At 70.5% G+C, this 54,780-nt stretch carries 58 protein-coding genes and 1 pseudogene (2 of these 59 running past the window's edge); 30 read left to right on the plus strand and 29 right to left on the minus strand.

Annotation, left to right across the window (positions count from 1 at the left end; genetic code table 11):
* The 7 genes and pseudogenes from ACGF5O_RS13675 to ACGF5O_RS13705 all read left to right on the plus strand — a co-directional run.
* Positions 1-227: the 3' portion of a hypothetical protein gene (locus ACGF5O_RS13675; protein ID WP_393810046.1), read on the plus strand. The gene continues 1 nt to the left of window position 1, outside the view; 227 of the gene's 228 nt are visible here — the last part of the coding sequence; only part of the start codon is in view: it crosses the left edge, with 2 bases visible at positions 1-2; its stop codon occupies positions 225-227.
* A 43-nt stretch (positions 228-270) separates the two neighbouring features.
* Positions 271-729 (plus strand): DUF6879 family protein, encoded by a 459-nt coding sequence (locus ACGF5O_RS13680; protein ID WP_362645709.1) that lies wholly within the window; start codon positions 271-273, stop codon positions 727-729.
* 15 nt (positions 730-744) lie between these two features.
* Positions 745-939, plus strand: a pseudogene (locus ACGF5O_RS13685) (helix-turn-helix domain-containing protein); the annotation flags it as partial.
* Positions 940-1,047: 108 nt separating this feature from the next.
* Positions 1,048-1,587 (plus strand): DUF5753 domain-containing protein, encoded by a 540-nt coding sequence (locus tag ACGF5O_RS13690; protein WP_393810143.1) that lies wholly within the window; start codon positions 1,048-1,050, stop codon positions 1,585-1,587.
* Positions 1,588-1,876: 289 nt separating this feature from the next.
* Positions 1,877-2,020 (plus strand): hypothetical protein, encoded by a 144-nt coding sequence (locus ACGF5O_RS13695; protein WP_362645402.1) that lies wholly within the window; start codon positions 1,877-1,879, stop codon positions 2,018-2,020.
* Between the two features lie 80 nt (positions 2,021-2,100).
* Entirely contained in the window at positions 2,101-2,325 is a 225-nt protein-coding gene (locus tag ACGF5O_RS13700) for a DUF397 domain-containing protein (protein WP_393810047.1), read from the plus strand.
* A gap of 69 nt (positions 2,326-2,394) precedes the next feature.
* Entirely contained in the window at positions 2,395-2,862 is a 468-nt protein-coding gene (locus tag ACGF5O_RS13705; RefSeq protein ID WP_393810048.1) for a hypothetical protein, read from the plus strand.
* Positions 2,863-3,197: 335 nt separating this feature from the next.
* Here ACGF5O_RS13705 and ACGF5O_RS13710 read toward each other — a convergent pair whose 3' ends face one another.
* Positions 3,198-3,839 carry a nucleotidyltransferase domain-containing protein gene (locus tag ACGF5O_RS13710; protein ID WP_393810049.1) on the minus strand — a complete coding sequence of 214 codons (642 nt, stop codon included), beginning with the start codon at positions 3,837-3,839 and terminating at the stop codon, positions 3,198-3,200.
* A gap of 75 nt (positions 3,840-3,914) precedes the next feature.
* Between ACGF5O_RS13710 and ACGF5O_RS13715 the strand changes: the two genes are divergently transcribed.
* The 3 genes from ACGF5O_RS13715 to ACGF5O_RS13725 all read left to right on the plus strand — a co-directional run bounded on the left by ACGF5O_RS13715 (position 3,915) and on the right by ACGF5O_RS13725 (position 5,652).
* Complete coding sequence (locus ACGF5O_RS13715) at positions 3,915-4,394, plus strand: hypothetical protein (protein WP_393810050.1); 480 nt, start codon at positions 3,915-3,917, stop codon at positions 4,392-4,394.
* A complete protein-coding gene (locus ACGF5O_RS13720) occupies positions 4,391-4,750 on the plus strand; it encodes a hypothetical protein (RefSeq protein ID WP_393810051.1) in 360 nt (119 codons plus the stop codon). The genes ACGF5O_RS13715 and ACGF5O_RS13720 overlap by 4 nt, the downstream gene beginning before the upstream one ends.
* A gap of 137 nt (positions 4,751-4,887) precedes the next feature.
* Entirely contained in the window at positions 4,888-5,652 is a 765-nt protein-coding gene (locus tag ACGF5O_RS13725; protein ID WP_393810052.1) for an SDR family NAD(P)-dependent oxidoreductase, read from the plus strand.
* Here the strand turns inward: ACGF5O_RS13725 and ACGF5O_RS13730 are convergent.
* From ACGF5O_RS13730 to ACGF5O_RS13740, 3 genes are read right to left on the minus strand one after another with little or no spacing between them, the layout of a single operon-like run.
* A complete protein-coding gene (locus ACGF5O_RS13730; protein ID WP_393810053.1) occupies positions 5,639-6,271 on the minus strand; it encodes a TetR/AcrR family transcriptional regulator in 633 nt (210 codons plus the stop codon). The genes ACGF5O_RS13725 and ACGF5O_RS13730 overlap by 14 nt on opposite strands.
* 43 nt (positions 6,272-6,314) lie before the next feature.
* On the minus strand, positions 6,315-6,644 hold the full coding sequence (locus ACGF5O_RS13735) for a branched-chain amino acid transporter permease (RefSeq protein WP_393810144.1): 330 nt from the start codon (positions 6,642-6,644) through the stop codon (positions 6,315-6,317).
* The gene (locus tag ACGF5O_RS13740; protein ID WP_393810145.1) at positions 6,637-7,281 is read right to left on the minus strand and encodes an AzlC family ABC transporter permease; all 645 of its coding nucleotides are present in this window, start codon (positions 7,279-7,281) and stop codon (positions 6,637-6,639) included. The genes ACGF5O_RS13735 and ACGF5O_RS13740 overlap by 8 nt, the downstream gene beginning before the upstream one ends.
* 179 nt (positions 7,282-7,460) lie before the next feature.
* Here ACGF5O_RS13740 and ACGF5O_RS13745 point away from each other — a divergent pair, with 179 nt between their 5' ends.
* Positions 7,461-7,919 (plus strand): Lrp/AsnC family transcriptional regulator, encoded by a 459-nt coding sequence (locus tag ACGF5O_RS13745; protein WP_393810054.1) that lies wholly within the window; start codon positions 7,461-7,463, stop codon positions 7,917-7,919.
* 112 nt (positions 7,920-8,031) lie between these two features.
* Here the strand turns inward: ACGF5O_RS13745 and ACGF5O_RS13750 are convergent, their stop codons facing one another.
* Complete coding sequence (locus ACGF5O_RS13750; protein WP_393810055.1) at positions 8,032-8,715, minus strand: PH domain-containing protein; 684 nt, start codon at positions 8,713-8,715, stop codon at positions 8,032-8,034.
* Between the two features lie 191 nt (positions 8,716-8,906).
* On the opposite strand from ACGF5O_RS13750, the gene deoC reads away from it, so the two are divergent.
* The 3 genes from deoC to ACGF5O_RS13765 are packed head-to-tail and all read left to right on the plus strand — an operon-like array spanning position 8,907 to position 12,221.
* Complete coding sequence (gene deoC / locus ACGF5O_RS13755) at positions 8,907-9,860, plus strand: deoxyribose-phosphate aldolase (protein WP_393810146.1); 954 nt, start codon at positions 8,907-8,909, stop codon at positions 9,858-9,860.
* A gap of 20 nt (positions 9,861-9,880) precedes the next feature.
* Entirely contained in the window at positions 9,881-11,317 is a 1,437-nt protein-coding gene (locus ACGF5O_RS13760; protein WP_393810056.1) for an aldehyde dehydrogenase family protein, read from the plus strand.
* Positions 11,310-12,221 carry an aldehyde dehydrogenase family protein gene (locus ACGF5O_RS13765; protein WP_393810057.1) on the plus strand — a complete coding sequence of 304 codons (912 nt, stop codon included), beginning with the start codon at positions 11,310-11,312 and terminating at the stop codon, positions 12,219-12,221. The genes ACGF5O_RS13760 and ACGF5O_RS13765 overlap by 8 nt, the downstream gene beginning before the upstream one ends.
* Before the next feature lie 78 nt (positions 12,222-12,299).
* Here ACGF5O_RS13765 and ACGF5O_RS13770 read toward each other — a convergent pair whose 3' ends face one another.
* Positions 12,300-12,701: a hypothetical protein gene (locus tag ACGF5O_RS13770; protein WP_393810058.1), complete on the minus strand. Its 402-nt coding sequence runs from the start codon at positions 12,699-12,701 to the stop codon at positions 12,300-12,302.
* A 127-nt stretch (positions 12,702-12,828) separates the two neighbouring features.
* Between ACGF5O_RS13770 and ACGF5O_RS13775 the strand changes: the two genes are divergently transcribed.
* Positions 12,829-13,470 (plus strand): uridine kinase, encoded by a 642-nt coding sequence (locus tag ACGF5O_RS13775; RefSeq protein WP_393810059.1) that lies wholly within the window; start codon positions 12,829-12,831, stop codon positions 13,468-13,470.
* 202 nt (positions 13,471-13,672) lie between these two features.
* On the opposite strand, the gene ACGF5O_RS13780 is transcribed toward ACGF5O_RS13775, so the two are convergent.
* Positions 13,673-14,410 (minus strand): SigE family RNA polymerase sigma factor, encoded by a 738-nt coding sequence (locus tag ACGF5O_RS13780; protein ID WP_393810060.1) that lies wholly within the window; start codon positions 14,408-14,410, stop codon positions 13,673-13,675.
* A gap of 253 nt (positions 14,411-14,663) precedes the next feature.
* Here ACGF5O_RS13780 and afsQ1 point away from each other — a divergent pair, with 253 nt between their 5' ends.
* The 5 genes from afsQ1 to ACGF5O_RS13805 all read left to right on the plus strand — a co-directional run bounded on the left by afsQ1 (position 14,664) and on the right by ACGF5O_RS13805 (position 18,588).
* A complete protein-coding gene (afsQ1, locus tag ACGF5O_RS13785) occupies positions 14,664-15,341 on the plus strand; it encodes a two-component system response regulator AfsQ1 (RefSeq protein WP_177232965.1) in 678 nt (225 codons plus the stop codon).
* Positions 15,338-16,957 (plus strand): ATP-binding protein, encoded by a 1,620-nt coding sequence (locus ACGF5O_RS13790; protein ID WP_393810061.1) that lies wholly within the window; start codon positions 15,338-15,340, stop codon positions 16,955-16,957. The genes afsQ1 and ACGF5O_RS13790 overlap by 4 nt, the downstream gene beginning before the upstream one ends.
* A complete protein-coding gene (locus tag ACGF5O_RS13795; protein WP_393810062.1) occupies positions 16,957-17,559 on the plus strand; it encodes a hypothetical protein in 603 nt (200 codons plus the stop codon). The genes ACGF5O_RS13790 and ACGF5O_RS13795 overlap by 1 nt, the downstream gene beginning before the upstream one ends.
* A gap of 181 nt (positions 17,560-17,740) precedes the next feature.
* The gene (locus tag ACGF5O_RS13800; protein WP_393810063.1) at positions 17,741-18,292 is read left to right on the plus strand and encodes a VanZ family protein; all 552 of its coding nucleotides are present in this window, start codon (positions 17,741-17,743) and stop codon (positions 18,290-18,292) included.
* 95 nt (positions 18,293-18,387) lie between these two features.
* Positions 18,388-18,588 carry a PspC domain-containing protein gene (locus ACGF5O_RS13805; protein WP_181805292.1) on the plus strand — a complete coding sequence of 67 codons (201 nt, stop codon included), beginning with the start codon at positions 18,388-18,390 and terminating at the stop codon, positions 18,586-18,588.
* Between the two features lie 81 nt (positions 18,589-18,669).
* Here the strand turns inward: ACGF5O_RS13805 and ACGF5O_RS13810 are convergent, their stop codons facing one another.
* Complete coding sequence (locus tag ACGF5O_RS13810) at positions 18,670-19,023, minus strand: ATP-binding protein (RefSeq protein ID WP_393810064.1); 354 nt, start codon at positions 19,021-19,023, stop codon at positions 18,670-18,672.
* A gap of 151 nt (positions 19,024-19,174) precedes the next feature.
* Entirely contained in the window at positions 19,175-20,332 is a 1,158-nt protein-coding gene (locus ACGF5O_RS13815; protein ID WP_393810065.1) for an adenosine deaminase, read from the minus strand.
* 123 nt (positions 20,333-20,455) lie between these two features.
* Between ACGF5O_RS13815 and ACGF5O_RS13820 the strand changes: the two genes are divergently transcribed.
* Entirely contained in the window at positions 20,456-21,220 is a 765-nt protein-coding gene (locus tag ACGF5O_RS13820) for an alpha/beta hydrolase (RefSeq protein WP_393810066.1), read from the plus strand.
* A 74-nt stretch (positions 21,221-21,294) separates the two neighbouring features.
* Here ACGF5O_RS13820 and ACGF5O_RS13825 read toward each other — a convergent pair whose 3' ends face one another.
* On the minus strand, positions 21,295-22,248 hold the full coding sequence (locus ACGF5O_RS13825) for a LysR family transcriptional regulator (protein WP_393810067.1): 954 nt from the start codon (positions 22,246-22,248) through the stop codon (positions 21,295-21,297).
* Between the two features lie 63 nt (positions 22,249-22,311).
* Here ACGF5O_RS13825 and ACGF5O_RS13830 point away from each other — a divergent pair, with 63 nt between their 5' ends.
* Positions 22,312-23,592 (plus strand): MFS transporter, encoded by a 1,281-nt coding sequence (locus ACGF5O_RS13830; protein ID WP_393810068.1) that lies wholly within the window; start codon positions 22,312-22,314, stop codon positions 23,590-23,592.
* 229 nt (positions 23,593-23,821) lie between these two features.
* Complete coding sequence (locus tag ACGF5O_RS13835) at positions 23,822-24,835, plus strand: sigma-70 family RNA polymerase sigma factor (protein ID WP_393810069.1); 1,014 nt, start codon at positions 23,822-23,824, stop codon at positions 24,833-24,835.
* Here ACGF5O_RS13835 and ACGF5O_RS13840 read toward each other — a convergent pair.
* Positions 24,719-25,117 (minus strand): STAS domain-containing protein, encoded by a 399-nt coding sequence (locus tag ACGF5O_RS13840; protein WP_393810070.1) that lies wholly within the window; start codon positions 25,115-25,117, stop codon positions 24,719-24,721. The two genes, ACGF5O_RS13835 and ACGF5O_RS13840, sit on opposite strands and share 117 nt — an antisense overlap.
* Positions 25,118-25,269: 152 nt before the next feature.
* Between ACGF5O_RS13840 and ACGF5O_RS13845 the strand changes: the two genes are divergently transcribed.
* Positions 25,270-26,190: an AEC family transporter gene (locus ACGF5O_RS13845; protein ID WP_393810071.1), complete on the plus strand. Its 921-nt coding sequence runs from the start codon at positions 25,270-25,272 to the stop codon at positions 26,188-26,190.
* A 7-nt stretch (positions 26,191-26,197) separates the two neighbouring features.
* Here ACGF5O_RS13845 and ACGF5O_RS13850 read toward each other — a convergent pair whose 3' ends face one another.
* The 9 genes from ACGF5O_RS13850 to ACGF5O_RS13890 form a co-directional block, all read right to left on the minus strand.
* Positions 26,198-26,782 carry a Uma2 family endonuclease gene (locus tag ACGF5O_RS13850; RefSeq protein ID WP_393810072.1) on the minus strand — a complete coding sequence of 195 codons (585 nt, stop codon included), beginning with the start codon at positions 26,780-26,782 and terminating at the stop codon, positions 26,198-26,200.
* 95 nt (positions 26,783-26,877) lie between these two features.
* A complete protein-coding gene (locus ACGF5O_RS13855; RefSeq protein WP_393810147.1) occupies positions 26,878-28,155 on the minus strand; it encodes a thymidine phosphorylase in 1,278 nt (425 codons plus the stop codon).
* A 72-nt stretch (positions 28,156-28,227) separates the two neighbouring features.
* Positions 28,228-28,632: a cytidine deaminase gene (locus ACGF5O_RS13860; RefSeq protein ID WP_393810073.1), complete on the minus strand. Its 405-nt coding sequence runs from the start codon at positions 28,630-28,632 to the stop codon at positions 28,228-28,230.
* Positions 28,629-29,891 carry an ABC transporter permease gene (locus tag ACGF5O_RS13865; RefSeq protein WP_393810074.1) on the minus strand — a complete coding sequence of 421 codons (1,263 nt, stop codon included), beginning with the start codon at positions 29,889-29,891 and terminating at the stop codon, positions 28,629-28,631. Before ACGF5O_RS13865 ends, ACGF5O_RS13860 begins: the two co-directional genes overlap by 4 nt.
* Positions 29,891-31,012, minus strand: a complete 1,122-nt coding sequence (locus ACGF5O_RS13870) for an ABC transporter permease (protein ID WP_393810075.1) — start codon at positions 31,010-31,012, stop codon at positions 29,891-29,893. The genes ACGF5O_RS13865 and ACGF5O_RS13870 overlap by 1 nt, the downstream gene beginning before the upstream one ends.
* Positions 31,009-32,721 carry an ABC transporter ATP-binding protein gene (locus tag ACGF5O_RS13875; protein ID WP_393810148.1) on the minus strand — a complete coding sequence of 571 codons (1,713 nt, stop codon included), beginning with the start codon at positions 32,719-32,721 and terminating at the stop codon, positions 31,009-31,011. Before ACGF5O_RS13875 ends, ACGF5O_RS13870 begins: the two co-directional genes overlap by 4 nt.
* 380 nt (positions 32,722-33,101) lie before the next feature.
* Positions 33,102-34,151 carry a BMP family protein gene (locus ACGF5O_RS13880; RefSeq protein ID WP_393810076.1) on the minus strand — a complete coding sequence of 350 codons (1,050 nt, stop codon included), beginning with the start codon at positions 34,149-34,151 and terminating at the stop codon, positions 33,102-33,104.
* A gap of 244 nt (positions 34,152-34,395) precedes the next feature.
* Complete coding sequence (locus tag ACGF5O_RS13885; RefSeq protein ID WP_393810077.1) at positions 34,396-35,427, minus strand: BMP family protein; 1,032 nt, start codon at positions 35,425-35,427, stop codon at positions 34,396-34,398.
* Positions 35,428-35,808: 381 nt separating this feature from the next.
* Positions 35,809-37,026 (minus strand): M20 family metallopeptidase, encoded by a 1,218-nt coding sequence (locus ACGF5O_RS13890; protein ID WP_393810078.1) that lies wholly within the window; start codon positions 37,024-37,026, stop codon positions 35,809-35,811.
* A gap of 260 nt (positions 37,027-37,286) precedes the next feature.
* On the opposite strand from ACGF5O_RS13890, the gene ACGF5O_RS13895 reads away from it, so the two are divergent.
* Positions 37,287-37,943 carry a class I SAM-dependent DNA methyltransferase gene (locus tag ACGF5O_RS13895; protein WP_393810079.1) on the plus strand — a complete coding sequence of 219 codons (657 nt, stop codon included), beginning with the start codon at positions 37,287-37,289 and terminating at the stop codon, positions 37,941-37,943.
* Between the two features lie 79 nt (positions 37,944-38,022).
* On the opposite strand, the gene ACGF5O_RS13900 is transcribed toward ACGF5O_RS13895, so the two are convergent.
* The 3 genes from ACGF5O_RS13900 to ACGF5O_RS13910 all read right to left on the minus strand — a co-directional run bounded on the left by ACGF5O_RS13900 (position 38,023) and on the right by ACGF5O_RS13910 (position 40,121).
* Positions 38,023-38,310, minus strand: a complete 288-nt coding sequence (locus ACGF5O_RS13900; RefSeq protein WP_393810080.1) for a hypothetical protein — start codon at positions 38,308-38,310, stop codon at positions 38,023-38,025.
* Between the two features lie 311 nt (positions 38,311-38,621).
* Positions 38,622-39,128 (minus strand): carboxymuconolactone decarboxylase family protein, encoded by a 507-nt coding sequence (locus ACGF5O_RS13905; RefSeq protein ID WP_393810081.1) that lies wholly within the window; start codon positions 39,126-39,128, stop codon positions 38,622-38,624.
* A 105-nt stretch (positions 39,129-39,233) separates the two neighbouring features.
* Positions 39,234-40,121 (minus strand): AraC family transcriptional regulator N-terminal domain-containing protein, encoded by an 888-nt coding sequence (locus ACGF5O_RS13910; protein WP_393810082.1) that lies wholly within the window; start codon positions 40,119-40,121, stop codon positions 39,234-39,236.
* A gap of 87 nt (positions 40,122-40,208) precedes the next feature.
* On the opposite strand from ACGF5O_RS13910, the gene ACGF5O_RS13915 reads away from it, so the two are divergent.
* Positions 40,209-41,222, plus strand: a complete 1,014-nt coding sequence (locus ACGF5O_RS13915) for an aldo/keto reductase (RefSeq protein ID WP_393810083.1) — start codon at positions 40,209-40,211, stop codon at positions 41,220-41,222.
* Between the two features lie 7 nt (positions 41,223-41,229).
* On the opposite strand, the gene ACGF5O_RS13920 is transcribed toward ACGF5O_RS13915, so the two are convergent.
* From ACGF5O_RS13920 to ACGF5O_RS13935, 4 genes are read right to left on the minus strand one after another with little or no spacing between them, the layout of a single operon-like run.
* A complete protein-coding gene (locus ACGF5O_RS13920) occupies positions 41,230-42,369 on the minus strand; it encodes a hypothetical protein (RefSeq protein ID WP_393810084.1) in 1,140 nt (379 codons plus the stop codon).
* Between the two features lie 47 nt (positions 42,370-42,416).
* Positions 42,417-43,352, minus strand: coding sequence for an N-acetylneuraminate synthase family protein (locus ACGF5O_RS13925; protein ID WP_393810085.1), 936 nt, complete (start codon positions 43,350-43,352; stop codon positions 42,417-42,419).
* 15 nt (positions 43,353-43,367) lie between these two features.
* Positions 43,368-44,618 carry a cytidylyltransferase domain-containing protein gene (locus tag ACGF5O_RS13930; protein ID WP_393810086.1) on the minus strand — a complete coding sequence of 417 codons (1,251 nt, stop codon included), beginning with the start codon at positions 44,616-44,618 and terminating at the stop codon, positions 43,368-43,370.
* A gap of 59 nt (positions 44,619-44,677) precedes the next feature.
* Positions 44,678-46,000, minus strand: coding sequence for a DUF6716 putative glycosyltransferase (locus ACGF5O_RS13935; RefSeq protein ID WP_393810087.1), 1,323 nt, complete (start codon positions 45,998-46,000; stop codon positions 44,678-44,680).
* 198 nt (positions 46,001-46,198) lie between these two features.
* Between ACGF5O_RS13935 and ACGF5O_RS13940 the strand changes: the two genes are divergently transcribed.
* Positions 46,199-47,176, plus strand: coding sequence for a glycosyltransferase family 2 protein (locus ACGF5O_RS13940; RefSeq protein WP_393810149.1), 978 nt, complete (start codon positions 46,199-46,201; stop codon positions 47,174-47,176).
* The gene (locus ACGF5O_RS13945) at positions 47,173-48,507 is read left to right on the plus strand and encodes a polysialyltransferase family glycosyltransferase (RefSeq protein ID WP_393810088.1); all 1,335 of its coding nucleotides are present in this window, start codon (positions 47,173-47,175) and stop codon (positions 48,505-48,507) included. The genes ACGF5O_RS13940 and ACGF5O_RS13945 overlap by 4 nt, the downstream gene beginning before the upstream one ends.
* A 157-nt stretch (positions 48,508-48,664) precedes the next feature.
* Here ACGF5O_RS13945 and ACGF5O_RS13950 read toward each other — a convergent pair whose 3' ends face one another.
* Positions 48,665-50,983 (minus strand): glycosyltransferase, encoded by a 2,319-nt coding sequence (locus tag ACGF5O_RS13950; RefSeq protein WP_393810089.1) that lies wholly within the window; start codon positions 50,981-50,983, stop codon positions 48,665-48,667.
* On the minus strand, positions 50,980-52,440 hold the full coding sequence (locus ACGF5O_RS13955; protein ID WP_393810090.1) for a glycosyltransferase family 29 protein: 1,461 nt from the start codon (positions 52,438-52,440) through the stop codon (positions 50,980-50,982). The genes ACGF5O_RS13950 and ACGF5O_RS13955 overlap by 4 nt, the downstream gene beginning before the upstream one ends.
* 262 nt (positions 52,441-52,702) lie before the next feature.
* Between ACGF5O_RS13955 and ACGF5O_RS13960 the strand changes: the two genes are divergently transcribed.
* Positions 52,703-53,815, plus strand: coding sequence for an acyltransferase family protein (locus tag ACGF5O_RS13960; RefSeq protein WP_393810091.1), 1,113 nt, complete (start codon positions 52,703-52,705; stop codon positions 53,813-53,815).
* 191 nt (positions 53,816-54,006) lie between these two features.
* Positions 54,007-54,780, plus strand: partial view of a class I SAM-dependent methyltransferase gene (locus ACGF5O_RS13965; RefSeq protein ID WP_393810092.1) — the 5' portion only. 150 nt of this gene lie beyond the right edge of the window; the window shows 774 of its 924 coding nt (coding positions 1-774); its start codon is at positions 54,007-54,009; its stop codon lies beyond the right edge, outside the window.

Genomic DNA, 54,780 nt, shown 5'->3' on the forward strand with positions numbered 1-54,780 from the left:
TGGCTCTGATCAAACTCGGCCAGGATCCCGAGAGCCCGGAAGGGAAGTCGCCCACCATCTACCTCGATGACGAGAAGGGCACCTATCTGGTGCAGGGGTGGAAGGTGGCCGATGAGGCCCGGCGTTCGCAGCTGGACCTTCCCGGGCATGAGGACGTGATCGAAATCCCGAAGCGCATGGTGCAGTTCTTCCCGGAGGTGAAGCACGGTGACGGTACCGACTCTTGAGGACCGCCTGCGGGGGTGCACCCGCACGGCGGTCCATCTGGAGATGCGCGACGAGTACATGCGCTCCGACCCTCGGTTCGCCGCCTGGCAGAACGGCATCCGGAACGACCCCGCCGAAAGCGACCCGGAACGTCGCCCGTGGCTGCGACTCATTGCCGACCTCGTAGCCCAAGGGGTCGAAGTACGCAGAGCCCGGATCGTGTCGGAGCCCGTCTCGGACTACATCCGGTTCGAACACCATCTGACCGGCCCCACCGTGGCGGCCGGCGAGCAGGTGCGCTGGCTGCCGCGCCGTCACGCATCCGCTCTGCCTCTGCCCGGAAACGACTTCTGGCTCTTCGACGACAGCTCGGTCGTCTTCCACCACTTCGCAGGCGACGGCGAGCTGGCCCCGGACGACGAGGAATTCAACGACGACCCGGCCGTCGTCACAATGTGCGCGCACGCCTTCGAAGCCGTCTGGGCACTTGCGGTACCACATGCGGACTACACACTCGCCTGACCCACCATCCCCGGCGTGACTTCATCCAGCGTTCAGCAGGCCCGACAAGCCCTCGGCCGACGTCTTCGCGAGCTCCGCAAGGACGCCGGCCTGACGGCGCGCGAGTTGGCCAGGCACGCCGACTGGCACGAGTCGAGGTGCTCGCGACTTGAAAACGGGCACACGCTTCCGTCCGACGCGGACATCCGGGCGTACACGACGCTCTGCAGCGCTCAGGACCAGACCGCCGACCTCATCGCCACGGCACGTGGGATAGAGGGAGCGTACGTGCAATGGCGGCGCATGGAGCGAGCAGGGCTGCGACGGGTCCAACAGTCTGTGGCACCGCTCTTCGACCGCACCCGCCGCTTCCGCGTCTACCGGTCCTGGGTGATCCCCGGCCTGCTGCAGTCTGCCGCCTACACCCGTGCGGTACTGGGCACCGTGGCCGACCTCCGAGACGTGCCCGACGACATCGACGACGCCGTGGCCGTCCGCATGGACCGGCAACGCGTACTGCACTCCGGCGACCACCGGTTCGCCATGCTGGTCGAGGAATGGGTACTGCGCACGGTCATCGGCTGCAACGACACCATGGCCGGAGCACTCGGCCATCTGATCTCCGTCGCATCGCTCCCGTCCGTCAGCCTGGGTGTCGTCCCTATGGGCACACCACGCGGTGCCGGATGGCCCGTCGAATCCTTCACCATGTACGACGACACCCAGGTCAACGTGGAACTCGTCGCCGCCCACCTGACCGTGACCCAACCCGGTGAGATCGCGGAGTACGCAAGAGCGTTCACCGAGTTGTCCGCCATCGCCGTGTACGGCACACAAGCCCGGTCACTCATCACTGCCGCCATCGACGCCATCAGGTGATCGCGGCGCAAGCTCATGCAAGTTTGTGGAGCCCCGCACTCGTCACTTCCTACGGTCGACGCATCGACCCGGGAACGGCCGGAAGGGCGCGGTGTGATGGGCGAGAACAGAGCGCAAGACACCGAATTCTGCGTAGACGGCGTTGTGGTGGTCCAAAAAGGTATCCCTGGCCCCGGTGCGAGTGCGGGAGCCCGAAGTGCCCTGACTACGAGCCTCCGCCGGACTACCCGACAGCAGGGCTGAGCAGCAAAGTCGCCGAGGTCAACTCATGGAGCCGTAGGGGTGGGCTGTGAGTATCAGGACGGCGACGCGGTACGTGATGCACCGGATCACGGAACACCCCGACACCGATGCGACGTTCGAGGCCGAGTCTCTGCACTGCGGCTGGAAGGCCACGCCCGCCGATGACCCGGCGCCCGTCGACCGTCGCTGAGAATCCCTGAACTCCCGCCCGGTCCGGGCGGCGGCGGTCAGCCATGACCGTGATCAGTTGAGCAGGAGGAAGGTGCAGTGATGCTGGACGGAAGCGATCTGTACGCGCTCGAACTCGGCGGGGCCAAGTTCGTGAAGGCGTGCGGCGGCCCGTGCACCGAGGGGTGCGTGGCCCTGGCTCGGATCGGCGACCAAGCCTGGGCCCTGGGTGACAGCAAACGGCCGGACGCGCAGCCGCTGCGGTTCACCACGGATGAGCTGGACGCGGCCGGGATCGACCCGGCGCGCTTCGGCCTCGACGTCTGATCCCCCGCCGCTTCTTGTCGGCCGGGCCGGTCCGTGCCCGGCCGACACCTCTCGGAACGGGAACGACTCGTGTACCACCACGGCTATCTGTGGACCGGCCCGAAAGCACGCTTCGACCAGGAAGCGCTACGACGCCCCCCACACCCAGCGCCGCCCCCGGGAGGAAGCCGACCGGAACTGATCCAGCGCTACCGCGAGGTAGCCGCGGAGTTCCCCACGTCCGATCTGCCGCCAGTGGAAACCGCCTACTGGCTGATCAAGCCGCACTCCTTGGTCCGTGGCACGTGGGAGGAAGCGAAGGAGGCCGCGTCATGGCTCGGCGAGCGGCTCACCGACTACGCGTCCCGCTTCGCATCCGAGCGGGACCGGGACATCATGCGCCTGGCCCCACTGGTCAACGCCGCTGCCGAACAACTGCACTCAGGCGCTGACGTGTCTCTCGGCTTCTACCTCGAACGCCTCTCCTACCTGCATCTCGCCGTGGTGACATGCACCCCGAACCGTTCGCTGCCCACGCTGCCTTGCCCTCTCGGATGACCACATTCGCCGAAGTAGAGGGGCGCGGGGACTACGGCGTGCATTCGGCGGAGTTCGACCTCCGTGAGGTCGGAGAAGATCTGGCGTGGAGGCTGCGCGGTGCAGGCGAGGCCCCGCGGAGACAGTCGCCTGCGAGTTGCCGGACCGGCAACCTCTCGTGTCCACGATTCTGTGGTGGCAGGACCGTTGCCGACGGGGCATCGAGGCCCAGGCCGATGCGGGTGACGTCGCCATGGCCCGGCTCCGTGACGCGGGAGCGGTGAGGCAGGTCCGGGCGGCCCACCGGTGGGTCTCCGATCACCGGGAGGCATGGGAATGCTCGGTGCGGTGAGGGCTCACTCCGTGGCCAGCCCCGCCAGCCAGGGATGTCCGGGGTGCATGCGCGTCAGCCACGCGCTGAGAACGTCCCGCCGCGCCGGGCCCAGCAGCGGCAGAACCCCGTCGAAGTCGGCGTGGTCCTTGGGCCGCGACTCCTTCGCCTTGAACAGCAGGACCAACTCCGGGACCAGGTAGGGGATGCCGTCCGCCGTCCGTTCGATGACCGTGTCGTACGGCAGCCGCAGGGTCTCGTCCCGTCGGCAGATCCAAGTCCCGCCCTCGTGCGGCTCACGGAAGACGTCGAAGAGGAACCGGTCGCTCGCCGGATCCCGTACCCAGGTCTGACGGGTTGCCGCCAGTGCCTCGTCTCCTGCCGCTGCCCAGACACGCCCTGAGCCCACGGCGTCGAACGCGTACTCGCGGAAGCGGTCGCGGACCTGCGCGAATCCCGCCACGGGTACGGCGATCTCCAGGTCGCCGTGGGGCCGGGACTGCCCGCCGCGGAACAGGTCCAGCGCCCAACCCGCCGCGACACACCAGGGCACGCCGACCCCGCCCAACCGCTCCGCGACCTGTTCGGGCCGCCAGGCGTCGGCCCAGCGGGCGGCCGGTTCGGCCGCGCCGAGAACCGCACCGCCGGGTGGCAGGGAACCAGTCATCAGCACAACGTACCGCCGCGTGATCACCCGTACGCGTGATGGCGCCGGAGGGAGTTTCGAAGTAGTTTCAAAGTCATGAGTTTCGAGGGCGCGGCCGTGAACTTCTCCGAGCTGGTGAACAAGAACAAGCAGACGCTTGCCCGGCTCCGGGATTCGCCGAGACTGCTCCTGCACCGCAGAGACGGTGAGGACCTGGTCCTCACCACCGCCGCGCGGGCCGAGCAGGACCGGACCGTGGTGTCCGCGGCCACCCGGATGCTGGTCGCGATGGCCCGCAGGGAACCCGGCAGCATGGAGTTGCTCCTCGACATACTGCCTGACGCGTTCCCCTGGGTCCGCTTCCTGCCCGAGCCGGATCTCCACGCCTTCGCCGTCGAACTGGTCGATACCATGCGCGCCGCCGACTCGGTCGGCAACAGCGCCTCCGTCGCCCAGCTGCTCATCGCCTGGCAGCACACCGCCGAGGTCTACTCCGACCCTGATCTGCTGGCCGCACTGACCAGGGACCACGGCGAGGACTACGGCCCCGTACCGGACCCTCGGGACGTCGAGTGACCGCGAGCCGCGGCGACCGCGCCGCACCACCGGCGCCTGACGGCCACTGGGAAGTCCGCTTCGCCGACGGCGCCTCGGCCAAGGGCTGGGAGAACCTCGCCCAGCAAGCGCGAGAGAACACCTTCCGCGCCTGGACCACCTTGCGCACCGACCCCAGACCGACCATCGAGACACCTCGGCACCACCGCCTCAAGGGCGGTCTGGCGCACGGCACCCACCGCGGGCAGACCTGTGGACAGTGGCAGATCGAGGTGACCGGCGGTGGCCGCATCTGGTACCTCCTCGACACCGGCCGGGGAACCTGCTGGATCACCTTCGCAGGCACAGGGCACCCGCGGGCCACGCACCGCCACTGACAGCCGACGGAACAGCGAATCGACAAGCCGTCCCTCCAGGCCTACCCGGCCCACATTTTCTGGACTTGCCGGTCCATTTTCCTGGGCGCACAGTGGGCCGCGTCCCACGGGGAAGCGAGTGAAACGGAGGGTTGATCATGGCTGTGCGACTGGCAGGCAGGACCGCGCTGGTGACGGGTGCGACCAGCAATATCGGGCGGGCCATCGCGGAGGCGTTCGCGGCCGAGGGGGCGCATGTGGTCGTCTCGGGGCGGAGTGCGGGGCGTGGGGCCGAGGTGGTGGACGGGATCCGCGCCCTCGGTGGACGTGCCGACTTCGTGCGGGCCGACCTGGACGGCAGCGCCGCCGCCTCGCGGGCGCTCGCCGAGGAGGCGACCCGGGTGCTGGGCGGTCGTATCGACGTGCTCGTCAACAACGCGGGGATCTACCCGGGCGACGCGACCACCGCCACCGACGAGAAGACCTTCGACGAGGTCTACGCCGTCAACGTCAAGGCCCCGTTCTTCCTGACCGCGGCCGTCGCGCCCGCCATGGCGGAGGCCGGGGGCGGGGCGATCGTCAACCTGGGGTCCTGGATCGCGCGGCTCGGCATCCCCGTCGGCGCGCTGTACAGCTCCACCAAGGGGGCGATGGAGACGCTGACCCGGGCCTGGGCGGCGGAGTTCGGGCCGCGGGGAGTGCGGGTGAACGCCATCTCGCCGGGCGTGGTGCTCGCGGCGGGCACGGAGAACGCCGGGGTCGCCGAGGCCATGATGAAGGGGACGCCGGCGGGCCGGATGGGCACGCCGGAGGAGATCGCGAGCGCGGCGGTGTATCTGGCGGCCGAGGAGTCGTCGTTCGTGCACGGGATCGTGCTCGACGTGGACGGCGGCCGTACGACCGCCGCGGTCATCGCGGCGTAGCCGCCCCCGCGGGCTCCAGGTCGCGATGCAGGTCCGCGATCCCCTGGTCGAGGGCGGCGCGGAGGTGGTCGGAGCGCCCTGTCGACAGGAGGATGGACACGCCTCCCTGGATCGCGGCGAGCAGGGCGGCGGCCCGTGCGTCGACGTCCACGATGTCCACGTCGGTCCCGGGGCCGCCGCTCGCGCGCACCGCGCGGATGCCCGCCGCCAGGCTCTCCTGCCACTGCCGCATCAGCTCGACCACGATCGCCCGCGCGCCCGGCGTCGACCGCCCGACCTGGAGGAAGAGCGAGCCGAGCGGACAGGTGTCCCCCTGCGCCTCGTAGCGGGTGATCACCACGTCCCGCCACCGCCGCCAGTCCTCCCAGGAGTCGAGGCGGCCGAGATACGGCTGCTGGTCCTCCAGCACCTGCTCCGCCTCGAACCGCGCGACGGCGAGGAGCAGTTCGTCCTTGCCGTCCGGGAAGTAGTGGAAGAGCTGGCTCTTGCTGGTACCGGTCCGCGCCATGACGTCCTCGAGGGTCACGGAGCCGACCCCCTGTTCCCGTAGCACCTCGGCGGCCCCCTCGACGATCCGGCGCCGGGTCGCCTTCCCCTTGGCCGTCAGTTCCTTGCCCATGGGCCGCCCTCCGCGGAGTGGACTGTACGGTCCACTGTAGGGGTCAGCCGGTGAAGACGGTGCTGGCCAGGGCCACGCTGACGACGGTGCCGCCGATGATGCTCAGCAACGCGTTGCGGCGCCACAGGTGCAGTCCGACGGTGACGGCCAGGGCGGCCAGGGGCGCGAGGGCGCGGGACCGGGTCAGCGGCAGGTCGCGCAGGCAGTAGACGAAGAGGATCACCATCACGCCGGCGGGCATCCGGGCGCCCAGGTACTGCACGGTCCTGCTGGCCCGCAGCGAGGCCAGGACGGTGAAGGGCAGCGCGCGCAGCGCCCAGGTGACGGCGGCCGAGACGGCGACGGCCAGCAGCAGGTAGCGGGTGTCAGGCACGGGACTCACGAGGCTCCTCCTTGCGGCTCCGGATCAGCAGCGCGGCGGTGAACAGGGTGAACGCGACGAGCAGCATCTGGCCGGGCAGGACCAGCCGCGCGACCAGGGCGCTGAGGAGCGCGAGGACGGGGGTGGGCAGGTCGCCTCGGCGCTCCCGGACGGCGTCCAGGGCGAGTACGGCGAACAGCGCGGTCATCGCGAAGTCCAGGCCGCCGACGCTGTCGGGCACGGCCGAGCCGAGCAGGGCGCCCACGGTGGCGCCGCCGACCCAGTACGACTGCATGAACAGCTGCAGCCACAGGATGCGGGCGCCGGACCAGGACCGGGCCCGGTCACCGGTGGTCAAGGCGTAGGCCTCGTCGGTCAGCGCGAAGGTGCCGTAGGCCTTGCCGAGCGGGCCGGGTACGCGGTCGAGGGGGAAGGACAGCGCGTAGAACACATGCCGGACGTTGACCAGGAACGCGGTCAGCGCGACCGTCGCCAGCGGGGTGACCGCGACGGCCAGGCCCACCAGCAGGAACTCGAACGAGCCCGCGTAGACGACGGCCGTGAACAGGCTCGCGCACCACCAGGGCAGGCCGGCGTGGACGATCAGCACCCCGAAGGCGAGGCCGAGCGGGAGCAGGCCGAGCCCCACGGAGGTGGAGTCCTTCAGGGCGGCGAGGGCCTCCGCCCGGGACCCCGGCGGGGAGGCGGGAGCGGGAGCGGGAGCGGGACGAGGGGGATCGCCCGCGGCGACCGAAACCGTACGCATGCTGAAATTTTAGGAGGATTGTCGCCACATATGGTTTCCAATAATTCTCGTAAGATGCCAACGTGAGCAATGAAATAAAGCTCGATGCCATCGACCGAGAAATTTTGTTTCACCTGTGCCGGGACGGGCGCCTGAGCAACGTCGAGCTGGCCAAGCGGGTCGGCCTCACCCCGCCGCCGTGCCTGCGCCGGCTGAAGCGGCTGGAGGACGCCGGGGTCATCGCCGGCTACCGCGCCGTCATCAATCCGGAGGCCCTGGGCCGGGGCCTGGAAGTCATGATCGACATCGAGGTCTCCGCGAACGACCTGAAGACCATCGAGACCCTGGAGGAGACCCTCTCCTCGTACGAGGAGGTCGTCGAGTTCCGCCGGATGTACGGCCGCCCCGACTATTTCCTCCGCGTCGCCGTCGCCGACGACGCCGCGTACAACACCTTCATCACCGGCAAGCTCACCGGCCTCCCCGGCATCCTGCGCGTCGAGTCCCACCTGACCATGAAGAAGATCAAGACGGAGGACTGACGTCGGGAGCGCGCGACAGCCCCCCAGTTGCGCGGGGAACTGCGCGAACACCCCCACCGGACGGCACCCGGCGGACCGCCCGCACCCACCCTGCAGCGCGCCCCTTACGGCACTACCACACCGCCAGCAGGATCCCCAGCAGCACCGCCCCCGCCACCGCCGGCGCAGCCACCTCGTACGCCCACCTCACCGTGATCTCGCCCTGCGCCGACTCGGCCGGTCCCCGGCTCTCCAGCATCTCGCGCAGGTCGTCCATGACCCTGTCGGTATCCGCACGCATCGGCTCGTTCGCGTGCTCGGGCTCGCCCAGCCCCCCGGAGCTCCCGAAGCCGCCGAGCCCGCCGAAGCCGCCGAGCCCGCGCCCGGTGCCGCCGGACCCCGTCCCCCCGCGCCGCACGTCCGCCCTCGACTTCGCCTGCCGTCGCGCCGCCTTCTTGCGTCCTCGCAGGGACACCGGGATCGCCCACAGCTGGTACTTCGCGCCGGACTTGACGACCACCTCGTTCGAGTAGCCGGACCGCAGGGAGGCGATCTCCCCCCACGGCAGCGTGATCACCCGGAACGGGTTCCGTACGCGCAGCCGGTCCTCGCCCGCGAACACCGCGGGGCGCAGGGTGAAGGCCACGATCAGCGGCACGACGAGGATGAGCGCGGCGAGCGCGAGCCAGGGGGTGTGGCCGTGTCCCCGGAGCAGCGCGTCGATGCCGAGCCAGCCGACGATGACGAGGAGGAGTACGCCGCCGATCAGCGCCTGGGGCGATCGGTAGATGCGGTCCTTGACGAGGGGCGTGGTCATAGCGCCGATTGTGCCTCAGGCGTGCGCAGGGGCGCCGTGGGGTGTGCGCCCGGTGCGCGGGTGGGATCGCGGGTGGTCGCCCGCGCCGGCCCCGCGCCCCTCTCAGGGGCGTAGGCTCACCGTCCTCGAAGAAGAACCGTTCCCTCGGGGTGTACAGCCGCTACGCGCGTAGATATGCTCGGCTGGTGACCATGCCCACCACCGCACCCCACGCACTTGCTGACGTCACCGCGTCCGACAGCACGCTGCGCCGCTTCCTTCACGGGCTGCCCGGCGTCGACGCGGTCGGCCTGGAGGCGCGTGCCGCCTCGCTCGGCACCCGTTCCATCAAGACCACCGCGAAGGCGTACGCCATCGACCTCGCCATCTCGATGGTCGACCTGACGACGCTGGAAGGCGCGGACACCCCGGGCAAGGTCCGGGCGCTCGGCGCCAAGGCGGTCCACCCGGACCCGACGGACCGTACGACCCCCGCCACGGCGGCCGTCTGCGTCTACCCCGACATGGTGGCCACCGCGAAGGAGGCCGTCGCCGGCTCGTCCGTCAAGGTCGCCTCCGTCGCCACCGCCTTCCCGGCCGGCCGCGCCGCGCTCGACGTGAAGCTGGCCGACGTGCGGGACGCGGTCGCCGCCGGTGCCGACGAGATCGACATGGTCATCGACCGCGGGGCCTTCCTCGCGGGGAACTACCGCAAGGTGTACGACGAGATCACCGCCGTACGCGAAGCCTGCGGAACGGCGGCCCGGCTCAAGGTCATCTTCGAGACCGGCGAGCTGTCGACGTACGACAACATCCGCCGGGCCTCCTGGCTGGGCATGCTCGCGGGCGCCGACTTCATCAAGACGTCGACCGGCAAGGTCGCGGTGAACGCCACCCCGGCGAACACCCTCCTCATGCTGGAGGCCGTGCGCGACTTCCGGGCGCAGACCGGTGTCCAGGTGGGCGTGAAGCCCGCCGGCGGGATCCGGACCAGCAAGGACGCGATCAAGTTCCTCGTTCTCGTCAACGAGACGGCCGGTGCGGACTGGCTGGACAACCACTGGTTCCGGTTCGGCGCCTCCTCGCTCCTGAACGACCTGCTGATGCAGCGTCAGAAGCTGGCCACCGGCCGCTACTCCGGCCCCGACTACGTGACGGTGGACTGATCACCATGGCCAAGGAAAAGATGACCACCGCATTCGAGTACGCGCCGGCGCCCGAGTCCCGCTCCGTCGTCGACATCGCGCCCTCCTACGGCCTCTTCATCGACGGCGAGTTCACCGACGCCGCCGACGGCAAGGTCTTCAAGACCGTCAGCCCGTCGACCGAGGAGGTCCTCTCCGAGGTCGCCCGGGCCGGCGAGGCGGACGTCGAGCGTGCCGTCAGGGCCGCCCGCAAGGCGTTCGAGAAGTGGTCCGCGCTGCCGGGCTCCGAGCGCGCCAAGTACCTGTTCCGCATCGCCCGGATCATCCAGGAGCGCAGCCGTGAGCTGGCCGTCCTGGAGACCCTGGACAACGGCAAGCCGATCAAGGAGACCCGCGACGCGGACCTCCCGCTGGTCGCCGCGCACTTCTTCTACTACGCGGGCTGGGCCGACAAGCTCGACCACGCGGGCTACGGCGCGAACCCGCGGCCGCTCGGCGTCGCCGGCCAGGTCATCCCCTGGAACTTCCCGCTCCTGATGCTGGCCTGGAAGATCGCCCCGGCGCTGGCGACGGGCAACACGGTCGTCCTCAAGCCCGCGGAGACCACCCCACTGTCGGCGCTGTTCTTCGCGGACATCTGCCGCCAGGCGGGCCTGCCCAAGGGCGTCGTCAACATCCTCCCCGGCTACGGCGACGCGGGCGCCGCGCTCGTCGCCCACCCGGACGTCAACAAGGTCGCCTTCACCGGCTCCACCGCCGTCGGCAAGGAGATCGCGCGGACCGTCGCGGGCACCCGCAAGAAGGTCACGCTGGAGCTGGGCGGCAAGGGCGCCAACATCGTCTTCGACGACGCCCCCATCGACCAGGCCGTCGAGGGCATCGTCACCGGGATCTTCTTCAACCAGGGCCAGGTCTGCTGCGCGGGCTCCCGGCTCCTGGTCCAGGAGTCGATCCACGACGAGCTGCTCGACTCGCTCAAGCGCCGCCTGTCCACGCTCCGCCTCGGCGACCCGCTGGACAAGAACACCGACATCGGCGCGATCAACTCCGCCGAGCAGCTGGCCCGGATCACCGCGCTCGCCGACCAGGGCGAGACGGAGGGCGCCGAGCGCTGGTCCCCGGCCTGCGAACTCCCCGCCTCCGGCTACTGGTTCGCGCCGACGCTCTTCACCAACGTCACCCAGGCGCACACCATCGCCCGCGACGAGATCTTCGGTCCCGTCCTGTCGGTCCTGACCTTCCGGACGCCCGACGAGGCGGTCGCCAAGGCCAACAACACCCAGTACGGCCTCTCGGCCGGCATCTGGACCGAGAAGGGGTCGCGGATCCTGGCCGTCGCGGGCAAGCTGCGCGCCGGCGTCGTCTGGTCCAACACGTTCAACAAGTTCGACCCGACCTCGCCGTTCGGCGGTTACAAGGAGTCGGGCTTCGGCCGCGAGGGCGGTCGCCACGGCCTGGAGGCGTACCTCGATGTCTGACCGACTCAGTGTGTTGAAGACCTACAAGCTGTACGTCGGCGGGAAGTTCCCGCGTTCCGAGAGCGGCCGGGTGTACGAGGTGACGACGAAGCGATCAGCCGCCGACGCGGCGGGGAAGGGCAACTGGCTGGCCAACGCACCGCTTGCCAGCCGCAAGGACGCCCGGGACGCGGTCGTCGCCGCCCGCAAGGCGTTCGGCGGCTGGGCGGGCGCCACCGCGTACAACCGGGGCCAGGTCCTCTACCGCGTCGCGGAGATGCTGGAGGGCCGCCGGGACCAGTTCGTGCGCGAGGTCGCCGACGCGGAGGGCCTCGGCAAGTCCAAGGCCGCCGCCGTCGTGGACGCGACGATCGACCGCTGGGTCTGGTACGCCGGCTGGACCGACAAGATCGCCCAGGTGGTGGGCGGCGGCAACCCGGTCGCGGGCCCCTTCTTCAACCTCTCGACGCCGGAGCCGACGGGCGTGGTGGCGGTCGTCGCCCCCCAGGAGTCGTCGTTCCTCGGCCTGGTGTCGGTGGTCGCGCCGGTGATCGCGACCGGCAACACGGCGGTCGTCGTCGCGAGCGAGAAGGCGCCGCTCCCCGCGCTCTCCCTCGCCGAGGTGCTCGCCACCTCCGACGTCCCCGGCGGGGTCGTCAACGTGCTCTCCGGCCGTACCGCGGAGATCGCCGCGCCGCTCGCCGCGCACCAGGACGTCAACGCGATCGATCTCGCGGGCGCGGACGAGGTGCTGGCGAAGGAGCTGGAGATCGCTGCGGCCGACAACCTCAAGCGGGTACTGCGTCCACAGCCTGTGGACGACTGGACGGCGACGCCGGGGACGGACCGCATGACGGCGTTCCTGGAGACGAAGACGGTGTGGCACCCGACGGGGTCGCTGGGGGCGTCGGGGTCCGCGTACTGAGCGCCCCTCCTGGTGGGGAACTGCGGGCCGTATGCGGCTGGTCGCGCAGTTCCTCCCCCAGCGCCCCTTACCGGGCGCTCAGTACGCCGAGCCCAGAACCTGCCCGACCACCGGAACCGCGCCGATCGACGGCGCCTGCGCCACCGGCCCCGTCACCATCTTCGACGTCAGCGGCTTGAAGTCGGCGAGCTGGGTCCCCACCCCGTTGTCCAGCGGGTCTACGCCCGTGCCCGCGAGGGGGTTCGGCTTCAGGGCCGCCACCGACCCCGTGACGTACGGCAACATGGCGCCCAGCGCCCGCACGCCCGCCTGCGGGTCGACGTGGCCGAGCGAGGTGGGGCTGGTGCGGACCACGTCCACCGCGGGCCGGGTGTCCGCGGCGGCCGTCGCGGCGCCCGCGCCGAGCGCCACACCTGCCGTGGCAAGGGCGGTCAGGGCGCGCCGGGCGGTCGGGTTCGGGGAGGACGCGTGTCGGGACATCGCTGGTGCCGCCTTCTGGTACGCAGGGTAATGATGACGGCACACAGGGTAGTTGAGGTGTGACTCACGCTCCAAAGCCGACCCGCGGGGTCGGCAGGAGGCCCCCCATGCGTCAAACTGGTGTTCCGTGAGCATTCATCCTCCGTCCCCCGCCCGCGTCGTGCTGCTGTGCGGCCCCTCCGGCTCGGGCAAGTCACTGGTCGCCGCCCGTTCCGGGCTCCCCGTGCTGCGTCTCGACGACTTCTACAAAGAGGGCGACGACCCGACCCTGCCGCTGGTGGCGGGGAGTTCGGACATCGACTGGGACCACCCGGAGTCCTGGGACGCGGAGGTCGCGGTCGAGGCGATCGGCCGGCTGTGCGCCACGGGGGCCGCGCCGATACCGGTATATGACATAGCACTGAGCGCCCGCACCGGCGCCGAGACGCTGGACATCGGCCGCACCCCGCTCTTCGTCGCCGAGGGCATCTTCGCCGCCGAGATCGTCGAGCGCTGCCGCGAACTGGGCCTGCTGGCCGACGCGCTCTGCCTGAGCCGGGGCCCGGTGAAGACGTTCCGGCGCCGGTTCCTGCGCGATCTCAAGGAGGGCCGGAAGTCGGTGCCGTTCCTGCTGCGGCGCGGCTGGCGGCTGATGCGGGCGGAGCGCACGATCGTGAGCCGTCAGGTGGCGCTGGGCGCGTATCCGTGCGACCGGGACGAGGCGCTGGGCCGCATGGCCGCGGCAGCGGTGGGCCGGCAGAGCCGGGACCGGACCCAGGCACCGGCGTAACGCGGAAAAAGCGGGACTGGATGGACCCCCCGGCCCTCCAGTCCCGCTTTCCCCCGTTGCTCCGCCGAACACCCCCGTGTCCCCCGTGGCGGAGCTTCCCCCGTGCTTCCCCCCGGATCCCCCCGGATCCGCTTTCCCCCGTGGGTCCCCCCGGACCCTCCCCCGCTTTCCCCCGTCGGGATCCCCCCGGATCCCCTTACCTTCAGGCGACGAGCTCCCCGAAGGCGTCTTCCTCGTCACGGCCGAAGCTGAGGACCTCGTCCTCGCGCAGCCGGCGGAGCGACCGCCAGATGCTGGACTTCACCGTGCCGACACTGATGTCGAGGATCTCCGCGATCTCCGGGTCCGTGCGGCCCTCGTAGTAGCGCAGGACCAGCATGGTGCGCTGGAGTTCGGGGAGCCGGGCGAGCGCCTGCCACAGGACGGCGCGCAGCTCGGTGCCGCTCATCGCGTCCGTGTCGCCGGGCGTCTCCGGCAGCTCCTCGGTCGGGTACTCGTTGAGCTTGCGCCGGCGCCAGGCGCTGATGTGCAGGTTCGTCATGGTGCGGCGGAGGTAGCCCCCGACCGCGGCCTTGTCGCTGATCCGGTCCCACGCCTTGTACGTCGAGAACAGCGCGCTCTGCAGCAGGTCCTCGGCCTCGTAGCGGTCGCCGGTCAGGTGGTAGGCGGTCGCGTACAGGGAGGCGCGGCGCTCCTGGACGTAGGCGGTGAACTCCGCCTCGGTCAGCGAGCGGCGCTCCCCCGTGTCCTCCCTGTAGGCGGATCCCCCGTGTGCTTCCCCCGTGCGACCGTCAACCACCGACATGTAGCCGGTGTGCTGACGTCCGGTGCCGCGAGCGCACCCCCGCCCGCTCACGGCACCGGACTTCTCGGAACCCCGGTTCACGTCGTGCAGACGCGTGATCACTGCGCTGGTGCTGTGACCGATCAGCGTGTTCATCTCGCGCCCCCCGTCGTGGACTTCCGGTAGTTCGGCTTGCCCAGGCCGCTCGCCGCGTTCACTCGCTTGCCTGTGCCGAAAAGATTGCCGGGCCACCTTCACGGCCGTATCCGCCGACTGTCACAGACCTGTCACAGGGGTTCGGCACACAGCGTCCACAGAAGGTGCACAGGTTGTGGCGCTACGGAGGTTTGCGGGGTGCTACGAGCCGCACAGGTCGTACGACGGGCCCTGCATGGGCCAGAATGAGCCCGTGCCTTCCCTGTTGCTGATCGAGGACGACGACGCCATCCGTACGGCCCTGGAGCTCTCTCTGACCCGCCAGGGACACCGGGTGGCCACCGCTGCGACCGGTGAGGACGGTCTGAAGCTGTTGCGTGAGCAGCGGCCCGATCTGATCGTCCTCGATGTCATGCTGCCCGGCATCGACGGTTTCGAGGTGTGCCGGCGGATCCGGCGCACGGACCAGTTGCCGATCATCCTGCTGACCGCGCGCAGCGATGACATCGACGTGGTGGTCGGGCTGGAGTCCGGGGCCGACGACTATGTCGTCAAGCCGGTCCAGGGGCGGGTGCTCGACGCCCGGATCCGGGCCGTGCTGCGGCGCGGGGAGCGGGAGTCCACCGACTCGGCGACCTTCGGCAACGTCGTCATCGACCGCAGCGCGATGACCGTGACGAAGAACGGCGAGGACCTCCAGCTCACCCCGACCGAGCTGCGGCTGCTCCTCGAACTGAGCCGGCGGCCGGGGCAGGCGCTGTCCCGGCAGCAACTGCTGCGGCTGGTCTGGGAACACGACTACCTCGGCGACTCCCGGCTGGTGGACGCCTGTGTGCAGCGGCTGCGCGCCAAGGTCGAGGACGTGCCCTCGTCCCCGACCCTGATCCGTACCGTGCGTGGTGTCGGCTACCGCCTGGACGCCCCTCAGTGACGGACCGGCAAGAGGGTTTCCGCGGCTGGGCCTCGGATCGCAAGGGAGCCGTGTCCCGGCTGCGTTTCACCAGCCTGCGGCTGCGGCTCGTCGTCGTCTTCGGGCTCGTCGCGCTGACCGCCGCCGTGTCCGCGTCCGGCATCGCGTACTGGCTCAACCGCGAGGCCGTGCTCACCCGTACCCAGGACGCGGTGCTGCGCGACTTCCAGCAGGAGATGCAGAACCGGGCCGGTGCGCTGCCGGTGCATCCGACGCAGGACGAACTGCAGCGCACGGCCGGGCAGATGGCCAGCAGCAGCCAGCGGTTCAGCGTGCTGCTGGTCGGCCAGGACGGCAACGGCAAGACGGTGTACGGCAGTTCGGACGGGCTCAGCGCGTTCGCGCTGGACGACGTGCCGACCTCGCTGCGCAAGGCCGTGGACAAGCAGCAGAAGGTGACCGACTCCAACAAGTCGGCGTACCACCTGTACTGGCAGCGGGTCGTCGACCACGGCACGCCGTATCTCGTCGCCGGGACGCGGCTGATCGGCGGCGGGCCGACCGGCTACATGATGAAGTCCCTGGAGCCGGAGGCGAAGGACCTCAACTCGCTGGCCTGGTCGCTGGGGATCGCCACGGGACTCGCTCTGATCGGTTCGGCGCTGCTCGCGCAGGCCGCCGCCACGACCGTGCTGAAGCCGGTGCACCGGCTCGGGGTCGCCGCGCGACGGCTCGGCGAGGGCAAGCTGGACACCCGGCTGCGGGTGTCGGGGACGGACGAACTCGCCGATCTCTCCCGGACGTTCAACGACGCGGCCGAGGCGCTGGAGAAACGGGTCGACGACATGGCCGCGCGGGACGACGCGTCCCGTCGGTTCGTCGCCGACATGAGCCACGAGCTGCGCACTCCGCTCACCGCGATCACCGCCGTGACGGAGATCCTGGAGGAGGAGCTGGAGGCCGAGTCGGGGTCGATGGACCCGATGATCGAGCCCGCCGTCCGGCTGGTCGTCAGCGAGACGCGCCGCCTCAACGACCTCGTCGAGAACCTGATGGAGGTCACCCGCTTCGACGCCGGCACGGCCCGTCTCGTCCTCGACGACGTCGACCTCGCCGACCAGATCACCGCCTGCATCGACGCCCGCGCCTGGCTGGACGCGGTGGACCTGGACGCCGAGCGCGGCATCCACGCCCGCCTCGACCCGCGCCGCCTCGACGTCATCCTCGCCAACCTGATCGGCAACGCGCTCAAGCACGGCGGGTCGCCGGTGCGGGTGTCGGTGCGGATCGAGGGGGAGGAGCTGGTGATCGCCGTACGCGACCACGGGCCCGGTATCCCGGAGGACGTGCTGCCGCACGTCTTCGACCGGTTCTACAAGGCCAGCGCCTCCCGGCCGCGCTCCGAGGGCAGCGGCCTGGGCCTGTCCATCGCGACGGAGAACGCCCGCATCCACGGCGGCTCGATCACCGCCGCGAACTCCCCCGAGGGCGGTGCGGTGTTCACGCTCCGGCTGCCCCGGGACGCCTCGCGGCTGACGGAGGACGGCAAGGACGCGGGGGGTGCCGGGGGCACCGGCGACACCGGGGCCGCAGCGGAAGCCGGGGACGCCGGAGATGCCGGGGAGAGGGGCGCCTGATGCACGTACGAAGACTCCTGGCCGTCGCCGGTCTTGCGCTGGCGCTCTCCGGGTGCGGGATCCGGGCCACCGAGGTGCCGACCGACTTCGGCGGGGCGCCCTCGCGGGTGCCGTGCTCGATGACCCAGCCGGACCTGTCCACGCAGGACGAGCGCGGGGTGCCGGTGCAGGTGTTCCTGCTGTGCGGTTCGTCGCTGGTGACCGTCGACCGCCAGGTGCGGGTCCCGGACGGTTCGGTGGACGCCAGACGGCGGGTGATCGTCGCCCAGGGGCTGCTCGACCAGCTCGCCGAGACGCCGTCCGCCGCCGAGAAGGAGGCCGGCTACACGACGTACGTGCGGGGCGGCATGAGCGTCTCGGGGCCGCGGGCCGGGGACCCCGACGACACGCTGCGGCTGAGCACGTCGCCGCCGCAGCTGACGTCGTACGCGCTCGCCCAGATCGTGTGCACGCTGTCCGACTCGGCGGCCGCGGAGGGGGACGGGTCGGTGATCCTGGGCGGGCCGGGGACGGAGCCGTTGCGGCGGTACGAGTGCACGGATTCCGTGCGGAACTCTCCGAGTGGGAGTCGGCCGCCGTCCACCGAGGTGGCTTCCCAGTGAGGGGCGTTCGGGCGCCTCGTGGGGTGCCGGGGACGGTTGTACGGCGGGTGCGGGCCGGTGGGGGCTTGTCGCGCAGTTCCCCGCGCCCCTGACGGGGCGGGGCGCGGCCTCGGGGGCGTGTGGCTGAGGCCTCACTCCCCCATCCGGAACCGATCGTGTGCGCGGGCGCGTCTACGGGGGCGTGCAGCGTCAAGGCTCCATCGGCGGCAGCGCCGCGATCCGCGTCCGTGTGGCAGGGGGTGTCCTCCTTGTCGCACATCTCGTGTTCGTCGCCTGGCTGATGCTGCGGCCGCTGGACGTGCCCTGGGTGATGCCGGCCAACCTGCACCCCCTCGCGGGTATCCGCGCCGACCTGGCGCTCGGCGGGCGCGAGGCGGCGCACCGGATCGGTGAGGGGCTCGCGCTGCTCGCGCCGCTGGGCGTGCTGCTGCCGATGACGCACGGGAAGCTCCGGGTCTCCCCGCTCGCCTCCCTGACCACTTCGGCCGCCGCGGGCGCGCTGGTCTCGACGGGCATAGCCCTGCTGCAGACCGGGGTGCCCGGCCGGGTGGTGGACGTCGACTCGATACTCCTCAACACGGTGGGTGTGGTGATCGCGCATCTGGCGGTGGTGCCCGCGGCGCGCGCCCGGCTCCGCCGGCGGGGTGAGCGGCGGCGGCCCGCGGCCCTCCCCCAGGAGGAAGCCGCTCAGGGTCGTACCCCGACGATTCCCAGGGTCGGGATCGCCCCGTAGAGCGACGCTTCGACCCGGTTCGTCTCCGTAACGTTGAGAGCAGACGGGGGGCCGGAAGGGCCGCCCCGCACCGGACGCTCACGAAGGAGCCGCAGATGTCCAGCCTCGCCCGCCCCACCCACGGCCGCATGATCGGCGGAGTGTGCGCCGCGCTGGCCCGGCGCTTCGGCACCTCGGCGACCACGATGCGGGTGATCTTCCTGCTCTCCTGCCTGCTGCCGGGCCCGCAGTTCCTGCTCTACATAGCGCTGTGGATCCTCCTCCCCTCGGAGGAGAAGGCCTCCACCGCCTGGTGACCAGGCGGCACGGAAACACCGTTGGGGCGCCCCGGAGGTTCCGGGGCGCCCCAACGGCGTTGCCGATCGGCCGGGGAGAGGTCAGCCGAGCGGAATCCCGTTCACCGGCAGGCCGTGCGTGGGCAGGCCCTGGACCGGCAGGCCGCCGAGGAGACCGGCGACGGGCTTGGTCGGGCCGCCGGCGAGCGCCTGCTTGGCGGCCGGCTGGACGGCGTTCAGTCCGGCACCGAGGGCGCTCTGCCCCTGCGCCACGGCCTGACCGGCACCCGGCAGCGCCTTGGCGACGTTCTCGGCCGGCAGCGTCCTGGTGACGGTGTCCAGGGCCTGGGAGGAGTCCGGGACGGCCGGGGCCGCGTTGGCCGCGCCCGCGCCGGCAGCGGCGAAGGCGGCACCGAGGGCGGCGACACCGAGGGTCTTGGCAGCAGACTGCTTCATCGTCAATGCGTCCTTGGAATGCGGAGACGGGGATCAATAACACGCTGAGCGGTCCACGACCGTAAACATGCCGGGCCGTCCGCCGCAAACACCGAAATGCGGACGGCCGGTGAAGGCCCGTCCGCATTCCGTGCCCCGCCGGGATGCCGAATCAGCCCTCCGGATCAGCAGAACTGCTGGTGGAGGCGGTCTGCCGGAACAGCCATTCGGATTTCAGCTCTGCATAACCGGGCTTGACGACGTCATTGATCATGGCGAGTCGTTCATCGAAAGGAATGAACGCTGATTTCATCGCATTGACGGAGAACCACTGCATGTCGTCGAGCGTGTAACCGAACGCCTCGACGAGATGCTCGAATTCCCGGCTCATGCTGGTCCCGGACATCAGCCGGTTGTCGGTGTTCACGGTGGCCCGGAAGTGCAGCTTGCGCAGCAGCCCGATCGGGTGCCCGGTGTAGGAGTCGGCGGCGCCGGTCTGGAGGTTGGAGCTGGGGCACAGCTCCAGCGGGATCCGCTTGTCGCGGACGTAGGAGGCGAGCCGGCCGAGCTTGACCGTGCCGTCCTCGTGGACCTGGATGTCGTCGATGATCCGCACCCCGTGCCCGAGCCGGTCGGCGCCGCACCACTGCAGCGCCTGCCAGATGGACGGCAGCCCGAAGGCCTCGCCGGCGTGGATGGTGAAGTGGTTGTTCTCGCGCTTGAGGTACTCGAAGGCGTCCAGGTGCCGGGTGGGCGGGTAGCCCGCCTCGGCGCCCGCGATGTCGAAGCCGACGACGCCCAGGTCCCGGTAGCGGTTGGCGAGCTCGGCGATCTCCAGGGAGCGGGCCGCGTGCCGCATGGCGGTGAGCAGGGCGCCGACCCGGATCCGCCGGCCGTTCTCGCGGGCCAGCGCCTCGCCCTGCCGGAACCCCTCGTTGACCGCCTCGACGACCTCCTCCAGGGTCAGCCCCTGCTCCAGGTGCTGCTCGGGGGCGTACCGCACCTCGGCGTAGACGACACCGTCCTCGGCGAGGTCCTCGGCGCACTCGCGGGCGACCCGGACGAGGGCGTCCCGGGTCTGCATGACGCCGACGGTGTGCGAGAACGTCTCCAGGTACCGCTCCAGCGAACCGGAGTCGGCGGCCTCGCGGAACCAGATGCCGAGCTTGTCCGGGTCGGTCTCGGGGAGGCCGGCGTACCCGGTCTCCCGGGCGAGGTCGGCGACGGTGCCCGGACGCAGGCCGCCGTCGAGGTGGTCGTGCAGCAGAACCTTCGGCGCCCGGCGGATCTGCTCCGGCGTCGGGGTGTTCGCGGTGCTCTGGCTCGTCATTTCCGCACTGTAACTCCTACGCGCGTAGATCGCTCGGTACTCGAAGATTTCCGTTTCCGTCGATACGCAATGGTGACCGCACGGACGGGTCGGGTACACCGCCTCTTCTGACACTGTTCTGTCATGGCACAGCAAGCGACGCCGGTCCGAACGGCCAGCCTGAGCAGGGCAGTCGGCCAGGAGCCGACGACGGTGAGCGGCGCGGTCCTGCTCCTCCCCGGCGGGGAGGAGGTCTCCGCGCGACGGCCGTCCCTCGTATGGGCGACGGCCTTCGTCCGCGCGCTCGGCCGCCGGCTCGCCCGGGACGGCCGGGACGAGGGACTGGCCGCGCACGTCGTCCACTACCGCTATCGCGGCTGGAACGGCAGCGAGGCGCATCTCGCCGGGGACGCCGGCTGGGCGACCGACGAGGTGGTACGGCGCTACGGCGACGTCCCGGTCTGCCTGCTCGGCGTGGGGATGGGCGGCCGGGCCGCGCTGCACGCGGGCGGGCACGAGGCCGTCAACTCCGTGGTCTCCATCGCCCCTTGGCTGCCCGAGGACGATGTGGCGGCCCCCGAGGAACCGGTTCGGCAGCTGGTGGGCCGCCGGGTGCTGATCGTGCACGGCACGAACGACGAACGGACCGATCCGGAGCTGTCGTTCCGGCTGGCGGCGCGGGCGAAGAAGGCGAACCGGGAGGTGTGCCGGTTCGAGGTGCACTCGGACGGCCACGGGTTGCATCAACACCGGGACGAAGTGCTCGCGCTGGCCTCGGACTTCGTGATGGGGGCGTTGTACGGGCGGGCGGTGTCGCGGCCGGTGGAGGATGCGTTGGCTGCGCCGCCGCCGATCGGGTTGCGGATGCCACTTGCCGCGGGCTTCGGGCGGTCGCTCCGTAGGGGCTGATGTCCGGCTTCGGGGTGCGGGTGCGCGGTGGCTGGTCGCGCAGTTCCCCGCGCCCCTGAAGGGGCGCGCTGCCGTTAGGCGGGAAGCAAGTTCCCCCTTCTTGAGAGCAGGAACTTCTTGAAGGCGGCCACCGGTGGGGTGTCCGGGTGGCCGTCGAGCCAGGCCACGCCGATCTCTCTGACCGCTCTCGGGGCCGTGACCGTCAGTTCCGCGACTCCCGGGCGAGGGAAGGCGGGTGGCGGGAGCAGCGCGACGCCCAGGCCGGCCGCCACCAGGCCCCGCAGGGTTTCCGCCTCCTCGCCCTCGAAGGCGATGCGCGGCCGGAAGCCGGCCTCCTTGCAGAGGTCGTCGGTGATGCGGCGCAGGCCGTAGCCCGGTTCCAGGGTCACGAAGGTCTCGTCGGCCGCTTCGGCGAGGCGGATGCGCCTGCGGGTGGCCAGCGGGTGGTCGGCGGGGACCACCAGGCGCAGCTTCTGCTCGTCGAGGCGGCGCGCCACCAGGTCGGGCGCGTCCGGCATCGGGGAGGTCAGGCAGAGGTCCAGTTCGCCCGCCCGGAGCTTCTCGATCATCGCCTCGCCGTAGTTCTGGACGAGGCCGAAGCGGATGCGGGGATGGTCGACGCGGAAGGCCTGGAGGAGGCCGGGAACCGTCTCCGCGCCCATGGTGTGCAGGAATCCGAAGGCGACCTTCCCCGCCGTGGGGTCGGCGTCGGCGCGTACCTCGTCGGCGGCGCGCCGGACCTCGGCGAGGGCACGCTCGACCGAGGCGAGGAAGGTGCGGCCGGCCGGGGTGAGGGAGACGGTGCGGCCGTGCCGGGTGAAGAGGCCGACACCCAGGTCCTGTTCCAGGCGGACCATCGCACGGGAGAGCGTGGACTGGGGGACGTTCAGCTCCTGGGCGGCCCTGGTGACATGCTCCGTGCGGGCCACGCCGGCGAAGTACGCGAGGCGTGGGGCCAGCAACATCGTCATGTCTTCTGTGTCACTGTCCGGTGACAGGCGCTCCGCCGACCTCTGCTCATGCTTCATGGGAACGATTATGGTGATTCCATGCATTGGACGGATCAACGCCGGGGTCCGTACGTTCGAGGCATGTCTCCCGCCAGTACCGGGGCGTCCACCACCGTGGGCGCCGTCCCGTCCGTCCCCGCCGCCGTCCCCGCCGCCGACTCCCGGCTGACCCCGGGCGGTCCCGGCTACCGCCGGATGAGCTTCGCGCTCTTCCTCGCCGGTGTCGCGACCTTCGCCCTCCTCTACTCCACGCAGGCCCTGCTCCCGCTGATCTCGGACGGCTACGGCGTCTCCGCGAGCGACGCGAGCTGGACGGTGGCGGCGGCGACCGGCGGTCTGGCGCTGTTCGTCATCCCGATGAGCGCGCTGTCCGAGCGGTTCGGACGCCGTACGGTCATGACGGCCTCGCTGGCGGTCGCGGTGACCGTCGGACTGCTGGTGCCCTTCGCGCCCTCCCTCGGCGTGCTGATCGTGCTCCGCGGCGTCCAGGGTGCGGCGCTGGCCGGTCTGCCGGCGTCGGCGCAGGCCTATCTGGCCGAGGAGGTCCGGCCGAAGGCGCTGGTCACGGCGATCGGCCTGTTCGTCGCGGGCAACAGCGTGGGCGGGATGAGCGGCCGGGTCATCACCGGCTGGGTCGCGCAGGAGTGGGGCTGGCGGGTGGCCGTCGGCACGATCGGCGTGGTCGCGGTCGGCTGCGCCGTCGCCTTCCGGCTGCTCCTCCCCGCGCCCCGGCACTTCAAGGCGGGCTCGCTGCACCCGCGCCGGCTGCTCGGTACGGTCCGCGACCACCTGGCCGACCCGCTGCTGCGCCGCCTGTACGCGATCGGCGCGCTCTTCATGACCGTCTTCGGCGGCGTCTACACGGTGATCGGCTACCGCCTGACCCAGGAGCCCTTCTCGCTCCCGCAGGGCATCATCGGCTCGATCTTCCTGGTGTACCTGGTCGGTACGGTGTCCGCGTCGACGGCGGGCCGCCTGGTCGGCCGCCTGGGCCGCCGCGGTGCCCTCTACCTGGCCGGCGGCACCACGGCCTGCGGCCTCCTGCTCTCTCTGGCGGACTCGCTCCCCCTGGTCCTGCTGGGCCTGGTCCTGATCACCGCGGGCTTCTTCGCGGGCCACGCGGTCGCCTCCTCCGCGGTCAGCAAGACGGCCACCCACGGCAGGGCCCAGGCCTCGGCCCTCTACCAGTCCGCGTACTACATCGGCTCCAGCGCGGGCAGCACGGTGGGCGCGCTCGCCTTCCACACCAGCGGCTGGTCCGGCACGGTCGGCGTAGGCCTCCTCGCGATCCTGGGCGTCGTGACCATCACGGTCCTGGGCTCGATGGCAGCCCGCCGCACCCTCCTGGCCAACGCCCACTGACAAACGCCCCGCACTGGAGCGCCCCAAAGGGGCGCGGGGAACTGCGCGACCAGCCACGACGCCGCCGCACCCGCCCACGGACCGCACCACCCGAGTTCGCAGGCGCACCCCACCCGACCTGCACGTTTCCCCACTCCGGGCACCTTTGTCAGTCCCCTGCGCTAGCTTTCAAGTGCTGAAGCGCAACGGCGCGCGCACAGGAACGGCCACAGGGGTGGGTGGACGGAACATGACCGACAGCACGGCGACGGCGGACCTCGACGTCGCACTGGAGAAGTACCGGACCGAGCTGACCGGGTACTGCTACCGCATGCTCGGCTCGTCGTTCGAGGCCGAGGACGCCGTGCAGGACACCCTGGTGCGGGCCTGGCGGAGCTACGAGAAGTTCGAGGGCCGCTCCAGCCTCCGGTCGTGGCTGTACCGGATCGCGACGAACGTGTGCCTGGACATGCTCACCGCGGGGAACAAGCGGGCCCGGCCGATGGACCTCAGCGAGTCGACGCCGCTGGCCCAGGCGGCGCTCTCGCCCCGGCCCGACAACACCTGGCTGGAGCCGGTGCCCGACGCGCGCGTGCTGCCGACCGTGGACGACCCGGCGGAGGCCGCCGTGGCCAAGGAGTCGATCCGGCTGGCCTTCATGGCCGCGTTGCAGCAGCTGCCGCCCAAGCAGCGGGCGGTGCTGATCCTGCGCGAGGTGCTCGCCTGGAAGGCCAACGAGGTGGCCGAGCTGCTCGGCACCACCGTCGCGTCGGTCAACAGCGCGTTGCAGCGGGCCCGGGCCACGCTGGCCGAGCAGCAGCAGTCGGGCGCCGCCGCGGAGGTCTCCGATCCGCTCGACGAGGAGCAGCAGAAGCTCCTTGAGCGCTATGTCGCCGCCTTCGAGGGCTACGACATGACCGCCCTGACGGCGCTGCTCCACGAGGACGCCATCATGACGATGCCGCCGTTCGACCTGTGGCTCACCGGCCACGACGACATCGCCGGGTTCATGACCACCATCGGCTCGGCCTGCGAGGGCTCGCGGCTGTTCCCGGTCCGGGTCAACGGCCTGCCCGGGTTCGCCCAGTACAAGCCCGACCCGGACACCGGCGGCTGGAGTCCCTGGTCCATCCAGGTCCTGGAGATCTCAGACGGCCGGCTGACCGGGTTCCACTTCTTCCTCGACACCAAGCGCTGGTTCCCGCTCTTCGGCCTCCCCCTCCATCTGGAGGCGAAGGCCGACGAAGCGGAGGAGGGAGCGTAGGGCGGGGTCGGGGCCGCGGAGCCGGATCCGCCCTCCGGCCCGCCGGGCCGCCAGCTCAAGCCGGGCCAGCAGGTCGACGGCCGCCAGACCCGGCGGCCCGAGCCCGCCCACATCGCAGACGACGACCCGGCGGCGGGGTCCGGCCCCGCCCGCCCCGAGCAGCTCACGCACGTCGTCACAGAGCCCCGGCACCTCGTCCCTGGCGACGGGGCCCGACAGCATGAGCACGGCAGGGGTCACGGCATCCACGACCAGTAGACCGCCGCCGGTCCGACAACTCATCGGGCAGGGCGCCCCGCCATCCGTACGGTCGCGAAGATCACAAGGGTCACAACGTTGACCTGCACCTGACCGACCCAGAGGGTTGGCTGTATGCCCCACGGATCAGCAGCGCCCGCCCCGCCCGACGGTCTCCTCCGCCGCGAGGGGGTCCCGTGCAGGGGGTGCTGAGCGGCTTCGCGGTGATCGCGATCGTCATCGCCGTCGGCTACGTCCTCGGCCGCGGCGGCCACCTGGGGGCGAACGGCCGCGAGGTCCTCACCAAGCTCGCCTTCCACGTCGCCTCGCCCGCCCTCCTCTTCACCACCCTCGCCAGGGCCGACCTGGCGGTGATCTTCTCCAGCCGCCTCCTGGTGACGGCCCTGAGCACGGCCGCGGCGGCGGGCGCGTTCGTGGCGGTGGGTGTCGTACGGGGCTGGGGCGTGGGCCGTACGACGATCGGCGCGCTGTGCTCCAGTTACGTCAACTCGGGCAACCTCGGCATCCCGATCGCGGTGTACGTGCTGGGCGACGCGTCCCTGGTGGCGCCGGTGCTGCTCTTCCAGGTGGTGGTCCTCACCCCGGTCGCGCTCACGATCCTCGACGTGGCCGGCATGGGCGAGAAGGGGCCCTGGTGGCGCAAGCTGCTCACCCCGCTGCGCAACCCGATAGCCGTGGGCTCGCTGTCCGGCGTGGCGGTCTCGGGGCTCGGCATCCGCGTCCCCGGCCCGGTGATGGACCCGCTCACCCTGATCGGCAACATGTCCGTGCCGGCGGTCCTGCTCGCCTTCGGTATCTCCCTGCGCGGCAGCACGCTCCCCGGCCGGGGCCGCGACCGGCACCCGGTGTTCCTGTCGGTCGCCCTGAAGTCGGTGGGCCAGCCACTCGTCGCCTGGGCCCTGGCGTCGGCGGTCTTCGGCCTGCGCGGGGCACCCCTGCTCGACGTGACGGTGACGTCGGCGCTGCCGGCCGCGCAGAACCTGTACACCTACGCCAGCACCTACGGAGTCGGCGAGGAACTGGCCCGGGACTCGATCCTGCTGTCGACGGTGCTGGCGGTGCCGGTGCTGGTGGTCGTTGCGGCGCTGCTGGGGTGACGGACGGTCAGTCGACGGGGAACTCCCCGGTGTCGATCGTGAGGCCGAACGGCTCCGGCAGGTCGATCGGGTCGCCGAACTTCACGGCGCGGAGGACCCGGTAGACATCGCGCTTCGGCTCGCCGTAGAGCGTTGCCGTGGGCCCGCCGGGGGCCCAGCGGTCGATGAGCAGGTACAGCGGGATGCCTGCGGTGGCATAAGCCGCAGGCTTGCTGACGCGGTCGTGCCGGGCGTTGGACTTGGAGGTCACCTCGACGACGAGTTCCACGAGTCCGGCGGGGATATGGCTCTCCACATAGGAATCGGTCTGCCGAGGAGCCACCACGATGTCCGGGATGAACATTCCGAGACGCGATGGCACAGCGATCGACAGCGTCTGGTAGACCCCCCAATCCTCCGGAATCACGGAATAGAGGCGACGCTGGATGCGCTCCGCGATGTCGTTGTGCCGGTAGGCGGGAGCAGGTGACACGGTGATGATCCCCTCGATGATCTCCACCTTGCTGCCCTCGGGCCATTCCATCTCCTCCCAGTACCGGACGAGTTCGTCCCAGTTCTGGTCGGGGTCCTGGCCCACGGTGAGTGCGCTCATGGCGGTCTCCTTCGGTTGCGTCACCGATCCCAGCATGCCGAACGGGACCGGCGCAGGTCCACCGATCCCGTTCACCCGAAAGAAGAAACACCTGGTCAGGCGATACGTTCCAGCACGACGGGCGACGCCGTGAAGGCCGTACCGGCCGCCGCGACGTCGTACGACCCCTCAACCGCCTGGAGCGCGTACTCGAAGCGCTCCGGGGTGTCGGTGTGGAGGGTGAGGAGGGGCTGGCCCGCGGTGACGGTGTCGCCGGGCTTGGCGTGGAGTTCGACGCCCGCGCCCGCCTGGACCGGGTCCTCCTTGCGGGCCCGGCCGGCGCCCAGGCGCCAGGCGGCGACGCCGATGTCGTAGGCGTCGAGGCGGGTCAGCACGCCGGTCGACGCCGCCTTGATCACGTGCTGTTCCTTCGCCACCGGGAGCACCGCGTCCGGGTCGCCGCCCTGGGCCGCGATCATCCGGCGCCAGACGTCCATCGCCGAGCCGTCGGCGAGTGCCTTGGCCGGGTCGGCGTCGCGGATACCGGCCGCGTCGAGCATCTCGCGGGCAAGGGCGATGGTCAGCTCCACCACGTCGGCGGGGCCGCCGCCGGCCAGGACCTCCACCGACTCGCGGACCTCCAGGGCGTTGCCGGCCGTGAGGCCGAGCGGGGTGGACATGTCCGTGAGGAGCGCGACCGTCTTCACGCCGTGGTCGGTACCGAGCCCCACCATGGTCGAGGCCAGCTCGCGGGCGTCCTCGATGGTCTTCATGAAGGCGCCGGTGCCGACCTTCACGTCCAGGACCAGGGAGCCGGTACCCTCGGCGATCTTCTTCGACATGATCGAGGAGGCGATCAGGGGGATCGCCTCGACCGTGCCGGTGACGTCGCGGAGCGCGTACAGCTTCTTGTCGGCGGGGGCCAGGCCGTCGCCCGCCGCGCAGATCACCGCACCGGTGGTGTCGAGGACGTTCAGCATCTCCTCGTTGGAGAGCAGAGCGCGCCAGCCGGGGATCGACTCCAGCTTGTCGAGGGTGCCGCCGGTGTGGCCGAGGCCGCGGCCGGAGAGCTGGGGGACGGCCGCGCCGCAGGCCGCCACCAGGGGCGCCAGCGGGAGGGTGATCTTGTCGCCGACGCCGCCCGTGGAGTGCTTGTCGGCCGTCGGACGGGACAGCGAGGAGAAGTCCATGCGCTCGCCGGAGGCGATCATCGCGGCGGTCCAGCGGGCGATCTCGCGGCGGTTCATGCCGTTGAGGAGGATGGCCATCGCGAGCGACGACATCTGCTCGTCGGCAACCTCGCCGCGCGTGTACGCGTCGATGACCCAGTCGATCTGGTGGTCGCTGAGCTCACCGCGGTCCCGCTTGGTGCGGATGACGGAGACGGCGTCCATGGTGGCCATGGCGTTCCCTTCGGAGAAGTGCGATGCGTACGGCCCCTCCCAACCGGAAGGGGCCGTACGGGATTACTTGGTGAGATGGGCCGGGCCGAAGGCCTGGGGCAGCATCTCGGAGAGGGGCAGGACGCCCTCCGGGGTGTCCAGGAGGAGGTCCGGGCCGCCGAACTCGTAGAGGAGCTGGCGGCAGCGGCCGCACGGGACGAGGAGGGCGCCCGTGCCGTCCACGCAGGTGAAGTGCGTGAGCCGGCCGCCGCCCGTGCGCCGGAGCGCGGAGACGAGGCCGCACTCGGCGCACAGGCCGAGGCCGTACGACGCGTTCTCCACGTTGCAGCCGGAGACCGTACGGCCGTCGTCCACCAGGGCGGCGGCGCCGACCGGGTAGCCGGAGTACGGGGCGTAGGCGTGGGACATGGCCTCCCGCGCCTCGGCCCGCAGGGTCTCCCAGTCGAAGCCGGCGGCCGGGGCGGTCACTTGCCCTGTCCCTTCCGGTACGGCAGGCCGTCCGCCTTCGGCATCCGCAGGGACTGCGCGGACAGCGACAGCACCAGCAGGGTGACGAGGTACGGGGTCGCGGTCACCAGCTGACGCGGGACGTCGTTGGTGGTGGCGTACCAGACGAACATCAGGACCGAGATGACGATCGTGATGACGGCCGGCACGTACTTCTTCTTCCAGGCCAGGTAGGCGGCGCCGAACACCAGCAGGATCGCGAGCAGCAGGATCAGCGCGTGGACGTTCACCGTGCCGCCGCGCAGGTTGAGGCTGTCGGTGTAGCCGAACAGGCCGGCGCCGAGGGCGAGGCCGCCCGGCATCCAGTTGCCGAAGATCATCGCGGCGAGGCCGATGTAACCGCGGCCGGCGGTCTGGCCGTCGAGGTACACGTTGGAGGCGACGATGGACAGGAACGCGCCGCCGAGGCCCGCGAAGCCGCCGCTGATGATCACCGCGATGTACTTGTACTTGTAGACGTTGACACCGAGCGACTCGGCCGCGACCGGGTTCTCGCCGCAGGAGCGCAGCCGCAGGCCGAAGGCGGTGCGCCACAGGACCCACCACGTGCCCGGTACGAGGGCCACCGCGATCACCGTCAGCGGCGACAGGTCGGTGAGCAGACCGCCGACCAGGCCTGCGACGTCGGAGACGAAGAACCAGTGTTTCTGGTTGAGCGTGTCCAGCCAGTCGGACAGGCCCGGGACGCTGAACGTGCCGAGCGAGTCGATCGGCGGGGACTGCTTGGAGGAGCCGCCCTCGGCGTTCTCGAAGGTGAACTTCGAGAGGTAGCGGGTGGCGCCCAGGGCGAGGATGTTCAGGGCCACACCGGAGACGATGTGGTTGACGTTGAAGGTGACGGTGGCGACGGCGTGCAGCAGGGCGCCGAGCGCGCCGCCGATGATGCCGAAGACGACGCCGACCCAGGGGCCCCACTGGTAGCCGGCCCAGGCGCCGAACCAGGTGCCGAGGATCATCATGCCTTCGAGGCCGATGTTGACGACGCCCGCGCGCTCGGCCCACAGACCGCCGAGGCCGGCGAGGCCGATCGGGACGGCGAGGCGCAGCGCGGTGGACATCTGGCCGGTCGAGGTGATGCCCTCGGCGCCGGTGATGATGCGCACGAGCGAGGTGAGGACCAGTACGCCGGCGATGACCAGCAGGAGTACCGGGAGCGACATTCGGCGGCCGCCCCTGCCGGGCTGCTTCGCCTGCGGCTTGGCGATGGTCGCGGTGGACATCAGGCCGCCACCTCCTTCTTGGTGTTCTTGGCGGCGGCCGCGGCGAGCTCCGCGCCGACCTGGCGCTGCTGGCGGCGCAGACCCCACTGCCGTACGGCTTCGTAGGAGATGACGACGGAGAAGACGATCAGGCCCTGCATGATCGTGGCGATCTCCTTCTCGTACGCCACCGGGGTCGCGTAGTCGAGGGCGGGCGAGGCCTTGTCGAGGAAGGCCCACAGCAGGGCGGCGAAGGCGATGCCGCCCGGGTTGTTGCGGCCGAGCAGGGCGATGCCGATGGCGGTGAAGCCGAGGCCGGCCGGGAAGTCGAGGCTGTAGGTGTGGGAGTCGCCGAGCAGCAGCGGGAGGCCCGCGAGGCCGGAGACGGCGCCGGAGATCAGCATGGAGAGCAGGACCATGCGCTTGGCGTCGACTCCGGAGGCCGCCGCGGCGGACTCGGAGGCGCCGGTGGCGCGCAGGTCGAAGCCGAAGCGGGTGCGGTTGAGGACGACCCAGTAGCCGATGCCGAGAGCGATGGCGACGAAGACCATGCCGTAGATCTCGCCGACGTCGGCGCCCAGGTTGATGCCGGGGAACCAGCCGGACTTCTTCATCACGCCGGTCGTCATGTTGTTGCCGACCTGGACGCCCCACACGTTGGAGAGGGTGATGTAGCCGATGACGCTGGTGGCGATGGCGTTCAGCATGATCGTGGCGACGACCTCGCTGACCCCTCGGGTGACCTTGAGGACGCCCGCGATGCCGGCCCAGAAGGCGCCGGTGAGCATGGCGACCAGGAGCAGCATCGGGATCTGCAGGGCGGCGGGCAGGCCCACGTTGGCGCCGACCACGGCCGTCATCACGGCGGCGAGGCGGTACTGGCCGTCGACGCCGATGTTGAACAGGTTCATGCGGAAGCCGAGGGCGACCGCGATGGCCGCGATGTAGTACATCGCCGCCTGGTTGATGATCAGGACCTGGATGTCGGAGTACGGCAGCTGCTGGAGCATCAGCACGTACGGCTCGAACGGGTTGCGGTTCGAGGCCAGCAGGACGATCGAGGTCAGGGCGATCGCGAGGACGAGCGCGATGACCGGGCCGGCCACCGCGAGGAGCACCCGCTCCTTGTCGAACTTCTTCATCGGGCCTCGTCCTCCGGACCGTCGGCGCCTTCGTGTCCCTCTGGGGCGGTCTCTACGTGTTCCAGGTGGCCGGACGCGGCACCCGTCATGGCGGAGCCCAGCTCCTCCGGGGTGATGGTGGCCGGGTCGGCGTCCGCGACCAGCTTTCCGTCGAAGATCACCCGCAGGGTGTCCGACAGACCGATCAGCTCGTCCAGGTCGGCGGAGATCAGCAGCACCGCGAGGCCCTCGCGGCGGGCGTCCCGGATGCGGTCCCAGATCTGCGCCTGGGCGCCGACGTCCACACCGCGGGTGGGGTGGGCGGCGATCAGGAACTTCGGGTTGTGGCTCATCTCGCGGCCGACGATCAGCTTCTGCTGGTTGCCGCCGGAGAGGGAGGCGGCGGTGACGTCGATGCCGGGGGTGCGGACGTCGTACTCCTCGACGATCCGGCGGGTGTCGGCCTGGGCGCCCTTGATGTCCAGCCAGAAGCCCTTCGCGTTGGGCTTCTCGGTGACGTGGCCGAGGATGCGGTTCTCCCAGAGCGGGGACTCCAGGAGCAGGCCCTGGCGGTGGCGGTCCTCGGGGATGTAGCCGACGCCGGCCTCGCGGCGCTTGCGGGTGCCCCAGGGGGTGACGTCCTCGCCGAGGAACTCGATCGTGCCCGAGTCGGCGTTGCGGGTGCCGATGAGCGCGTCGATCAGCTCGGTCTGGCCGTTGCCCTCGACGCCGGCGATGCCCATGACCTCGCCGGCGTGGATGGTGAAGGTGACGTCGTCGAGGACGCGCTTGGCGGCGCCGGGGGTGGTGGCCTCGTCGAGGACGTCGCCGCGGGCGGTGGCGCCGGACGAGCCGACCGTGGCGGTCTCGGGCTGCGCGCCGACCTCGCCGAGGGAGGGGCCGCTGGCGTGGACGGTGAGGTTCTTCACCGTGACGACGGCCTTGTCGGTGACCGTGGACTCGGCGGTCTCCGGGGTGGGCAGCTCGCTGCCGACCATCAGCTCGGCGAGCTGGCGCGGGGTGGTCTCGGAGGGGATCGCGGTGCCGACGGTGGTGCCGCGCCGGATGACGGTGATGTCGTCGGCGACGGAGAGCACCTCGCCGAGCTTGTGGGAGATGAAGATGACCGAGAGGCCCTCGGACTTCAGCTCGCGCAGGTTGTCGAAGAGCGCGTCGACCTCCTGCGGGACGAGGACCGCAGTGGGCTCGTCGAGGATCAGGGTCTTGGCGCCGCGGAAGAGTACCTTGAGGATCTCCACCCGCTGCCGGTCGGCGACGCCGAGGTCCTCGACCAGGGCGTCCGGGCGGATGCCGAGGCCGTACCGGTCGGAGATCTCCTTGATCTTCTTCCGGGCGTTGCCGCCGATGCCGTACAGCTTCTCGCTGCCGAGCACGACGTTCTCCAGCACCGTCAGGTTGTCCGCCAGCATGAAGTGCTGGTGGACCATGCCGATGCCGCGCGCGATGGCGTCGGCCGGGGACGAGAAGGAGACCTGTTCGCCGTCGATCGCGATGGTGCCCTCGTCCGGCTTCTGCATGCCGTAGAGGATCTTCATCAGGGTCGACTTGCCGGCCCCGTTCTCGCCGACCAGGGCATGCACGGTGCCCCTGCGGACGGACAGGTGGATGTCGTGGTTGGCTACGACACCCGGGAATCGTTTGGTGATCCCCGCCAGCTCGACCGCGGCTGTCGTCCCGGCGGTGAGCGGAGGGCTGCTGGACGCGTCGATGGCGCACTCTCCTCGAAAAAGGGGTCGCTCTACGCGCGTAGCGCCCCTGCTTTAAATAGTGCCCGGACCTGACCGAGCTTTTTCGACTCTCGATCCGTTCCGAGCATTCTGCCGCGCGAACGGGGGGTGCCCCCGCCGTCGGTCCCCGGGATCTCCGTCGGTCTCCCGGACACCCGCCCGGGCTCACCGACCGATCACCGGACCCGCACCCGAGATTCCTGACCGAACTCTCGGATCCGCGCCCGGGACCCTGTGGAGGTCCCCGGATCCATGGCAGGGGGCGCGGGAAGAACATCCTTCCCGCACCCCGTTCCGTGGCCGTAACGCTGCCATTACAGCGTTCTTTTGACCATGCCTACGACAAGGTCATGACCGGTGGGTCAGGACGTCTTGACCTTGATCGAACCGTCCTTGATGCCGGCCTCGGCCTTCTTGAGCGCGGCCTGCAGGGTGGCGTTGTTCTTGAAGACCGGGTTGGAGTCGGCCAGGCCGACGCCGCCGTTGGTCAGGGAGCCGCGGATCTCGCCGGACAGCGGCTTCTTGTCCTTGATCACGGACTTGGCGAGGTCGTACACCGCGCCCTGGACGTTCTTGAGGGCCGAGGTCAGGATGTAGTTCTTGTACTTCGACAGCGCGGCCTGGTTGTACTGGTCGGAGTCGACGCCGATCGCCCACACCTTGTGCGCGGCGGCGGCCTTGATGACGCCCTGGCCGGAGAGGCCGGCGGCGGCGTAGACCACGTCGGCGCCCGCGCCGATCTGGCCCTCGGCGGCGGCCTCGCCCTTGTCGGGGCTGGAGAAGCCGCCCTCCTGGGCGGTCTGGGTCAGGTACTGGGCCTTGACCGTGACGTTCTTCTTGGTGTCCTTGACGCCCTGCTCGAAGCCCGCCTCGAACTTGTGGATCAGCGGGACGTCCACACCGCCGATGAAGCCGACGGTGTTCGACTTGGTGGTCAGCGCGGCGGTGACACCGGCCAGGTACGAGGACTGCTCCTCGTGGAAGACCATGTCAGCGATGTTGCTCGCCTGGTCCTGGTTGTCGTCGATGATGCCGAAGGTGACCTTCGGGAACTTCGCGGCGGCCTCCTTGACGGCGGGCGCGTAGGCGAAGCCGACGCCGATCACCGGGTTGTAGCCGGACTTGGCCAGGGTCTCAAGACGCTGGACCTTGTCCGCGTCCGACTCGCCGTCCTGCGGCTCGATGTCCCGGCCGGTGACGCCGAACTCCTTGTCGGCCTTCTCGAAGCCGGCGTACGCGGCGTCGTTGAAGGACTGGTCGCCCTTGCCGCCGACGTCGTACGCGAGACCGACACCCTTGGACGCGCCGGCCTTGCCGGTGGACGAGCTGGACGAGCTGCCGCACGCTGAAACGGTGACGGCAAGGGCTGCGGTTGCAACGCCCGCAACGGCGATTCGGGACACCCGGCGCATGGAACGAGACTCCTTCGTGCAAGCGCCCAAACCAGGCGCTGGTTCCGCGGCAGCGTAACGCGCGTAGACCAGACGGAAAACCCCCAATGTCCGGTCCGTTATCTAGCTGTGGCCACAGTCACGACCAAGGCTACGGACAGCAATACGCCCCTTGCAGGAGGCAAGGGGCGCGGGGACCGCAACGACGCGCGGGCGGCCGTACCCGTCGGTACGGCCGCTCACCCGGCGACTCATATATGTCGCATTACTTCGTGTTGACGGTGACCTTGCCGTCGATGATGTCCTGCTTGGCCTTGTCGACGGCCGCGACGACCTTGGTCATCGCCTTGTACTTCGGGTTGGTGTCCGCGAAGCCGACGCCGCCGGTCTTCAGGGTGCCGTTGACGACACCGCTCTCCGGCTTGCCCTCGTAGACCGACTTCACCAGGTCGTACACGGCACCGCCGACGTTCTTCAGGGCCGAGCCGAGGATGTAGTCCTTGTACTTCGCGAGGGCGTCCTGCGCGTACTGGTCGGAGTCGACGCCGATCGCCCAGACCTTGTCGGAGGCGGCGGCCTCGATCACGCCCTGACCGGACAGGCCGGCCGCGTGGTAGATGACGTCCGCACCGGCGTCGATCTGGCCCTGGGCGGCGGTCTTGCCCTTGTCCGGGCTGGAGAAGCCGCCCTCGGCCGCGGTCTGCGTCAGGTACTGCGACTCGATCTTGATCTTCGGGTTGACGGACTTGGCGCCCTGGTCGAACCCGGCCTCGAAGGTGTGGATCAGCGGGATGTCCACGCCGCCGATGAACCCGATGTGGTCCTTCTTGGTCGCCGAGGCAGCGGCGACACCGGCCAGGTACGAGGACTGCTCGGCGGCGAACACCATGTCGACGACGTTCTTCGCGTTGATCGTCGAGTCGTCGATCATGCCGAAGGTGATGTTCGGGTACTTCGCGGCGACCTCCTTGACGGCGGGCGCGTAGGAGTAGCCGACCCCGATGATCGGGTTGTAGCCGGCCTTGGCGAGCGTGTCGAGGCGCTGCACCTTGTCGGCGTCGGACTCGCCGTCCTGCGGCTCGATGTCCCGGCCGCCGATGCCGAACTCCTTCTCGGCCTTCTCGAAACCGGCGAAGGCGGCGTCGTTGAACGACTGGTCGCCCTTGCCGCCGATGTCGTAGGCGAGGCCTATGCCCTTGCCGTTGTACTTGCCGGACGAGTTGGTGCTGGTCGCACCGCTGTCCGAGCTGGACTTGCCGCATCCGGCGGCCGCGAGGGCGATGACGGCAACGGTCACCGCAGCTTGGGAGAACCGAGTCCTCCGACCCGAGATATAACGCACAGCAAGCACCCCTTCGTCCCCACGGCACCGTCCCCGGCCCGCTTCCCCAACCGTCCACCCTCGGTGGCGATTTCGGCGCACAGTAACGCGCGTAGAAGGCGAGGGGAACGGGGTTTCTCCGGGCCGTTATCGAACCGTGCCGACTCCGGGTTACAAGCGGCGGCCGCCGGTTACGGCGGGGTGACACAAGGGGGCGAAGAGGCACCGACCGGGCACCTCTTCGCCCCCTGCGGGACTTACGTGACTTGCACGACTTGCCTGACTTGTGCGACTTAAGGGACTCGCGGGGAAGCTGACCGTTTCTCCCGCCGTCTCATACGACAGCCGTCGGTACGACTACATGGTCGCGTCGATCAGGGCGGCGGCCGTGAACAGCTCCACCCCGACGGTGATGGCCCGCTCGTCGGCGTCGAAGTCACCCTGGTGCAGGTCGCGCACGGTCCGCTCGCCCGGCGTGCGCACCCCGAGCCGCGCCAGGGCGCCCGGCACGTGCTCCAGGTACCAGGAGAAGTCCTCGCCGCCGAGGCTCTGCTCGGTGGTCTCGATGGAGTCCGTGCCGCGCCGGGCGGTCATCGCGTCCCGCAGCAGTTCGGTGATCACCGGGTCGTTGACGACCGGCGGCACCCCGCGTACGTAGTTGATCTCGGACTTGGCGCGGTGCATGGTCGCGACCTCGTCGATCGCCGCGTGCACGACGTCCGGCGCGGTCCGCCAGGCCTCCAGGTCCAGGCAGCGCACGGTCCCGGACAGCTCGGCGTGCTGCGGGATCACGTTGGGCGCGTGCCCGCACTCGATCCGGCCCCAGGTCACCGCGAGCCCGCTCCGGCTGTCCACGCGCCGCCCGATGAGCGCCGGCACGTCGACGGCCACCCGTGCGGCGGCGGTGACCAGGTCGGTGGTCAGATGCGGCCGGGCGGTGTGCCCGCCGGGGCCGTCCAGCGCCACCTCGACCCGGTCGCAGGCGCTGGTGATGGCGCCGGTCCTGAGCCCGATCCGCCCCACGTCCACCCGGGGGTCGCAGTGCACGGCGATGATCCGCCCCACCCCCTCCAGCACCCCGGCCTCGATGGCGTCGGCGGCCCCGCCGGGCAGCACCTCCTCGGCGGGCTGGAAGAGCAGCCGCACGGGCCGCGGCAGCTGGCCCTTCGCGTGCAGCTCGGCGAGAACCAGTCCGGCGCCCAGCACGACTGTCGTATGCACGTCATGCCCACAGGCGTGCGCCCGGTCCGGCACGGTGGACCGGTACGCGCACTCGGCCTTCATGTCCGGGATGGGCAGGGCGTCGATGTCGGCACGCAGGGCGAGCACCGGCAGCCCGTCCCCGACCGGCCCGATGTCACAGATGAGGCCGGTCCCCGCCGGGAGGACGCGCGGCCGGAGACCGGCCTTCTCCAGCCGCTCCTTGATGGCGGCCGTGGTGCGGAACTCCTGGTTGCCTAGCTCGGGATGCATGTGCAGGTCGCGGCGGAAGGCGACGAGTTCGGCGTGCAGTTCCTCGCTGAGCACGCCGGGGAGCACATCCCCGGGAAGGTCGGCCTCGGTCTCTAGGGACATCAATTGGTTCACCCTCTGAAGGGTAGGACGCCCGAAGGGTCAACTGACCCGAGATCAACAAAAGTTCAGCCCGTTAGGGGAAGAAAATCTGACCGCGGACGCATGACCTCGGACGTGGCTGGGTAACACGTATGTTTCCTCTTCCACGCATACCACGCCCGGCGACGATCACGCCCGTCGTGTCCACCCACCGAAACGGGACCGAGCCGCAACCGCGACTTCGCCACGCGTGCCCCGCCCGCCCGGTAGCGTGCGCGACCGTGACGGACTCGGAGACGACCGACTTCATAGAGACCACCCGTACGTCCTACGACACGATCGCGAGGGACTACTCCGCCGCCTTCCCGGGCATCCCGGACCTCCCCGTGGACATGTCCATGATCTCCGCCTTCGCCGCGCTGGTGAAGGCGAACGGCACCGCCCCCGTGGCCGACCTGGGCAGCGGCCCCGGCCACATCACCGCCCACCTGAACGACCTGGGCGTCCAGGCCTTCGGCATCGACCTCTCCCCCACGATGGTCGCCCTGGCCCGCGAGGCCCACCCCGCCGTCCGCTACCACCGGGGCTCCATGACGTCCCTGGACCTCCCCGACGAGACCCTCGGCGGCATCCTCGCCCTCTACTCGATCATCCACATCCCCGACGACCACCTCCCGGCGACCTTCGCCGGCTTCCACCGCGTCCTGGTCCCCGGCGGCCACGTCCTGCTGTCCTTCCAGAAGGGCGAGACACCCGGTCTCCACCTCACCGAGCGCTTCGGCCACGAGATCGACCTGCGCTACTACTGGCGCCCCGCGTACGCGGTCGGCGACATGCTCGCCAAGGCGGGCCTGGACGTGGCGGCGACGCTGATCCGGGAGCCGCTGGAACCCGAGAAGTGGCCGCGCGCCTTCGTCCTGGCCCGCAAGCCGGGCTGAGCTCCCGGCCTCGGCCCGGGGCCGCCCGTCCACGGTCGTCAGTACGTCGACCCCACCATCGCGCCAAGCCCTCAAGGACCTACCGCGGCCCTGGTTGCGCAAGCGTCACCACGAGCAGTACCGCCAGGGCGATCAGGAGTGCGGCGCCCACCGACGCCAGGGTGGTCTTCAGCGCGCTGCAGGGCCGTTCGCCGATGACCTCGCCGGTGCGGGCGTTGACCATCACCGGCCACGCCTTGCCCGCGTGGAGGCAGGTCAGGAACCAGACCGGCAGCAGCACCAGCTTGTAGGTGAGGGCGGCGCTGTAAGCGGTGGGCACCGAGTGCAGCCGCTGCTCGTCGCCGCCGATGTCCCGGTTGCAGTCCACGCCTTCGCCGATTCCAGGCCGGCCTCCGGCTCGACGTCGTAGCGGACGGTGCGGAAGCCCGCCAGGTACTCCTCCTGGTAGGGGACCGTCTCCTCCAGCGGCCACGGGGTGGGCTTGTCCAGCCCAGCCCGAGGGCGTCGCCGCCGGTGCCGGGGTCGGCGGCGGCGATCGAAATCGCGTCGGCCGCCTGGAGCTTGGCGCAGTCGTCCAGGTTGCCGGTGATCGCCATCCGGGAGCGGGTGTCGATCGCCGCCTCGGCCTCCGGCGGGACGCTGATGCCCCGAACCCGCCCGTAGCGGGGTGGGACCGCCTCACTTCCACGGTGCGTTGAACGCCCTTCCCGGCACCGGCTTGGCGATCAGGGCGACCGGGACGAAGAAGTTGACCTGGCCGATCACGAACATGAGGGTGGCCAGGGCCTTCGGCTCGTAGACCTCGGCCGCCCGCGCGTAGAGGTCGTCGGGGACCCGCTCGCCGTCCGCCGGGGGCCGGAGCACCGCCTCCACGAGGGCGAGGGCCACGCGTTCCGCGGCGGTGAAGTACGGCGAGTCCTGCCAGGAGGCCACCGACGTGATCCGCTCCTCCGACTCGCCCGCCTTCCGCAGGAACCCCGTGTGCAGGACGGTCAGGTACGTGCTGCCGACGATCTGACCGGCCCGGAGCTGGACCAGGCCGATGGTGGGGCGCGGTACCGAGCCGTTGCCGGTGACCCGGAACAGTGCCGCCGAGACGTCCGCCAGTTCGGGGACGAGCTGGGCGGGGTCGTCGGACATCCGGGGGGTCGTCGGGACCTCTGCCATGATCGAACGTGCTTCCATCGTCGTCTCCTCGGTGCGCGCTTCGGTGTCGCTGTCACCGCGCTGACGGAGCGGGGCGGGAAAATGTGACCGGCGGGACCGACCCGGCCGGGGAGCCGGTGGCCGTCACGGCCCGGTGGTCGCCGTCCGGGTGAGGCGGGCGCGGAGGCGGGCGGCGTCCTGGACGGGCGGGAGGCCGTAGGCGGCGCGGTACTCACGGTTGAACTGGGTGGGGCTGACATAGCCGACGGCCTGGGCGATCTGGGCCGCCGAGGCGTCGCCGGCGAGCAGCAGGCGCCGGGCCTCCTGGAGGCGCAGGTGCTTCTGGTACCTGAGCGGGCTCATGCCGGTGGCCGCCTTGAAGTGCCGGTGCAGCCCTGCCGGGCTCATGTGCGCCACCGCCGCGATCTCGTCGACGCCGAGCGGCTCGGCGTACCGGGCGCGGATCCAGCGGGTCACCTCGCGCACCCGGGTCGCGGTCGAGTCGGCCAGCGACCACTGGCGCAGGACGGGGCCGAGGGAGCTGCGCAGCAGCCGGTAGAGGATCTCGGTCTCGATGCGGGCGGCGAGCGGGCGGATGTCCTCGGGGGTGTCGAGAAGCTCGACCCAGCGCGTGACCGCGTCGGCGAGTTCGGGCGGCATCGGCGCGGCGACCTGCGCGGCCGGGGTCGAGGGAGCGCTCTGGCCGGTCTCGTCCAGCTCCAGCAGCAGTTCCGTGAGCGGCTCCCCGTCGAGGTGCAGGGAGGCGGACCGGTACGGCACCTGCTCCAGGTCGGCGGTGACGGGCAGGTCGATGGTGGTGAGGAGCATCTCGCCGGGGCGGGCGACCCGGATCAGCTCGCCCGAGGTGGTGCGTTTCGTGCCGCTGCCGACGAAACAGATCATCGGTTCGTAGAGCAGGTGGGCGGGGTCGACCGGCTCGTCCACCGAGGCCAGGGAGAGCCGGGGCACCGCGGTGTCCGTGCCCGGTGCCAGGCAATGCCGGTCGACGGCCGCGACGAGTCGGTCCAGCACAGCACGCTCCGTCCCTGAGAGGATCAGGCAATTCTATGCGGGCGGCGGCCCATGCCTCCGGGGCGTCGGCTCCCTAGCGTTGACGGCATGGCAGAGCACACCACACACCTCCCGCAGCGCACCCTCGGGACCCAGGGCCTCACGGCAGGCGCGATCGGCCTGGGCACCATGGGCATGACGATGGCCTACGGCGCCCCGGACGAGCGGAACAGCATCGACACCCTCCACCGGGCCCACGAGCTCGGGGTCACCCTCTTCGACACGGCCGAGCTGTACGGCCTGGGCACCGGCAGCAACGAGCAGCTCCTCGGGCGGGCCGTGAAGGGCTTCCGGGACGAGATCCTGATCGCGACCAAGTTCGGCTTCGACCTGTCCGACCCGACGCGGATCGGGCACGGCCTGGACAGCCGGCCCGAGCACATCCGCGAGGTCACCGAGAACAGCCTGCGGTACCTGGGCACGGACCGCATCGACGTGCTGTACCAGCACCGCGTCGACCCCGACGTGCCCATCGAGGAGGTGGCGGGTACGGTCGGCGAGCTGATCGCCGAAGGCAAGGTCCGCTTCCTCGGGCTGAGCGAGGCCGGGCCGGAGACGATCCGCCGCGCCCACGCCGTGCACCCGGTGTCGGTGCTCCAGACCGAGTACTCGGTGTTCGAGCGGGCCGTGGAGGCCGAGATCCTGCCCGTGCTGCGGGAACTGGGCATCGGCTTCGTGCCGTACTCCCCGCTGGGGCGCGGCTTCCTCACCGGGGCGGTCAAGCCCGCCGCCGAGTACGAGGCCGGCGACATGCGGCACACCATGGACGAGCGCTGGAAGCCCGGCAACTACGAGCGGAACGTCGCCGCGGTGCGCGAGCTGACCGCCCTCGCGCAGAGCAGGGGCTGCACGGTCACCCAGCTCGCGTTGGCCTGGCTGCTCGCGCAGGGCGACGACATCGTGCCGATCCCGGGCACGCGGAGCCCGCGCCGCCTGGCGGAGAACGTGGCGGCCGCGGGGGTCACCCTCACGGCCGGCGACCTCGCCCGCGTCCAGGAGATCCTCCCGCACGGGGCGGCCGGCTCCCGCTATCCCGCGGCGGTCATGCCGACCTGGCAGTGATCGGGTTCTAGGCCGGGCTCGTCACCGCCGCCAGCCGGTGGACGTCCTTCGCCGTGCCGGTGACCCCGGACAGGAAGCCCTGGGCGCGCGGGGACGCGTTGTCCGTCAGCCAGGCCGGGTCGATGTCGCAGACGGCGACGCGGACGCCGGTGCCGGCCAGGGCCAGCGGGAGGGTGTGCACGACCGTCGAGGGGAAGCTGAGGATCGTACGGCCGATGGGGCCGCGGCGGGCGATCAGTTCCAGGGGGAGGTCCGGGCGGACTATCTCCAGGCCGGTCTCGGCGGCCAGGCGGTGGAGCTTCTCGGTGCTCTCGCGGCGGTGCGCGAAGTAGCGGGTCGCGCCGTGCGCCTTGGCCAGGGTCTGGACGGCCTCCAGGTAGCGGTCGCCGTCCACGACGCCGGTCTCCACCAGGGAGGTGCCGACCATGTCGGCGCCCTTGGTGATGCGCGGCGGGCCGAAGCGGGCGCGGGTCCAGCCGAAGTCGTTCGCGGTGACCGTCACCCCGGCGGGGGTCTCCGCCATCGGCATGGAGGAGAAGACCTCGACGCGCCGGCGGTCGCTCGGGGTGAGGCGGCGGCGGGCGGAGGAGGAGACCGGCGCGAAGAGCAGGTCCCGGGCGCCGGGCCGGCCGCCCTTGCGGTGCCAGCGGACCAGGCGTTCGCCGCGGGCCAGCTGGGCGACGAACTCCATCGTCGCGGTGCCGTCGTCGACCACGACCAGGTCACGGGCGCGGGTGATGGTCAGCAGCAGTTGTACGTAGCGGGAGAACGGGTCTCCCATCACGATGCGGTCGGCCCGGCGGAGCGAGCCCGCCAGGCCGCCGATCGTCTGGAAGGGGGCGGTGGTGCCACCCCGTGCTTCCTCCCAGCGGACCCGGTATCCCTCGTCCCGGGCCAGGTCCGCCATACGGCGCAGCTGGCCCCGGGTCATGGGGTCCGTCGGGGACAGGACGACGATCGTGAGTTCCGCGCCGGGTGCAGATATGCCGGATGCCGGGCGCCGTACCTGTCCGGGTACGGTCGGCACGGGGTCCGCCGCCCCGCGCAGGGCGTGGGCATGCGCCCACTCCAGCACGTTCAGCAGCTGCACCGGACTCTCGACGAACGCGAGTGTGTGGGGGCCGGTGTTCCCGGCGCGGGGGCTCATCGACGTACGACCGTCCCGTCGTCGTAACACATCAATCAGGCTCGGGCTCAGACCTGGACCGGCTCGCCGGCCGCCGCGGCGATCTCCGCCTCGGCGACGACGCCGGTGACGCGGCGCAGCTTCTTCATCGGGCCGAGCTCGGAGTCGTAGACCTTCTTGACGCCGTCGCCGAGGGACTCGGAGATGATGCGGATGTCGCGGACCAGGCGGGTCAGGCCCTGCGGCTCGACCGAGGCGGCCTGGTCGGAGCCCCACATGGCGCGGTCGAGGGTGATGTGACGCTCGACGAAGGTGGCGCCGAGCGCGACCGCGGCGAGGGTGGTCTGCAGGCCCGTCTCGTGGCCGGAGTAGCCGATCGGCACGTTCGGGTACTCCTTCTCCAGCGTGTTGATCACGCGGAGGTTGAGCTCGTCGGCCTTCGCCGGGTAGGTGGAGGTGGCGTGGCACATGAGGATGTTGTCCGAGCCGAGGACCTCGACCGCGTGGCGGATCTGCTTCGGGGTCGACATGCCGGTGGAGAGGATGACCGCACGGCCGGTGGCGCGCAGGGCCTTGAGCAGCTCGTCGTCCGTGAGGGAGGCGGAGGCGACCTTGTGGGCGGGGACGTCGAACTTCTCCAGGAAGGCGACGGCCTCGGTGTCCCACGGGGAGGCGAACCAGGCGATGTTCCTGCTCTTGCAGTACTCGTCGATCTGGCGGTACTCGTCCTCACCGAACTCCACGCGGTGGCGGTAGTCGATGTAGGTCATGCGGCCCCAGGGGGTGTCGCGCTCGATGTCCCACTGGTCGCGCGGGGTGCAGATCTCCGGGGTGCGCTTCTGGAACTTGACGGCGTCACAGCCGGCCTCGGCGGCCACGTCGATCAGCTTGAAGGCGTTCTCCAGCTCACCGTTGTGGTTGATGCCGATCTCGCCGCAGATGTAGACGGGCTTGCCGGGGCCGACCTCACGGGAACCGAACTGGCGCAGACGGGAGTTGCTCATGACTGTGGGGTGTCCTTACTTCGGGAGGGAATCGAGAGAGGGGCCGAGGATCCAGCTGGCGATCTCTCGGATCGCGCCGTCACCGCCGGGGAGGGTGGTGACCGCGCGTGCGGCGCCGCGTACGACGTCGTGGGCGCTCGCGACCGCCACGGGCCAGCCGGCTACGGCAAAGCACGGGAGGTCATTGACGTCGTTTCCGACGTAGAGCACGCGCTCGGGAGCGATGCCCTGCTCCTCGCACCACTGCTTGAGTGCGAGGTCCTTGCGGTCGATGCCGTGCAGGACCGGAATCTGTAGCTTCCGGGCCCGGGCGGCGACGACCGGGTTCTGCTCCGTGGAGAGGATCAGCATCTTCAGCCCGCTCTTGCGCAGGGCGGCGATGCCGAGTCCGTCGCCGCGGTGCACGGAGACGAACTCCTTTCCATCGGCATCGATCAGCACCCGGTCGTCGGTCTGGGTGCCGTCGAAGTCCAGTACGACCGCGTCGACGTCGTCGGCGGTCGGGAGTGCGCCGGGGCGGTCCGCGTCGAAGAGCGGGGCCAGGGCGCGGGCGCGCGCGAGCTCGTGGTGGTCGTCGATCTCCAGGACGCGCGCGGGGTCGGTGCGCACCAGTTCGGTGTGGCCGAAGAAGCGGTGCTGGTGCTCGCGGAAGCCGTCGGCGCGCATCGCGTAGGCGGCGCCGGTCTCCAGGAAGTCCTGGGGGCGGTCCTGCCGGCGCGGCCGGAACGACTTGTCGTGGTTGACGCCGAAGCCGCCGCTGGCGGACGCCTCGTCGGCGCCGACCGGGACCGGGGCGTGCACCTCGTCGCGCCACACGAAGCCGTGGAAGGGGGCGACGGTCAGGGCCGTGTCGGCGCCGTTCTCGACGATCGCGCCGACCACCCCGTCGATGTCCTCGCGGACGATGAACGGGCTGGTGCACTGCACGAGCAGCACGACGTCGACGGTGGCGCCGTGCAGCGCCTCGTGGGCGTCCATGGCGTGCAGGACGGCGGCCTCGGAGGTGGCGGTGTCGCCGGCGATGGCGGCGGGGCGCAGCACGACCTCGGCGCCGGCCGAGCGGGCGGCGGCGGCGATTGCCTGGTCGTCGGTGGAGACGACCACGTCGGTGACCAGCCGGGAGGCGACGCACTCGCGGACCGCGCGGGCGACCAGCGGGACGCCGCCGACCGGGGCGAGGTTCTTGGCGGGCACGCCCTTGGAGCCGCCCCGGGCGGGGATCACGGCGAGGACGCGGGGCAGTACGGCCCCGTCGGGGTGGGACATCGGCTCTGTTCCTTCAGGTCCGTCAGGCGCCGACGACGCCTGGTTCGGGATCCGGTCGCTCACAGCTCTCCCATTCGTCGGATCACGGGGGCCACCCGCTGGACGCCGTGGCGGTAGGCGCCGCGTGCGGCCCGGCGCACGATCTGGCGGACGGGGCCCGGGGCCCTGTCGGCGGCGGGCGCGCCCGGGAGCGGGACACCGTCGGGGCCGAGGTGGTGGCGGGCGAGGATGCCGGGCAGGTAGCCGGAGGCGGTCTCGGGTGTGTAGTACGGGTTCAGCGGGGGCAGCCCGCCGGGCCGCGCGAGCAGCTTCGCGATGCGTTCGCGGCCCGCGTCGAACGCGGTGGCGTAACTGCCGTCGGCGGCGACGCCCTGCCGTGAGACCCACTCGGCGTCGGGCACCGGGCGGTGTCCGGCGTCGAGCTGGTCCCAGGAGGCGAGGCAGCCGGAGCCGACGAAGTGGTGGTTGCCGAGCGCCTCGCGGATGCCGAGGTCGGTGAGGACCACGGTCGGGATCCGGCGGTGCAGGGACTCCAGGGCGGCCGTCGAGCTCATCGTGACAAGCAGATCGGTGCGGTCGAGCACCTCGCCCATGTGGCCGTAGACCAGCTTGAAGTTGGCGGGCACGTCCTTGCCCTGGACCAGCTTCTGGTACGGCAGTTCCTCGATGTGGGTGGTGTGCTCGCCGGGCTTGGAGCGCAGCTTGAGCAGCACCTCCCGCTCGGGGTGCTTGCGGGCGTGCTGGATCAGCCGGTTGAGCAGGTAGGTGCGGTCCTTGCGGCTCTCCGGGACCGAGGGCTGGGCGGCGAACACCACGGTGTAGGGGTCGTGTTCGCCCTCGTAGGGCGCCCCGCCGAGGAACGGCAGCGCGACCTCGGTCACCGACGAGGAGTCGGCGCCGACCCCGTCGTACACCGCCCGGAAACGGTCGGCGTCCTGGCGGGAGTTGGCGAGGACGAGGTCCGCGCCGTGCCGCAGCAGCAGGCCGTCGGCGAGCTTCTCGTAGACGACGCCGACGTAGCCGGTGACGACGACGGGCCGCTTCTCCCGGCCGGCCCAGGCGCTGCGCAACCCGTGCAGCATGGCCTGCGTGCCGCCGCCGACGAGGGAGAGGACGAGGATGTCGTACGACTCCTGGTCCATCTCTCTCAGGAACTCGACGGCCGTGACCTCGCGGAGCGAGTCCGCATGGACACCGACCTCCTGGAGCTGGCGGGCGGTGGGGGTGGCACGGCCGCGCAGGAGGTAACCGTCGAGCCGGACATCCGGGTTGTCGGTTTCGTCGGGAATCAGGCGCTTCGCGGTGAGCGCCCCCCACTTCCACCGAGTGTCGGAATCCGCCAGGACGGCCACCCGCAGGGACTTCGTTGCACTTGCTGGCACACCGAAGACGCTAGGAAGCCATTCCGAGGAACTACCGAACCCGAATCCAACAAAAGGTTAACAACACATCTCCGGATGGCGAATCAGCTCGGGATAAGCCCTCAAAATTGCCTGGTTCACAGCTTCGCCACGTGTCGTTCACCTCGATTCAAGGCGACCGTCAAGACGGATGACGGGCGTCCGCCTAACGTCCTCCACGTGGTCAAGCTCTCCGTCATCGTGCCGTTCTACAACGTGCAGCAATACGCGCCCGACACCCTGAGGAGCCTGCGCGCGAACGCGCGTGAGGACTTCGAATTCATTCTCGTCGACGACTGCTCGACCGACGGGACACCAGAGATTCTCGCGCGGGCAGAGCGCGAGCTCCCCGGCGCGGTCCATGTCAGACACGAGCTGAACGGAGGGCTGGCCACCGCGCGCAACACCGGGATCGACAAGGCACGCGGCGAGTACGTCACCTTCCTGGACGGCGACGACTGGCTGGCGCCCGGCTACTACCCGCAGCTGGTCGACGCCATCGAGTCGCTGGGCTGCGACTTCGTCCGCACCGATCATGTGCAGTGCACCGCGCGTGCCCGGGTCGTCACCCGCGTGCCCGTCGGCCGCCGCAATGTCGTGATGAACCCGCGGGACGCCATCCTGCCCGCCGACCGGTCCACCTCCGTCGACTACGCCTACGCGTGGGCGGGCGTCTACCACCGCCGTCTGGTGGACCAGGGCCTCGTCCATTTCACGGACGGCCTGCGCACGGCCGAGGACCGGCCGTGGATCTGGAAGCTGCACCGGGAGGCCGGGTCCTTCGCCGCGGTGAACCTGCTCGGCGTCTTCTACCGGCGTGGCGTAGCCTCGTCACTCACGCAGATCGGCGACGTCCGTCAGCTCGATTTCATTCGCGCGTTCGACCAGGTGATCGAGGAAACGGCACAGGACGCCGACGCGAAGGAACTCCTGCCGAAGGCCGTCCGCACGTATTGCGCCATCATTTCCCATCACCTGGGATCCATCGAAAGGTTCGAGCCCGCGGTGGCGAAGAAGCTGAAATCCATGAGCGCGGCCGCACTGCGGCGCATGCCTCAGGACGTGCTGGACGAGGCCCTGGACTCCATGGACCTCCAGCGCGCCACCAAGCTGCGCCGGCTGCGCCGCCGTCCCGCCCCCGCGGGAGCCGCCGCGTGACCACCCAGATCTTCCAGGCGTCCACCCTCTACGGCACGGCCACCCTCGCCGCCGCCCTGGACTCCGGCGCCTTCCGCCCGGCCGACCGGCGCATCCTGCTGGTCTGCAACAACGCGGCGACCCCCGAGACCACCCCGGGCCTGGACGAGGCGCCCGGCTTCGAGCGGCTGCGCGACCGCTTCGACGACGTGATCTCGTACAACGAGACGATCTTCCCGTTCCACCCCGGCGGCTGGGCCCCCCGGCCGGACGACTTCCCGCTGTGGGAACGCTTCCTGCGCCACGAGTGGCAGCTGGGCGACGACGACGTCGAGTTCGCCGTCGAGTCGATCCAGGTCAACCCCTCGCAGAGCCTCACCCAGATCTTCACCGGCGCCCCGGTCACGGTCTACGCCGACGGCCTGATGAGCTACGGCCCGACCCGCAACAAGATCGACCCGCTGGTCGGCACCCGCGTCGACCGGGTCCTCCACCTCGACCTGGTGCCCGGTCTCAAGCCGATGCTGCTCACCGAGTTCGGGGTCGACGGCGAGGTCGTGCCGACCGCCGCGTTCACCAAGGTGCTCGCCGAACTCGCGCCCAGCGGCGACGAGTTGCCCGAGATCGACGAACCGGCCCTGCTGCTCGGCCAGTACCTCTCCGCACTCGGCATCCTCACCGCGGAGCAGGAGGAGAACCTGCACGTCCGGATGCTCAAGGGCGCCGTCGAACTCGGCCACACCAAGGTCGTGTTCAAGCCGCACCCCTCCGCCCCGGCCCGGTTCGCCCGCACCCTGGAGCAGGAGGCCGAGAGGCTCAAGGTCGACCTCACCGTCCTGGACACCACGGTCCTCGCCGAGGTGCTCTACCAGCGGATGCGTCCCGCCCTGGTGGTCGGCTGCTTCTCCACCGCGCTGCTCACCGCGTCCGCGCTGTACGGCCTGCCGACCGCATGCGTGGGCACCGACACGCTGCTCGACAGGCTCACGCCGTACGAGAACAGCAACCGGGTCCCGGTCACCGTCGTCGACGCGCTGATCCCGGAGCTCGGCGACCGCAAGGCGGTCGAGGCGCAGCGACCGCGGCTGAGCGTCGAGGCGCTCGGGGAGCTGATCCGCGCGGTGGGCTTCGCCATGCAGCCGAAGATCTACCCGCAGCTGCGCGGGGAGACCGAGCGGTACCTGACGAAGCATCTGAACGACACCACCATTCGCTACTTCAAGCGGAAGCGGCTGACCTCGCTCGGGCTGCCCGGCGGGGTGCCGTCGCAGCTGACGTTTCCGCTGCGGAACGCCACGGTGCGGCGGATGGCGCGCAAGGCGCGCAATCTGCGGCGGGTTGTGCGGAAGTAAGCTCTGCCTTCTTTTTGTCTGCGGCGCCGTTGGGGCTGGTCGCGCCCACGCGGCGGTAGCCGCATATCCAATACAGCCCCGCGCCCCCAGGCGGCGGCTGCGCCGCCGATCAGCCGATCAGGGGCGGGTCCGGATCTCCGGGCCCGCCCCTTCGGGGTCAGCGGCCCAGGATCTTCTTGATCGTGGCGCGGTTCTCCTCGGTGACCTTCCAGAGCTGTTCCTGGCGGTCGTGTACGTCGGCGACGGTGCGGCTGTGGTTGTCGAGGATGCCGATCGCGCGCTCGGTGAGGATCTCGCCGAGGTTCTTCTCGTGCACCGAGACGCCCCACTCGGGCCGCTCGATGTCGTTGAGGAAGTACGCCATCTTCGGGTGCGAGATGAGCGAGATGATCGGCGTGCCGACCCCGAACGGGATCATGCCGGCGTGGCCGCGCATGCCGATGACCAGGCGGGTCTTGGCGTACGTCTCGCGGATCTCGTCGTTGGAGAAGTCGTACATCGGGATCACCGGCAGCGAGATGCCGTGCTCGCGGCGCAGGTCGAAGGCGATCTTCTCGTCGTCGAGGGAGTGCGCCACACACCTGACCTCGGTGTGCTCGCCGATCTTGCGGACGGCCTTGGCCATCTCGGCCAGGAAGTGCGCGTAGTCGTGGCCGAAGCGGAGCCCCGCGCGGTCGTAGGCCGCGTTGAGCATGACCGTGTCCTCGCGGTAGGACGGGTCGGTCCAGCCGGTCACCAGCTGGCGCATGACCGTGGTGGGACAGGGCTGGAAGACGACCTTGTCCTGGAGCTCCGGCGGGAGCATGCCGCGGACCTTGGCGATCGAGCCGTGGTTGCGCAGGCCGAAGAAGGAGGACTTCTCGACCAGCAGCCGCAGGCTCTCGTTGAACCGGTTGGCCCGGTAGGACTGGCCGTCGAAGGCGTTGAAGCCGACCGCGTAGATCATGATCGGGACGTCGATGGCGCGCAGGTGCTCGTCCGGGACGTTCCACTGCCAGGCGCTGTTGCCGTTGGGCATGGTGTCCGGGATGAACAGGCCGCCGCCGCCGATGACCAGGCCCCGGCGGGCGTTGACCCGCTCCAGGGCGGCCCTGTCGAAGTAGCGGTGGGCATGCACGGAGTGCCAGCGCCGGGAGGTGGTGTCCGGGCCGAAGCCGAGCCGGACGGTCTCCGGGAGCAGCTTGTCGCCCGCGTTGCCCTGCCGGTCCATGTAGAACGCGACGTGCGCCAGCTGGTCCTCGGCGCTGCCCTGCTCCTGGGAGGGGACGGCGGCGGCGCGCTGGGCCCACAGGCGGCTGGAGCGGTGCGTGGGGTCGACGGTGAGGCCGGCGGTGGCGTACCGGAGGGCCTCGGTGTTGTCGCCGTGCACCCAGGCCATCTGGGCGAGCCGCGCGAAGGCGGTCGCGGCCCGGTTGGGCGCGGCGGAGGCGAGCAGCAGCTGGGTCTTGGCCTCCTCGTAGCGGGAGACGCTCATCAGGGCGTGCCCGAGGACCTCGTGCGGCCAGGCCTCGTCCAGCGGGATGCGGACGCTGCTCATGACGTCGACGGCGTCCTGGTAGTCGCCGGACGCGATGTGCGCGGCGGCCACCTTGCGGGCGATCTCGACGTCACCGGTGCGCTTGACGTGCGGAGCACCGAAGTGGACGACCAGGTCGTGGTGGAGGCCGCCGGAGGAGGCGAAGTACGCCGCGTGGAACTCGGCGTCCGTCATCTCGAACTCGCGCCAGCGGTCCTCGGCCTGCGCGTAGCCGGCCTCGCCGCCCTGCCAGGGCTTGTGGCGCCCGGTGAAGTGCAGGATCTTGGTCTCCTCCGGGACCGGGAGGTCGCCGGAGAGCCGCCGCTTGACGAAGTTGTACTTGGCGTCGAGGCGGACGAAGTCGCCGTCCAGGACGGCGTTCAGGATGCCCTGGTCGTGCTTGTCGAGCTCGTAGTCGCCGCTGCGGCCGGTCTTGTCGATCTTCGCGCAGAACTCGTCGGACAGGTACTCCTTCTGGATCACCAGAAGACCGGAGTTCAGCTTGTGCTGCCCGTAGAAGAACTGCGGGACGGCCGCGAGGCCCTCGCGCAGCTCCAGGAGCTCGCCGAGACCGCCGAGGACGACCATGTCGGTGTCCAGGGTGATGACGGTGTCGTAGTCCCGCAGCCGGAAGATGTCGAGGATGAAGTACGCCTTGCGGACCAGGTAGTTGTCCTGGTCGCCCTTGACGTACGAGTCGTAGTGCGTGTCGTTGACCCGCTGGAGCACGATGCGCGGGTGCAGGGCGCGGATCTTGGCGATGGACGCCGGGCGCAGGTCGTCGTAGAGCACGACGAAGTCCTCGCAGACGCCCGGGTTGGACAGCGCGAGGCTGCGCAGCAGGACCAGGAAGCCGGGGAGGTAGTTCTCGTCCACGTAGGACGCGAAGGCTATCCGGCGCTTCTTGGTGAGGGCGCTCGCGTCGGTGTTCGGTGCCGCCGAGGTGAAGGTGGTCGTCATCGCAGGGAGATCCTCATGTCCGTCACGCTCTGGGCCCGCTGCATGACCCAGTCCTTCTCGCTGGTGTATTCGTGCACGGAGGTGATGGCGAGCTTCATGGCCTCCTGCACGCGGTAGGCGCCGCTCTCGTAGAAGTCGAAGCCGATCAGGTCCAGGGTCGGGCTGACGTCCAGGAAGTCCAGCAGCCACAGCATGTTGAACCCGGAGGTCGGGATGCCCGACCAGGTGTCCGCGCTGATCTGCCCGATGTTCCGCATCGGCCAGCGCAGCGACTCGTCGCCGAGGTACTTCTGGGCGCCGGGCACCAGCTTGTTGCGCAGCGAGTGCTTCCAGTCGCCCGAGACACCGCCGAAGATCAGCCGGGTGGTCACCGGCTTCTCCCAGTTGAACGCGTGCTTGTGGATGCTGACGTGGATGTCGGTGCGCTCGCCGGTGTGCTTCGGGTCGATCTTGTACGAGTTGAAGCGCACGACCAGGTCGTAGTTGTCGATCTCCTTGCCCATGCCGCTCGCGCCCACCCGGCCCGAGTTGGCGATCAGGCAGACCGACTTGCCGGCGATCTGGTTGCGGAACTCGCCGAGGCTGATCCACTGCACGCCGTCGACGGTCGGGTTGGCGACCGGGCCGCGCATCCGGATCCGGCGCTGCTCGGAGTAGAGCGCGACGGCCTCGGCGATGCCGGCGTCGTTGCCCTCGGCCAGGCGCAGGTCCAGGTACTGGCTGAGCAGCTCCTGGCGGTCGTTGACCGGTGCCTCGTCCTCGGCGAGGGCGAGCAGCGCGCCGACCAGGCGGGGCTCGGCGGCCTGCCAGTCGCCCACGGCGTGCAGGGCGAGGCCCTCGGCCCAGGTGGCGGTGGCGGGCCCGCGGACGTGGTCCGTGGCGGCGGGGACCTGGCGCTTGAGGAGGCCGAGCAGTTCGCCTTCGCGTTCGGCGGCGCGGCGCATGCCGGATATCCGGTTGGCGACGCCGAAGCCGTCGTCCGTGGTGAGTTCCAGGTAGCGCTCGTAGGCCTCGACTGCCTCGCGCTCCTCGCCGAGACCCTCCAGGATGCGGGCGCGCAGCCGCCAGCCGGCGCGGGAGTTCTTGCGCTGGGCGAGGACGGTGTCGCTGATCACCAGGGCGAGGTTCAGCTCGTCGTTGTAACCGCACTCCAGGGCCTTGTTGGCGACCGCGAGCAGAGCGTCCAGCAGGTCGTTGTTGATCCCGCCCGAGGGGCTCGCGGCGCCCTTGACGGCGCGCTTGAGAAGCGCCGTCGCACCGCCGGCCTGGGCGGGCGCCGGCGTGGTGGTGCCTTCCGTGGCAACGACCACCAGCAGCTTGCGCAGCTGCTCCGCCAGCTCCGCGCGGCGGCGGTCGAGGCTGCCGACCACTTTGCCGCTGTGCACAGCGCAGGCGTGCAGGCAGTCGTCCAGCTCCCCTCCGCGCGCAGGTGCCCGCCTGTTCTGGACCCTCGTCATAGCTCTCCTGATTTTGCCAAGCAAAGCTTGTGTAACGGCTGTGTGTGGTGGGATGACCCGCACCGGGGGGTTGGATGGAGAAACTAAGAAACCAAAACGACTATATGGTTAACGAACCCCTACGGGTAAGAGAATGGTTAGCAGGTTCACCGCACACTTTCTATGATTCCCCCAGGTGACGGTATGGGACTTCGCACGTCCCGGGGACCCTGCGAACAGATCGGATGATTAACCTTCCGGACCCGGGTATGCGTCTCGGACCATGTCACTCGCGACCCCCACACTGGCGCCCTCGCCTGCGAAGACCCCGGTCGTCCCGGCCCCACCCGGACACCCCCGCACCCGACTCCTCGCCCTCGACGGACTGCGGCTCGCCGCCGCCCTGATGGTCTGCCTGTACCACTACGCGGGACGCGGCGGAGTCGTCTCCGCGTCCTGGCACCAGAACCCCGCCCACGTCTTCCCGACCCTGTCCCGGGCGGCCGTCTACGGCTGCCTCGGCGTCGAGTTCTTCTTCGTCATCAGCGGCTTCGTGATCTGCATGAGCAGCTGGGGCCGCTCGCTGGGCGACTTCTTCCGCTCCCGCGTCGCCCGCCTCTACCCCGCCTACTGGGTCGCCGTGGCGCTGGTCACCGGCGCGTCCGTGATCCTGCCCGCCGTCGTCCACGCGGTCCGCCCCGACGAGTTCCTGGTCAACCTGACGATGCTCCAACAGCCCATGGGCGTGCCGCGGGTGCTCGGCGTCTGCTGGACGCTCTGGGTCGAGGTCCGCTTCTACGCCCTGTTCGCGCTGACCGTCGTCCTGCCGGGGGTCACCTACCGCAGGGTGGTGCTGTTCTGCTCGGTGTGGACCCTGGCCGCCGTCCTGTCCACCGCGGCCGGCGACGGGTCATGGGCCCAACTGGTCGTGATGCCGCAGTACGCCCCCTACTTCACCGGCGGCCTGGCCCTCTACCTCGTGCACCGCTTCGGCAACCGGCTGCTGCCCTGGGGCATCGTGGCGCTCTCCTGGATCCTCGGGCTGCGCACGGCCACCGAGGGGCTCTGGCACGCGGGCACGCCGCGCGACCCGTACGTCGTGATGCTCGTCGTCACCCTGGCGTTCGCCGCGGTCGCGGCGGTGGCGGCCGGCTGGACGCGCCGGGCGGCCTGGCCCTGGCTGACCACGGCCGGTGCGCTGACCTACCCGTTCTACCTGGTCCACGAACACATCGGATGGTTCGTGATCCGGGTGCTGCACCGAGGGTGGGGAATCCCGCCATGGCCGACCCTTTTGATCACGCTGTCCGGAATGCTTGGACTTGCCTGGCTGATCCACCGATTCGTGGAGACACCATGCGGGCCAAGGCTGAAAAAGGCCCTGAAGGCGTCCTGATTCGCTTTTGGTTCACCTTCCGTTCACTTTGGAAAATTGACCCGCCCTTCACCTCTCGGCCGCTTTCGGAGGCGGGCGGCGGGCAGGCACCGTGGAGCCCGTCAACGCACAGCCGGTCCGCAGGTTTCCCACAGACTTCCGCACTGCGAACCGCGTACCACGTACCGCGCATCGAGGGAGTGCTCGTCCGTATGGCCACCACCCAGGAAACGACCCGCCCGCCCCACCGTCTCGACGACGTGCCCGGCTGGTTCCCCGTGCTCGACCAGGTGCTCTTCGACTGGTTCCTGAGCCGCCAGGAGGCCTCCTCGATGCGGGGCGACCTCCTCGAAGTCGGGGTCTACATGGGCAAGAGCGCGATCTTCACCGGCCGGCACCTGCGGCCCGGCGAGTCGTTCACGGTCTGCGACCTCTTCGAGGGCGAGGCGCCCGACGACGCGAACCGCGCGGAGTCGACGAAGTCGTACGCCAAGCTGACCCGGCACCGCTTCGAGGAGAACTACCTCGCCTTCCACGACGAGCTGCCCCGGGTGCTCCAGGGGCCCAGCTCGGTGGTGCCGGCCGAGGTCGCGCCGCGCTCCTGCCGGTTCGTGCACGTCGACGCGTCGCACCTGTACGAGCACGTGCACGGCGACATAGCGGCGGCGCGCGAGCTGCTCCTGCCCGACGGGATCGTGGTCCTCGACGACTTCCGCTCCGAGCACACGCCCGGGGTCTCCGTCGCCACGTGGGAGGCGGTGCTCAACGGGGACCTGCATCCGATATGCATCAGCACCCAGAAGCTGTACGGGACGTGGGGCGACCCGGGGGCGGTGCAGGAGGAGCTGATCGCGATGGCGCGGGGGCGGACCGACTGCCACCTGAGCATGCAGGAGGCGGCGGGGCACCGGATCATCCGGCTGAAGTCGAAGGGGATGCGGGAGCCGGAGTTTCCGCTGTCGCGGTATGGGGTCGCGTCGGAGCCG

Source organism: Streptomyces sp. NPDC048291 (genome assembly GCF_043201715.1).
Lineage (GTDB): Bacteria > Actinomycetota > Actinomycetes > Streptomycetales > Streptomycetaceae > Streptomyces.

What these genes read in the sequence shown, in the direction of transcription:
- ACGF5O_RS13805 (WP_181805292.1), top strand. Translation starts at nt 18,388, where the DNA reads ATGTCCAGCCTCGCCCGCCCCACCCACGGCCGCATGATCGGCGGAGTG.
- ACGF5O_RS13820 (WP_393810066.1), top strand. Translation starts at nt 20,456, where the DNA reads ATGGCACAGCAAGCGACGCCGGTCCGAACGGCCAGCCTGAGCAGGGCA.
- ACGF5O_RS13765 (WP_393810057.1), top strand. Translation starts at nt 11,310, where the DNA reads ATGTCTGACCGACTCAGTGTGTTGAAGACCTACAAGCTGTACGTCGGC.
- ACGF5O_RS13725 (WP_393810052.1), top strand. Translation starts at nt 4,888, where the DNA reads ATGGCTGTGCGACTGGCAGGCAGGACCGCGCTGGTGACGGGTGCGACC.
- ACGF5O_RS13700 (WP_393810047.1), top strand. Translation starts at nt 2,101, where the DNA reads ATGCTGGACGGAAGCGATCTGTACGCGCTCGAACTCGGCGGGGCCAAG.
- ACGF5O_RS13715 (WP_393810050.1), top strand. Translation starts at nt 3,915, where the DNA reads ATGAGTTTCGAGGGCGCGGCCGTGAACTTCTCCGAGCTGGTGAACAAG.
- ACGF5O_RS13680 (WP_362645709.1), top strand. Translation starts at nt 271, where the DNA reads ATGCGCGACGAGTACATGCGCTCCGACCCTCGGTTCGCCGCCTGGCAG.
- ACGF5O_RS13865 (WP_393810074.1), bottom strand. Translation starts at nt 29,891, where the DNA reads ATGTCCACCGCGACCATCGCCAAGCCGCAGGCGAAGCAGCCCGGCAGG.
- ACGF5O_RS13710 (WP_393810049.1), bottom strand. Translation starts at nt 3,839, where the DNA reads ATGACTGGTTCCCTGCCACCCGGCGGTGCGGTTCTCGGCGCGGCCGAA.
- ACGF5O_RS13880 (WP_393810076.1), bottom strand. Translation starts at nt 34,151, where the DNA reads ATGCGCCGGGTGTCCCGAATCGCCGTTGCGGGCGTTGCAACCGCAGCC.
- ACGF5O_RS13835 (WP_393810069.1), top strand. Translation starts at nt 23,822, where the DNA reads ATGACCGACAGCACGGCGACGGCGGACCTCGACGTCGCACTGGAGAAG.
- ACGF5O_RS13905 (WP_393810081.1), bottom strand. Translation starts at nt 39,128, where the DNA reads ATGGAAGCACGTTCGATCATGGCAGAGGTCCCGACGACCCCCCGGATG.
- ACGF5O_RS13760 (WP_393810056.1), top strand. Translation starts at nt 9,881, where the DNA reads ATGACCACCGCATTCGAGTACGCGCCGGCGCCCGAGTCCCGCTCCGTC.
- ACGF5O_RS13795 (WP_393810062.1), top strand. Translation starts at nt 16,957, where the DNA reads ATGCACGTACGAAGACTCCTGGCCGTCGCCGGTCTTGCGCTGGCGCTC.
- ACGF5O_RS13770 (WP_393810058.1), bottom strand. Translation starts at nt 12,701, where the DNA reads ATGTCCCGACACGCGTCCTCCCCGAACCCGACCGCCCGGCGCGCCCTG.
- ACGF5O_RS13815 (WP_393810065.1), bottom strand. Translation starts at nt 20,332, where the DNA reads ATGACGAGCCAGAGCACCGCGAACACCCCGACGCCGGAGCAGATCCGC.
- ACGF5O_RS13960 (WP_393810091.1), top strand. Translation starts at nt 52,703, where the DNA reads ATGTCACTCGCGACCCCCACACTGGCGCCCTCGCCTGCGAAGACCCCG.
- ACGF5O_RS13855 (WP_393810147.1), bottom strand. Translation starts at nt 28,155, where the DNA reads ATGGACGCCGTCTCCGTCATCCGCACCAAGCGGGACCGCGGTGAGCTC.
- ACGF5O_RS13920 (WP_393810084.1), bottom strand. Translation starts at nt 42,369, where the DNA reads ATGAGCCCCCGCGCCGGGAACACCGGCCCCCACACACTCGCGTTCGTC.
- ACGF5O_RS13950 (WP_393810089.1), bottom strand. Translation starts at nt 50,983, where the DNA reads ATGACGACCACCTTCACCTCGGCGGCACCGAACACCGACGCGAGCGCC.
- ACGF5O_RS13870 (WP_393810075.1), bottom strand. Translation starts at nt 31,012, where the DNA reads ATGAAGAAGTTCGACAAGGAGCGGGTGCTCCTCGCGGTGGCCGGCCCG.
- ACGF5O_RS13730 (WP_393810053.1), bottom strand. Translation starts at nt 6,271, where the DNA reads ATGGGCAAGGAACTGACGGCCAAGGGGAAGGCGACCCGGCGCCGGATC.
- ACGF5O_RS13810 (WP_393810064.1), bottom strand. Translation starts at nt 19,023, where the DNA reads ATGAAGCAGTCTGCTGCCAAGACCCTCGGTGTCGCCGCCCTCGGTGCC.
- ACGF5O_RS13890 (WP_393810078.1), bottom strand. Translation starts at nt 37,026, where the DNA reads ATGTCCCTAGAGACCGAGGCCGACCTTCCCGGGGATGTGCTCCCCGGC.
- ACGF5O_RS13915 (WP_393810083.1), top strand. Translation starts at nt 40,209, where the DNA reads ATGGCAGAGCACACCACACACCTCCCGCAGCGCACCCTCGGGACCCAG.
- ACGF5O_RS13830 (WP_393810068.1), top strand. Translation starts at nt 22,312, where the DNA reads ATGTCTCCCGCCAGTACCGGGGCGTCCACCACCGTGGGCGCCGTCCCG.
- ACGF5O_RS13850 (WP_393810072.1), bottom strand. Translation starts at nt 26,782, where the DNA reads ATGAGCGCACTCACCGTGGGCCAGGACCCCGACCAGAACTGGGACGAA.
- deoC (WP_393810146.1), top strand. Translation starts at nt 8,907, where the DNA reads ATGCCCACCACCGCACCCCACGCACTTGCTGACGTCACCGCGTCCGAC.
- ACGF5O_RS13825 (WP_393810067.1), bottom strand. Translation starts at nt 22,248, where the DNA reads ATGAAGCATGAGCAGAGGTCGGCGGAGCGCCTGTCACCGGACAGTGAC.
- ACGF5O_RS13750 (WP_393810055.1), bottom strand. Translation starts at nt 8,715, where the DNA reads ATGACCACGCCCCTCGTCAAGGACCGCATCTACCGATCGCCCCAGGCG.
- ACGF5O_RS13840 (WP_393810070.1), bottom strand. Translation starts at nt 25,117, where the DNA reads ATGAGTTGTCGGACCGGCGGCGGTCTACTGGTCGTGGATGCCGTGACC.
- ACGF5O_RS13925 (WP_393810085.1), bottom strand. Translation starts at nt 43,352, where the DNA reads ATGAGCAACTCCCGTCTGCGCCAGTTCGGTTCCCGTGAGGTCGGCCCC.
- ACGF5O_RS13780 (WP_393810060.1), bottom strand. Translation starts at nt 14,410, where the DNA reads ATGAACACGCTGATCGGTCACAGCACCAGCGCAGTGATCACGCGTCTG.
- ACGF5O_RS13930 (WP_393810086.1), bottom strand. Translation starts at nt 44,618, where the DNA reads ATGTCCCACCCCGACGGGGCCGTACTGCCCCGCGTCCTCGCCGTGATC.
- ACGF5O_RS13955 (WP_393810090.1), bottom strand. Translation starts at nt 52,440, where the DNA reads ATGACGAGGGTCCAGAACAGGCGGGCACCTGCGCGCGGAGGGGAGCTG.